The organism is Mucilaginibacter sp. P4_A11 (assembly GCF_056402535.1).
This window is the reverse complement of sequence record NZ_JBFUHE010000001.1, coordinates 461,374-519,044: the sequence shown is the minus strand read 5'-3', so window position 1 is coordinate 519,044 and position 57,671 is coordinate 461,374. Positions and strand designations below refer to the sequence as shown.

The following is a 57,671-nucleotide window of genomic DNA, read 5'->3' as shown; positions in this document are numbered from 1 at the left end:
GCTGATACCAATATGGGCAAAAGCCTGCTGGCTGTGCAGCTTGCCGACAGTATTACCCGCGGCGAACCCATTGCTCCCTTTACGCTCGGGGCCGAAGCCTCGGCGGTGTTGTACATTGATTTTGAACTTACCGGCAAGCAGTTTGAACAACGCTATACCGACGGCCAAAACCGCTATCATTTTGCCTCCGAATTTTACCGCGGCGAATACAACCAGTTTAACCGTGCAAGCTCGCACTATCAAAAGCTCGACAGGTATGTGATTGAGGCTTTAACGCGGGGCATTAAGCGTACGGATGCCCGGGTGCTCATCATTGATAATATTACCTGCCTGCGCAACGGAACCGAGAGTGCCGGGGCTGCCCTGTTGCTGATGAAGGAACTGAAAAAGCTTAAAACCCGCCATGGGTTGAGTATCCTGGTGCTGGCCCATACCCCTAAGCGTAACCCGCGGCTGCCGCTAAGCCGCAATGATTTGCAAGGCAGTAAAATGCTGATCAATTTCTGCGACAGCGCCTTTGCCATGGGCGAAAGTCACCCGATGCCCGGCCAGCGCTATTTAAAGCAGATCAAACAACGCAGCACTGCCGAAACTTATGGTGCCGATAACGTATGCCTTGCCCAATTGGAGCGGCATAATGGTTTTTTAAAGTTTGTTTTTACGGGTAACGATTGCGAGAAAAACCACCTGCGCGAAACCTCAAAGCAAGAACGCGAACAGATGCGCCGGGAGGCCAAAAAATTAATTGACGAAGGTTTAAGCCAGCGGCAGGTGGCCGAGCGGCTTGGGATGAGTGTGGGGAATGTGAATAGGATGCTGAATAGCTCCTTGTAATCTCCCCGGGTATGTATTAAGCTGACGCACGCGTGTCGCGTGTGCTTAATGCGGAAGTAGACTTAGCAGGCGAGGCACACGCGATACACGTGCGCCAACAAAGGTGGGCTTATGGTTTTTGTGTTATTAATTCTTCAATTTTGGCTTCAAGTTGCCTGATCTGTTCCTCTTGTTCTTTGATAACCATTTTTTGTTGTGATGCTAAATCTTTAATATCATTTCCTAAGATGATAGATTGCTCATCTTTATAATTCATAAGTGGTTCATAAAGCCAATTATATGCGTTCCCAATTGCCCCATTGAAAAGACGAACGTTCGGATGTTTTTCGCCAACTTCCAAAATTTGCTCCCGGGAGATACCTGGATAGGGGTCAATATAATATATTACTTTAATCCCTAATTGATAAGCCTTTTTTGAACAAAGTTCACAAGGGCTGGCAGTAGTAAAAAGTTTCCCTCCTTTTATTCCTGTACCACCATATTTTGTGATTTGTAAGAATGCACTTTCCTCTGCATGTAAAGATCTGGTATGTACTTGATTTTTTCCTTCAGAATAAGAGTTTTTTAATGTTTTAAAACAAAAACAAACATTCTTACCGTTCATACGAGATTGGTCTTGTATTACAGACAATGGAAAAGTTGTCTGTAACGTCTCATTGAATTTAGGATTGTTTCTTTCATAAGGAGTAAAAGCATTGAGATCTCCTGTTGAGGTGATTAAATCTTCGGCATTTCTCAAATTGCAAGGTACTTGCCCTTCTGGAGTATTATTCCAACCAATTGCTTTTACTGAATAATTTTCATCAGTTATTGCTGCACCAACTTGTCTTGAAATACAACCGGAATTATACTTTGCTGTAATTGCGAGTTGCATGCAACGTTCTTCTGGAGAAGGAGTTACTAACCCCGGATGGTTTATTAATGCAATATATTTTAGCAATTGCATTTGCCAAGAAAAATGAGGTGATGTGTTATCCTTTTCGATTTCTTGATTCTTATTTAAAACTTCGCATTCTTCTATTGTTTTGAAACTTATATGAATGTCAGCTTTTTCTATACATTCGCGTACAAAAGGTTTATAGAATTGATTTCCCTTGTTGGGTTTATATTCGTCATCAGCAATTAAACAAATGTCTTCAAATTCATTTTTATATCGTCTTAAGTTGTCGATGCGCTTGTTATCTTCTTGACTGATCGCGATCAAATAGAATGCAGCAAACCGCTGCCTAAAAAACATGATTTCTAAAGGGTTTCTAAGTGAATCAATAACTATTTTTGTTGACCCATCTTCTTGATGACTTTTATAGGCTTTTATTAAAATGTTAATTAATTCTACAATGGTGAAAATATTGTTTGGATCTGCAATATCTGTGCGATATGGTTCGCCGGATCTTCTTAAATTATTCGCTATTATTTGTAGAGCTTTGACACTTTTGGTTACTGAGCGGCTGCGCAATATACTATGCAAGTAAACACTAAATTGCTCGAATTTATCGTTGAAAAAGATATCATAAAGTTTCTGTAGATTATCATTTTGCCTGAGATTGTCAAAATCGATACCTAAGAAGTCTGATCTGAATTTATAGAATGAGGCTTTAATTGCCTCGAGGCTTTTAATTTCACGTTGAAAATTGCCAACCATTTTCAAGTTTGTTTCTTGAAAACTTTTTTCTAATTCGGATGATTGCAAAAATGCTACTAACTCGTCAAACCCATGTTTTAAGATAAAAAGAGTTAAAACATGTCTATAACTTATTCTTTTAAAAGGTTTGAAATTATGTTTGGCATAATTATATATGATTCTGTACTTCCTGTAAGAGTTGTGATTAGAACCAAAATTATATGGATCCGGAAAATCAGATCCATCAGCAAAACCTTCTTGCAATTGTTTAGCAACGTAACCATATCCTGAGCCAATGCGACCCGTTAAGGCTATTATAGTGAAATCTTCACGTAATTTGTAAAGAATAGATAAATCTGACCCGGTGTTCATAATTAAGGTTACTTTGCTCTGGATTGAGTTTATAATTAATAAAGGTTTTATAAATATAGTATCATTTTATAAAATAACTATATATTAAGGTAATATAGATCATCCTGCTGCTGGCAAATCTCGCGGCCCGTGGCTCACTCGTAAGCTGTACTTTATGCAAAATCAAAACCATTTCAAACATATTGGGATTTTTGCAACGCAATTATGCTATCTACTACTGTGCCTTTTTGTTTGATGTAGACTTAGATGTTAATTGAGTAATAGATTATTGCCCTATGAAGTAAACCAGCTAAGATGGCCATATAAAACGCAAAGTTGAGATATGAAATCTCAATAGAAAATATACCTTTGAAATAATAGTTTTAAATAGATTAAACCGATTAAGATAACCTGAACTTATGCCTGACATAGAAAAATTGGCTAACATTTTTGGTGCCGAAACAATTAAACAAATTTATCAAGACGGTTTATCTGGTGCCGTAAAAGAAACGGGGGAAGTATTAACAGATTTCGTAAGAGCCTTGAGGTTATTTACTGCTCCAGTTCAATTACTTGCATCATATCAAAAACGACTGTCTAAATATCTAAATGCAGTTACCGATTCGGTACCGGAAGAAAATCAAATTCCTGCACCCGCATATATAAGCGGTCCTATTATGGAACGACTGAAGTATATGGAAGACGAGAATCACTTAACGGAGTTATATCTCAATTTACTCAGAAGAGCCATAGACAAAGAAAGAATAAATGAAGCTCATCCAGCATTCTTACATTTAATTGATCAGTTGGCACCAGATGAAGCTTATTTTCTTTTTCGATTGAGAGAAAAGGAAATAAATATCTCGACACATCGGGATTATGATGCAGAGAAGAACTATTTTAATAATTACCAAATAACAAAAACGGAGTTACCAGCGACGGAATTTGTTTTTCCGGAAAACTTCCATATGTATTATTCGCATTTGGAAAGTTTAAATTTAGTTTCTTGGCCAGTGATAGATACAGAATATCCACGGAATGAACAAGACGTTCAAACAGGATTGATTAAACATAGCAAGATAATACTAACTGATTTTGGAAAGCTATTCGTAAAAGCCTGCATCCCTGAAAAGGGCTTTATTATAATTAAATAACTTAAAGTTGCGTAAGCGCGTGGCTTGTATCAACACTTCTGTTGTTCATTACAGGTGCTCGCATATGAAGATACACATGATGTAGTAATGAGGAAATTTGACAGCAATTTTTAACTATTTAATATTAATTAGTTTTATGGTCGTTTTTAATGTTAATGAAGAAATAGATAGACTCTTGCTTAAAGGAGAGTCCATTACTTTTGCAGGAAATTCTATTACAAGATCGCACGGGACTTATGGAATGGCATCAAGTGATTTTCGAACTTGGGTGGCTTTGATTGAAAATTTAATAATCGAAAATTATGGCGAAAGCAGCTCTCCTTTTAAATTGTTTTCAAAATTCAATATTGATAATATAGATGGCTATGAAGTAACAGAATTTAATAAACACAAAAGTATTTTAATTGGTGCATTGAATGCTTGTAAAGGTGTCAAACCCAAAAAACGAATTTTGGATTTTGATAATGCAATAGCGCTGTCCAATATTTTTAATAGGTTTCATAGTGTAGTTATTCAGTTGAGGAACAGATACAATTCCAGAGAAACATTAGATGTGAACGATGAATATGACGTCCAAGATTTATTACATTGCTTATTAAGATTGCATTTTAAGGATATAAGAAAAGAGGAATGGACGCCAAGCTATGCGGGAGGCTCAGCGAGAATGGATTTTTTACTCAAAGAAGAAGATGTAGTTATTGAAGTAAAAAAAACAAGGGCAGGCTTGGATGATAAAATACTTGGAAAGCAATTAATAGAAGATAGAGCAAAGTATAGTGTTCATCCTAATTGTAAAAAATTAATATGTTTTACATACGATCCTGAAGGTAGAATTTTAAATCCTAAAGGCTTACAAAATGATCTTAATTCCACTGATAAAGATTTTACCATCGAAATCGTAATTAAACCTGACCATCAATAACCCCCGTTACAGTAAGCAAATTCAATACTTAACGAACTGACCACAAGGCACAGCCTTGCGGTAGCAAAAATAAGAAACGCTGCCGCAAGGTTGTACTTTGTGGCCCGCATGCAGGGCTAAACGGAAAGCAAGGCCATTTATCATTACCTCTTTCGGCCCTGAGCCCCGGCCGCGTTAGGGATTGCAGCGGAAAACCCACAGCCCGCACAGGCCCTCGCGCGGAGGCCGGGGCGAGGATTTGCAGCGTAAAGCCCGGGCCGCAGGCAACGCCATTGTTTTGATTTCGGAATTGGGATTTTCGATTTCGGAATTAAGGGATTTTTGTAATGTTGATTTGATGGGGGTAACATTAAAAACGGGTGTCATGCTGAGGCCCTCGAAGCATGGTGAGCAGGCCTCTGCGCGCGTCCTTCGACAAGCTCAGGATGACAGTCCATCTACACCTAAGTTAAAACGGGTGTCATGCTGAGGTCCTCGAAGCATGGTGGGCAGGCCTCTGCGCGCGTCCTTCGACAGGCTCAGGATGACAGGCCACCCTACTGCAACGTCACCACCTTATACAAAATCCAGCCGTCGGTTTCATACGCCCGTTTGTAGTTTACACCGCTGTTGAGGCGGCGGATCTCGGGGATGTATTTGTCGTTGAGCTGGGTGTAGCCGGTGAAGGGGTTTTTGGGGGTGGCTATCAGGATATAGTCGTCGTACTTATAGGGGGTTTCAATGGCTGATAGAAACGTGTCGAGCTGGTAGGGCAGGGTTAGTTTTTTAACGTTGTTGGTAAAGGCCACTATGGGGTATGATACGGCATCGTCCATGAGGATGTGCGTACCATCGGGCAGGCTGTTGATATAGGTTGCCATTTCCCTGCTTTCGCTTTGATCAGTATTGGGCTCCAGGCGGTTAAGGGTGGTGATGAAGCGGCGCTCGTCGGTAATAAGCGAGTGGGTTAAAAAGGTGTAGCCGGTGTACAGTTGCAGCACAATTACGCAGGCAAGGCCCAGTTTAACCGCCAGTTTGTTTTTAATGGTATGCACCTTAAATATGATACACAGCAGCGCCACAAATAAAAATATGAGGTAGTACTGGTAGGTGAGGAAAAGCTTATCGTACTTAATGTGCAAAAACTCAACAAAGGCAAACAGGGTGAGCACTGTTAGTACATGGTAAGTGCTTTCGCGCAGCAGGTACAGGCCAAACAATATCAGCGGACAAAAATAGATAACCCTTAAGGATACCAGGATGCTGAGTTCGGGCAGTTGGTAGTTTACGGCGGTTACGGTGGTATCGTAATTAAGCTTATCAACCAGTACGTTCCAGGTAGCCAGCGGACTTTCCATAAAGTAGTTGTAGTCGCTGGCGTGGGTTTGGTTAAGCAGCTTATAGCATACCAGCGATACCACGGGCAGGATAAACAGGATCACATAAATGGCAAAGGTTTTATTAATAAGCTTACGCCTTAACGAGGGGCTGTTAAAGCTCATGAACAGCCTGAAGATGGATTCTTTTTCGCCCAGATTAAGACTGGCCAGCGTTATTGACAGCACCAGCGGAATAAAGAACAGCGTAAGCCAGATAAAGCGGTAATCGCAAAAAATAAGTGTTACCAGGCACATGCTGGCTATGGATACGTGAAACGTGGTGTTTGAGCGGTAAAACTTAAGCAGGTTAAGGAAAAACAGGTACACGAAGGTTACCACCAGGTAAATGGCTTTGCCCGAGCAGGCCATGTAAATAATGCCGGGATGCAGCACAAACAGCACGGCTACCATGATGAGGTAAAAATCGTCCTTAACACGGATCAGGAACGAGCGTGAAATAAGGTAGAAAAAGCCTGCCGTACCCAGTGCAGATGCTATTACGGGTGCCCAGTAGCTGTTGATGGTCGAAAAAATAAAGGTGGAGTAAAATGGCAGCAGCGGGGCGGTTAAGCCCATTACTTTCAGTCGGTTGCCCAGTCCTTCGAACACGATCTTTGTTTTTTCGATATAAAACAAGCTCTCCTGGTTATAGTAGCCCAGCTTATTAAGGTAGATGCCTATAAAAAGGTACCAGCCTGCCAGCACCAGGGTAAATATAAACAGGTATGTACTTTTGGCAATTTTCATTTAACAACGTTTGTTGGGTTATTAACCTTGCTTAAACCGTGGTTGGTTTTTTCCCAGTAAAACGGATTGGTGATAAGCTGATACAAGCCCATATAGGCCGCAACGGAGTGCATGAGCCAGTAAATGGGGTTGGCTATGGCAAACAAAATGAGCTCGAAATAGCGGCGTTTAAATACCGCCATCATGTTGATATAGATCATGAGGATATTACCCACCATGAGGTTAAATATAGACATGAACAGCACCCAATCAGGAAACAGATTGCGGATGGTTGAAAAATCAAATATGAGGTAGCAGATAAAGATGATGAGCAGCACCGGGTAGATCAGGAAGGTAGCCGATGTAGCGCCGATAAAAAAGTTAAAGCCCAGGAAACCGCGCCAGCCTATTTTCCTGATGAGGGCCACGGGGTTGCGCATGTGTACCAGGTAGGTTTGCATGTAACCCTTTATCCAGCGCGAACGCTGACGGATCCAGTTCCAGAAATCGTTATTGGCTTCCTCGTACGTGGTGGAGTTTACAATAGCTACCTTATAACCTTTGGCATAGGCGCGTACGCCAAGGTCGGCATCTTCGGTTACGTTAAAGGGGTCCCAGGCGCCAAGCTCAATCAGTACGTCCATTTTAAAGTGGTTACTGGTGCCGCCAAGCGGGATGGGGATATCCAGCGTATCCAAACCGGGCAGCATATAATCAAACCAGTACGAATACTCGAGGGTGAACATCCGGGTAAGGAAGTTCTCGTTACGGTTAAAATAGTTGAGTGCGCTTTGGATGCAGATATAATTTTCGGGCAACTTGTGAAACAGGGCTACCACTTTTTTAAGCTGATCGGTGTCGGGGATATCCTCGGCATCATAAATGGTGAGGTACTGCCCCCTTGAAAAATGCAGACCGTAGTTACAGGCCTTCGGCTTGGTTTTGGGCATGTGGAAAGGCACCACAATAACTTCAAACACAGCGGGGAAGTCGAGGTTTTTTACTGCACCGAGGGTTTTATCATCATTTTCTTCAATAAGCAGTTTGATATCCAGCTGCTCGCGCGGATAATCAAGACTTTGCAGGTTCCAGATGAGTTTTTTGATCAGCTTATCTTCCTTGTAAACGGGCAGCAGTATGGTGTAAATGGGCAGTTCATCGTTCACAATAGCCCGCAGATCGTTTTTGGTAACGGCCTGGTGCAGCTCAAACCGCGACCCAACCAGCGCCAAAAACAGCTTAAACATAATGGCGATCAGGAAAAACGAGCTGATGACGAGGTTTATGGCGATGGAAACGGTTTTGAAGTTAAGGAACAATCCTACAGCGGTAATTCCCCATAAAATAAAAATAAAAGCAAGCTGCGGCGCGGTAAAGGTTGTTGAGGCAGAACTTTTAGGATCGCGTTTAAGGAGTTCAAAAACGGCGGACTTAACATATTTTTCGCCGGTAAGCTTGTGGCTTAGCCAGGTAATCTCGAGATCGGAGGCTACAATAACTTCGGGTTCCAGATCATAAGTAAACCTTACAAAATCAAGGAAAAGTTCATTGCTGGGGTCGGCCATGATGGTAACCACCTTATTGTTTTCGATACGGAGAGGGAGGCCCAGCTGGTCGTTGGCAAATTTCAGGTCGACCTGGTCGAGGATCTTTTGGTCGAAGGTTTCTTCGCGGATGTCGGCAAACTGGTAACCGGCATTGCCTAATGAGCGTTCATAGTTTTTGCGGGAAACATAGCCGAAGTTAAGGGCTATTTTAAGGTATGACATACCCGATCTTTCCGAAAAAGCATGGATCTTTTCCTGGTCGGCCGGCGAAATAAATCCATCGGCAACCAAAATATCAGGAATAGAAATACTCAGTGTATCCATATTAGGTGTTTATAAAAGCTAAAAGCCGAATGCTTAAGGCTTAAAGCTAATAGTATGATTATCATTGCTATCTATCAGTCATGTGTGAATGTATCGACAGACTCTATAAATAACTTTATCAAACCGGCTGTTGTTGCAGGCCCGGTTTGATAATTGTGCGCAATGTGCAGTGGCATCAATCGTTAAACAGGTCCTGCGATTTTTGCACTTTCGAGCGCACATACAGGAACGAAAGCAGGATCAGGATCAGGATGCCTAACAAAATGTACAGGTTATAGCTGTCCCAGAAACGGGTAAGGCCGCTTTTGGTATCAATATACTCCAGGTTCTCGCTCGATTTATTGATGTTGAACAGGTATTTGTTGGAGTTAACATCAGAGATACAAACGTTGCTCGACAGGGTTGAAAGCTGCTCGGTAATGGATTTGGATACGGCCAGGAAAGCTTCGGCAACGTGAACGCCGGTAGCAGTAAGCACCAGGGTGGCATTGTTGCTGCGCCCGTAAAAAATCTGCGCCAGGCCGTTTGATACTGTATCCGATAGCTGGTAAACCGGCTTATTATTATCGGTATAATACAACCTGAAATCCTTGTTAAACTTGATAGGTGCATCGGCAAAATCATCAAGCAGCTTATCATCTTTTGAAAGCAGGGCGATGATGTTATATTTTTTCAGTTCGGTTGGATCAAGATCTTTCGAATAAACAAACTCGGGGAAGTTGTTGGCGTTGATGTTATTGTTAAGCTCATAAATGATCTCGCCCATAGCAGCAGCTGCATATTTGGCATATTGCTCGCTTACCACAATTTTAGTGGTACCGTTGTTAAATGCCTCCGGGTATTGGTAAAAGCTCAGGTCGCTGGTGATGAACGGGTTTTTTGATTCGAGGTATGATTTATCAACGTCAACTTCGGCAAAAAAGTTGGTGAAGCTGTTGCGGCAGTTACCGTTAGTAGGGTAAAACCTGAATTCGGCCTCCAGCGTGTTATACTTGTGGTGCTGGTAACGGTTAATGGTGATGCTGCTATTCAGCTTGCCCGATGCATCCAGCTTTTCACTGCTGATAAGCAAACCATTCAAGTATATGTTAAAGAAACCACGGTCGCCGGGGGCAAGGCCACTGTAATTGGCAACAAAGCGGATCTCCACCTCTTTAGGGGTGAAACTGAAATCACTGTTCTTAAAGCTGTAAGCGCTTTTCAACGAGCCAATGCCCGACAGGAAGTCGCTCACGCCGCCAATTTGTTTTAACGACAGCTTTGAACGGTTTTCGTCGATAGTTTTGAAGAAGGTATTCTCGGCCTGGTTTATGAGCAGGTAATCGCCATAGGTTGAGTTAAGGATATTCATGTTGCCCAGGGCGGTGATAGCCTTTTCATAGCCTGCGTCATCGCCGCCGGTAATAAACAATACCTCTTTAGGGGCTTGCTCCTGCGTTACGGTTTTAACAGGTACCAGCTGGCCTTTTACATCAACCATGTGCACAATGGTATCCGTTAGCAGGCTTACCGATTTATGCAGATAAAACAAGCCCTGATTAGCCTGCGGCGTAACTTTTACAAGCGCACGCTGATCGGCAGGTAATATATCTACACGGCCTACCCTAATGTAGTTGCGAACGCTATCGGGTAGTTTGCTTTCTTCATAAACTGCAATTTCACGTGTTTGGGTCTTTTTTAACCTCGAATAAGCCCAGGCCACAGCTTTAAGGTCATGCAGCGTTGGGTTTGTTGGATAAACGATAGCTTTTTTGGAGTCGAAGCAGTTGCTGATATTTACGTTATCAAAAAAGTTTTTGTTGCTTTTAACCAATGAAAGGTATGAGTAGTTTTTAACCTTTAACCACATAGCGGGGTTATCAAGGTCTTTACACTGATCATCGGTAATAGTGAGCAGGGTTTTGATCTGTACCTTCAGGAATTTATCGGCAGTGAGATCGGCGCGGCTCAGGTTAAGGGTGATCTTCTGGATAGAATCGGGGCCTAAACGGCTGCTGTATGCAGGTTTGTTATTAATAACCAGGTTAATGTATGAATGCGATTTTATCAATGCCTGCGACGGTTCGAAAAATAAAACCAGTTTACTGCCATTCATTTCAACCAAAGGAGTGATCTTGAAGTAAAATGAAGTAGCACCGCTCATGCCATATATCATGTCATCTTCATGGCCATAGGCTTTAAAGGATGCAATGCTGTTGCCCTGAGCCTGCGAAGCCGTGCTGAATAATAGGATAAAGGCTAATAAGGTAAAAAACTTATTCATTGATATCAATATTAATTTATTACGTAAAATTCTACTCTGAAATAATTGCCGCTGTCATCGCTGCGGTAGCTGAGTTCGCCGCCCATTTCCTGCGTCATCAATTTGGCAATGGATAAACCCAAACCTAAACGACTTTCGGTAACGCCCGAGGTATCGTTAAGCGTTTTAAGCTTGTTAAACATCATTTCCAGCTCCTGCTGACCTATAGCTATCCCTTCGTCAATGATCTCGAAAACAAACCGCTGGCGCTGTAAGCTGGTTACCACCTTAATGCTGTTATTGGTTTGCGAAAACTTGATGGCGTTTGATAAAAGATTCTGGAACACCTGACCTGCAAATACCTTATCAAGCCTTACGTTAAGGGGCAGTTTCAGGATATTATCAATCAGTTGGATGTTTTTCATCAGGGCTGTTTCATACAAGCCTCTGAAAACATGCATCACTTCAACGTTGATATCGAAGATCTCCATATTGAATTTCATATCCGGCGATTCGATCTCCTTAACATCCATCAGTTTGTTAAGCATATACTGCATCTTATCAGCCGATTCGGAAATGTAGCCCACAAACTCCTTCTGGTCGGTGCTGAGCCTGAAATCCTCTTCCTTGATCATGTTATTGCTCATTACAATAGAGCCAATGAGGTTTTTAAGATCGTGCCCGGCAATATTGATGAAGCTGTTCTTCTGGCTGTCGAGCTTGCGGAGCTGCTCATATTGATGGTCGATAAGGTTATTTTTTTCGGCGATATCCTTGTTTTGCTCTTTAAGCTGCTCATTTGATTTTTCGATCAGGATCTTTGAGCGTACCTCGCGCTGAATTACTTTGTAACGTGCACCGGGTATTAAACAGGAGATGCCTGCTATGATAAAGAAGATCTGCCCGCCATTGCTTAAAACCAGGTCGAGATTGTACTCGCTCAGCAGGTTAAAGAAAATGGCAAGCAGCAACAGCGCCATTAAGGTTTGGATGATGGAGTTTAGCGGCTCCCAAAAAACCTGCAGGTTAAAAAACAACAGGGTAGTGGCAAACAGCATAAAGTAAATAGTCAGAAACTGAATGTTTACCAGGTTGCACAATATAGCTGCCGTTACCGAAAGCATAAAAAAGCTGATATGCAGCAATATGCGATAACTGAATTGTTTATGTTGAAAATAACTGAACAGCCCGTATATAATAAGGATGGTTATGATCCGGATAATGAAAAACTGCAGCCAGAAATTGTTTGCGTAAATAAAGTCAACGATACTAAAAAGAGGGTACAGGAATATAATTGTCCATATTATATTATTGGTTTGGTACCACGCTTTTTTTGCGGTCTCTTTAATTAATTCCTCGTTAGTAATTTGAACAAACATTATTTGTTATCTTGAATTGTAATTAAAAATTAAGGCTGCTGTTTAAATAATTCAGTTAAAATATTGGTTGGCAAAAATATTCGTTATACGATAATTCAAACAGGTTTGTTATTGCTGTTGCTAACAGTAATAATTTCTGTTGCAAAAAGCCGTCCAATTCCTCAACATGCCAGGGCTCATGCTTTTAAACGGGCCCAAAGTTTAAACAACGGCATCAGTATTTCATGGCTCGAACAAACCTGGGCCGAAAACGCACTGCCCAAAAACGCCATCAAAAAATCCGATTTCCTGCTGCTCAAAAAACTGGGGTTCAAAAGTATCAGGCTGCCTGTGGCTTTTACTTCCTTTAGCCCCAAAACCACAGCGCAGCTATTTACCTATATAGATAAAGTTGTTGAGCAATGCGATACTTACGGATTTAGGTTGGTTATAGATTATCATTATGGCAGCTTAAGCGATAATGATTACCTTACAGAAACGCCCCGGATAATTGATTTGTGGCTAAAAATAACCAAAAGGTATAAAAGCGCAAGTTATGACAACTTGTTTTTTGAGATCTATAATGAGCCGCCCCATATTAACCCCAAAGTGTGGAAAGATGCTGCATATAATATTGTCACAGCTATCCGTAAAATCGATAAGCAGCGTACCCTCATATTGGGGGCATCAAACTATAACAGTATCTACGAGTTAAGCAGGTTTGAAAGGCTTGCCGATGATAATATCATTTACACCTTTCACTTTTACGAACCTTTCTTTTTTACCCATCAGGGAGCAAGCTGGGTGGGCGACCAGGTTGCTACCACCGGGGTATCATTTCCATACAGTGCGGAAAATTTTCCTGCACTTAATCCAAAAGCAAAAAATACCCCGGGCGAAAGCAACTACCATATGTACCCACGCGATGGCAACGAACAATCAATAAATGATAAGCTGCAGATCGTGAAAAACTGGACTCTGAAGTACGATGTACCCGTTATTTGCGGCGAGTATGGAGCGTATAATAAGTATGCCGATGTGGATAGCCGATGCCGGTATATCAAGGCTGTTCGCCAGGCTTTAAAAAGATTGAATATCCCTGGCATGCTTTGGGATTATAACAGTAGTTTTTCGTTGTTTAATGGCAAGCCGGCAATGGAAAATTTGCCCTTGTGTATGAGAGACGCAATTAGCCAATCGCAGTGAAAATTTAAAACATAATGTTACAATTTTAGTTACCTTTGCTGATTAATATACCTGTTTTATGGAATTTTTTGTAGAAAAGCGCAGAGAAGTAATGGTGCACATTGAAAAGTTCATGTTAGAAAAAATACATGAATATTTAAAGCCCATTGATACCATCTGGCAGCCATCTGATTTTTTGCCTGATTCTTCAAGAGATTCATTTTTTAGCGAGATTAAAGAACTACAGGAAAGCGCCGCAGGTTTATCCTATGATCTGATAGCCGTATTAATTGGCGATACCATTACCGAGGAGGCTTTGCCAACTTACGAGTCGTGGTTAACCATGGTGCAGGGTGTATCAGCTGATGAAGAGGGTGGCTGGATGAAATGGACCCGTCACTGGACAGGTGAAGAGAACCGCCATGGCGATCTGCTTAACAAATACCTGTACCTGTCGGGGCGCGTTAATATGCGTATGATGGAGATCTCAACCCAATACCTGATAGCCGATGGTTTCGATATTGGTACTGGTCATGATCCTTACCGTAACTTTATATACACTTCTTTCCAGGAGCTGGCAACCAATGTGTCGCACCGTCGTGTAGCTTCACAGGCAAAAAAATATGGCGATCCGCTGCTTTCAAAAATGTGCGGTGTTATCGCGTCAGACGAAGCACGCCATGCCAAAGCATACAAATACTTTATCGAGAAAATATTTGAGGTTGATCCAAACGAGGCTATGATAGCATTTGAGGATATGATGCGCAAAAAGATAGTAATGCCTGCCCACTTCCTGCGCGAGGTTGGTTTAAAGGTTGGTCAAACTTTTGGTCACTTTACCGATGCTGCACAGCGTTTAGGGATTTATACCGCTATAGACTATGTAGATATCCTGAAAGAGCTGATCACCGACTGGCATATCGAAAGTGTTCCTGACCTTAATGAAGCCGGCGAAAAGGCCCGTGACTATATCATGAACCTTCCTGCACGTTTAATACGTGTGGCCGAGCGCATGAAAAACCCAATGCTCGAGTATAAATTTACCTGGATCAACGGGTAGATTTTGGGCTGAAAGCTAAAGGCCGAAGGCTTAAAGCTTTACTTTCCAATCCGGTTTTATGCAGCTTTTCATAGCTTTGAGCCTTGAGCTTTCTGCTTTGAGCTTTTTTTGTGGCTTTCAGCTTTTTGCTTTGAGCTTCTTTTTTATAGCTTTCCGCTTTAAGCCTTCGGCTTTCAGCTATCTTTCTCTATTTTATACCCCGGCTTTTTGTATCCTTCGGCTACATAATTTTCAGGGATCTGGATATGACTTCCATCGCGCACGGCAGTAAAATGCGGCGACATGATCTCCATGCCTGCTTCATTAAACTTATCCTGTATGTTTTGGTATAATGCCGAATAAATCACGGCCATTTTACCGGGCTTATCGGTATAAGCATTTATCTGGTAGCTTACATTAAAATCATTCAAAGCAGTTTGCAGTACAAACGGTTTGGGATCGGCAAGAATCCCCTCCGTCGCCTCAGCTGCGCTGATGAGTAGGTTATGAATGGTTTGCCATGGGGCATCGTAACCAATGGTAACACTGGTGTTCAAGATCAACCCCAATGTTTTTGATGATGAAGTATAATTAATGGTAGCGCCGCTTAAAATGGAAGCATTGGGTACGGTTACATCTTCGTTTTTAATGGTGCGTACACGGGTAACCAGCAGGTTTTTCTCAATTACATCGCCCATAATTTCGCCAACTTTTATGCGGTCGCCAATTTTAAAGGGGCGCATATAGGTAAGTACAATGCCCGATACCATATTGGATATGGCAGATGATGACCCCAGCGAAAACAGCACACCAATAAAAACAGTTACCCCCTGGAATACTTTGGACTGCGAGCCCGGCAGGTAAGGAAATATCACCACAAACATAAAAGCGTACATCAATACACGGATAATGTTATAAGTTGGGATAGCCCATTCAGGATAAAAGCCCTTCAGGGTAATAGCTCCGTTTGCAATCTCGGTAGCTATAAATTTTACCAGTTTTACAATATAGCGGGTAACTAAATAAATAACCGTTATGGTAAGCAGGTTGGGTATAAAGTGAACAATGGCCAGCAGGATGCTTTTCAACGGATCAACCACAAAACCGATAAGTTGCGTGGCAATAGGCTGCGACGAAGGAAAAATATAAAACAGTACCGGCAAGGCCAGGTAAATCAGCAGGATGATGATGAGCAGTCGCACAATATTGATCAGTCCGCTGATAAATGGAAGCAATCGCGAAGCATAGGCCACCGGCGCCCCTTTGTCTGCCAGCTTTTCAACACGGCGTTCCCAGCCCTGTATGATTTTTAATTTTATCCATCTGAAACCTTTGTTAACTACCCAGATCAGTACAATAAGCAGTATGATAACCGCAACGGCTTCAAGTACGTTAGTGATCAGCTGTTTGGGGCTATTGCTTTCAAAAACATTACCCAGTTTGTTTTTTAATATGGATAGATAACTTGCCGCCAGCTGCGGCCGGTTCAGTTCGGAGTAGGAGGCATCGGTATTATTAACGCCCATGATCATTTGGCCGTTATAGGTTATTATCGATATGGAGGTGTCGTTTTTAAGGGTTAAGGAATCCGGGTTAAAATCTATCCGGCTCATTAACGCTTCAATGCGCTTGGTAACAATCCCGGCGCGCTCTTTAGGATCAAATAATCCCTGCGGGGCATAAAATTTAAACAGGGTATCCCGGTTGATGATTACCGGCTCACCATTTTCATTCGGGAGTTTTTGTGCCTGTGTGGTAAATGCAGCAAACAGAAAAAGGATAAGCAGGCTGTAAATTTTAGGCATAGGGATGTTTTTCTGTTAAAGCTAAAAAATATTTGGCGGAAAAAGATTACTGCCTTCATACTATCACCTTTTTTCAGCAAGCGCAATAACCTATATTATTGAGCGCGACGTGGCAACGGCACGGAAGCAAAGCCGCCCGGCGTAGTGTGCGATTGCATTGTACCTTACAGCAATAACATGATTGTTAAGTTATAGCACCAAAACAAAAAAAGCCGCCCTTAAGGCAGCTCTTCGTATCAAAGCAGATAAATATTATTCATTAACCACGCCCATTGAGCAAAATTTATCAATACGCTCGGCCACAAGCTCATCGATATTACGCTCTTTAAGGGTTTTAAGGTCTTTTAGTAATTGTTTTTTCAGGATGCCGGCCATAGCAACAGGATCCTGGTGTGCACCACCAAGTGGTTCTTTGATCACACCGTCGATCAGTTTGTTTTTCAACATTTCTGTCGAGGTTAGTTTGAGCACTTCGGCAGCACGTTCTTTGTTTTCCCAGGTTTTCCAAAGGATGGTTGAGCAGTTTTCGGGAGAGATCACCGAATACCAGGAGTTATCCAGCATCAGTACCCTATCGCCAATACCAATACCCAATGCACCACCTGATGCACCTTCGCCAATGATCACGCAGATCACCGGCACTTTCAGTACCGACATTTCGAGCAGGTTACGGGCAATAGCTTCACCTTGTCCACGCTCTTCAGCCTCCAAACCGGGGAATGCTCCGGGAGTATCTATCAAAGTAACAACAGGCTTGTTGAACTTTTCGGCCATTTTCATCAGCCTTAAGGCTTTGCGGTAGCCTTCGGGGTTGGCCATACCAAAGTTACGGTACTGACGCTCCTTAGTATTACGGCCTTTCTGATGACCTATAAACATAACTGTTTGGCCGTTCAGCGTACCGAAACCGCCTATTATAGCTTTATCATCACCAACGGTACGATCACCATGCAGTTCAATAAAATCATCGCACATCAGCTCGATGTATTGCAGGGTATACGGTCTTTCGGGGTGACGGGAGATCTGTACTTTTTGCCAGCCTGTAAGGTTGGCATATATATCTTTTTTGGTTTCCTCCAGCTTTCCTTCCAGTTCAGCAACGGTTGCCGACATGTCGAGTTTGTTTTTTTCCTCAACCTGCTTTACCTTCTCTATTTGCTGCTGTAACTCAGCCAGGGGTTTTTCAAAATCAAACGTAATCTTCATACACTTTATTTGGAGGCGCTAAATTAAGCAAATCAAACGGGATATTTTCAATTATGAGCAGTGAGTGTTTCCAACTTTGTGATTTGCTGCGGTGCCAACGCGTTACCTGTACTTAAGCAGGCCTGTAAAATGGCATTTCTGAGCTCGCCGTAATACAAACCCGAGCGGTTGGAATAAAAGATGATGCTGCCATTATCCGTGCCTTTTCTCATCAGTTTATCAAGCGTGGTTTCGTTGGTAACAATAAAATTGCCCATCTCTATCCGTTTACGGTGCAGCTCGGCAGCAATGGCGGTGATCTTGGTAACCTGAATCGGGCTCAAACTTAGCTCTTTTTTAAACTTCAGTGCTGCATCGGGCATAGGGTAATGGTTAAGCCTTGCAACCTGCTCAATATCATCAAACAAATACTCGCCGCTAATTAATTGGGTAAACTGTTTATCGCTCAAACTTTTTACCGGCGATTTTTTTAAGGTGCTATCGGCTTGCTGAGCTTTGGCGGTGATGCCAAGCATTATGGTTATAACGAGGGGAAATATGGTTTTTAGCATAGGGGATCTAATAACACGGTTTTATTATTATGGGGGATTGAGATACCCTTTTCAATGAAAAAGTTTCTATTTCACCACCCTGTCATGCTGAGGCACGAAGCATCTTCTTCAATCTGTATAGCGGATTTGCCTGTTGAAGAAGATCCTTCGCTATCACTCAGGATGACAAGGTAAAAAAAAATTGTCATGCCGAGTGTTTAAATCCGATGGCCTCTGAATGTGAAATGACATTAACCAAAGAGGGCCCGTCACCCTGAGCCTGTCGAAGGGTCGCGCGAAGAGGCCTGCCCACCATGCTTCGACAGGCTCAGCATGACCCCTGTTTAAATTATGTCATGGGTAGGTACGAAGCATCTTCTTCGCCCTATATGTTCGCTTTACTTATCGAAGAAGATCCTTCGCTATCGCACAGAATGACAGGAAGTAGTCAACACTATTCCACCTTAACAACTTTAGTCCTTGCCGATATCCCATTTTCATTAAACGCCTCTATCTGAAAATAGTATGGCAGGCTTTTATCCATCCCGTTAAAGTAGTATTCATTTTTGCCGTAAACCATCATGCTGTTGTACAATTTATCCGGCGCTATGCCGAAATAAACAGTGTAACCTGTGGCATTGTCGTTCGGTTTCCATTTAAGCCAGGCGTTGCGGCGCTCGCTGTCTCCACGTAGCACGATCAGGTTTTGAACGGTATCAGGTTTTGCTCCCGCACCCTTTCCAAATACCCTTAAGCCCGATAGCGCGAATTTGCCGGTAGGCATGTGCAGGTTCACCATTTTTATATAACGGGCTTTTGTTGGGGTTTTTAGTTCGATATAGTCGTGCGGTACATCTTTACGATTTTTACTTTTGTCGATAAGGGGCTGCCATGTTTTGCCGTTGAGCGATGAATAGATGATATACTGGTGATATACGCCCAATGATTTACCCAAAAACTCCGCATCCTGATCGGCATAGTTTATTTGGATGGCATTTACGGTGCTGATCTCACCCAGGTCGGTTTTCAACCACTCGCCTTTATTCGCTGTTTTGGCGCTCCAGTAGGTTTTGATATCCTCATCAACGGCATTATTAGCGGTGTAAGCGCCAAGTGTTGATGAAACTTCGACCGGTTTATTGTAGTTGAGGATCATCCAGCCGGTAAAATTGCTTTTCAGGTGGTCTTCAGTACCGTTGGATAAATACTGCGGATAATCACAGTAAGATGTATTGCTGTACAGCACGCCATCCTGATCAAATCCCGCAGGCCAGAAACCGATACGGCGCTCGAAGTTATTTTTTACCGAGATGCCCATAGTACTGATATGCCAGTAGTTGCCATACTTATCCTGCCAGGTAGCACCATGCCCTGCACCTTTGGCAAAGCCTCCCGGTTTGTACGAGAAAGGATTGTGCTTTTGATAAGTGAAAGGACCAAGCGGATGATCGCCCACAAAAACACCATCGCCGTAGCCGCTTTGCTCGGTACCAGGTGCGCCGAATTGCAGATAATATTTGCCTTTATACTTGTTCATCCATGAGCCTTCAATAAAGGGCAGCAGGAATACGTTATCGTTATGTTCGCCAAAGCGCTCCCAGCCGTGCTCTTCTGGATTAAGCTTTACCATTTCCTTTTTAGGGCCGATTGGCTCGAAAGTATGCCTGTCTATCTCCTGTCCGTATAGCGGTAATGTATTGCTTGAGCCGTGGTAGATATAAACCCTGCCATCGTCGTCGGCAAACATGCCGGGGTCCCAGGCGCCAACTTTAAAATAGTCTTTGGCAGCTTTCCAGTCGTCATGCGTGGGGTTGGTACTCATCCAAAGCGTAAAATCTTTATTATAGGTAGAGCCGATCACCAGCAGGGTGTCGCCCAAAACCAATGTAGCGGGCGCACAAAGTTCATCACCCTTCACTTCATTATATGGGCGGACAAATTTGCGGTAAACAAAATTCCAGTTCAGCATATCATCGCTCCACCAGTAACCGAATTGGTTGGTGGAGAACAGGTAGTATTTCCCTTTGAACAGGGTCATGGTTGGGTCGGCCGTGGCGCGATGCTTGCCCCAGCTTGCAAAGGTTTCAAAGGGCGTATAACCATAATCAAGGTTGAGCGGGTTACAATAGGTAAGGCGTTTTTGTTGAGCGTTTACATTTAGCGTGGCACAACAAAACACCAACATCAGCAGGTTACGGGCTATTATTTTCATAAGGATATTAAAGGCTATAATTGTATTACAACAGGGCGCTAATATCAGTTTTTAAACAGCAATAAAAATGTTGTGTACTACTACATCTGTTTCACATCATAAAATATTTTATTATTGTGTGTTAAAAATACAATTAATTCGTACTTTCATCAGCGTAAGCCAGTTATCCTAAATATCGCTTTTATGAACAAGAAATACCTGCTGCTCTTCATCACGCAATTACTTTTCGCTGCCTCCGCCTTCGCACAATATCCCAAAATGGATAAGCTGCTTTACGGAGTAGCTTACTATGACGAATATATGCCTTACGAACGGCTGGATAAAGATGTGCAAATGATGAAAGCCTGCGGCATTAACGTGGTGCGCATTGCCGAATCAACCTGGAGCACAGAAGAGCCGCAGGATGGTGTTTTCGATTTTACCCATATCGACAGAGTACTAAACGCTATGCAGAAAGCGGGGATCCATGTTATCATAGGTACCCCAACCTATGCTGTGCCAACCTGGATGGTGAAAAAGCATCCCGAAATATTAGCCATCACTCCGTCAGGCCAAAACCAGTATGGGCCAAGACAAAATATGGATATTACTAACAAGGATTATCGTTTTTATGCCGAGCGTGTTATCCGCAAGATCATGGAACATGTGAAGGATAACAAGGCCGTGATCGGTTACCAGGTAGATAACGAAACCAAATCATATGGTACGGCAGGACCAAACGTACAGGCCTTGTTTGTGAACTACATGAAGGCGAAATATAAAACGCTTGATAACATTAACCATATTTTCGGGCTCGATTACTGGAGCAACCGGATTAATAACTGGGACGATTTTCCGTCGATGGTTAATACCATTAATGGAAGTCTTTCATCTGAGTTCGCCAAATTTCAGCGGCAATTGGTTACCGATTATTTAGCATGGCAGGCCGCCATAGTACGCGAATACAAACGCCCCGACCAGTTCATTACCCAAAACTTCGACCTGGAATGGCACGGCTATTCGTTCGGGATCCAGCCCGATGTTGACCACTTTGCTGCAGCCAAGGCTTTGGATATTGCCGGGATAGATATTTACCACCCCAGCCAGGATAAACTTACTGGCGTGGAAATTTCTTTTGGAGGCGATGTGGCCCGCTCCATGAAAGGCGGGAAAAACTATCTCACCATCGAAACTGAAGCACAGGGCTTTCCGCAATGGGTGCCGTATCCCGGTCAGTTGAGGTTGCAGGCCTTTAGTCATTTGGCGTCCGGGGCAAATATGGTGAGTTACTGGCCATGGCATTCTATCCATAATTCGGCCGAAACTTACTGGAAAGGTTTATTAAGTCATGATTTTGAACCCAACCCCGTTTATGACGAAGCTAAAACCATCGGCAAGGATTTCGACAGGTTGAGTTCAAAACTCATCAACCTGAAAAAGAAAAACGATGTAGCTATCCTGTTCAGCAACGAAGCCCTTACCGGCTTTAAAGCTTTCGGCTTTGGCTGGGGAACACGCACGGGCTACAATGATGTATTGCGCCAGTTTTATGATGGCTTATATCACATGAACGTGGGCTGTGACTTTGTTGATCCGACAAGTAAAAATATTGAAGATTATAAACTGCTAATAGTCCCCTTGCTTTATGCAGCTCCTGATAGCTTATTGAAACGCCTTAATGCCTACGTTAAAAACGGCGGGCATATCATTTACACCTGTAAAAGTGGTTTCGCCGATGAAAATGTGAAGGTGCGCACCACGCACCAGCCGGGCATTATTGACGAGGCTTGCGGTATTTACTACAGTCAATTCACCGAACCAAGTAACGCTTCTTTGAAAGCCGACGACTGGAACCTGAAACCCGAAGATAAAAAACTAAACACCTGGATGGAACTCATCACCCCTACCACTGCCAAAGTATTAGCTTATTATGATCACCCGGTTTGGGGTAAGTACGCGGCTATTACCGAAAACACTTATGGCAAAGGCCTCGCTACCTATATCGGCTGTTTACCTACCAGCGCTGTTACTGATAAATTATTAACCGATGCCGTAAAAAGGGTTGGCCTATGGGGTGCCGACCAGCAGATAGCCTGGCCTGTTATCACCAAGCAGGGTATAAACCAGGGCGGGAAAACAGTTCATTACTACTTTAATTATTCGGCTAATGAAACCAGCTTGACCTATCCTTACAACAACGGTAAAGAGTTATTATCGGGCGAAAGTATCAGCAAAAACAGCAATTTAAAACTCGAGCCATGGGGCCTGAGGATCATTGAGGTTAACTGATCAGGAATTAGCATTTCGGGTTTTTCTGAGAACGATCAGCGCGATAATACCGATAAAACTGAATACCCCCAGGATCCAGTAGCCTTTCGACTGAGATGGGTTTACCGTTTTCTGATCCGTACTTTGTTTTACACCGGCATCGCCGCTTGGTACGCTGGTTTTATCGCTATCCTGCAAAGTGCCTGTTCCGGTCCCGGATACAGTTGCAGCACCGGGTGCTCCCTGGCTTGATCCGTTTCCAGCACCTGCTCCATTAGCTTTGGTAGTTGATGTTGAAGTATCTTTGGATGATTGTGCCAATACAGGAACAGCAGCGCTAAGCGTTAATCCCAATAACAGCACAGTCAATTTTATTTTTAACGCTTTCATAGCATATAGTTTTAATGCAGGTTAGTTAAAACAATAGCTGTGCCAGTGATGGGGAATAATTTATTAAAATGCATTGATGAAATAAATGATAAACAAATAGAAAATGTCATTTCGACAGAGCATGGGATGACTTGAGCATTCGGGCGAAGGAGAAATCTTATACGCCTTACCAAACGGTTATATCAGGCGTATAGGATTTCTCACCCTTGCCTCGCTCGTTCCCGCCCGCCAAGGGTTTCGAAATGACATATTTTTTAATTTAGAGCGACTTTCAAACCCTTCAATTCCTCCTAAACTTTACATTTGCTCCCATGCAAACTCTACTCTACGAAGACCAAACTTTTACCAAAATAACTGCCGGCCAACTCAATGGTTCAACCTACGAAAACTGCAAATTCATCAATTGCGACTTTGCCAACGCTTTGTTTGCCGGTATCACCTTTGTTGATTGCCACTTTGATACCTGCAACCTGCTCCTTGCCGATTTAGGCAATACCGGCCTGCAAAATATCCGCTTTAAACATTGCAAAATTAGCGGCGTAAATTTTGGCAAAGCCAATGATTTTTTATTCGAAGTGCATTTTGAAGACTGTATTTTAGACAACGCCGTGTTTTATAAAAAGAAGAATAAGAAAGCTACCTACACCGATTGCTCGATGATTGAAACCGACCTTACCGAAGCCGACCTGAGCGATTGTAAGTTTAATAACTGTAATCTTAAAAACGCTTTCTTTAGTCGTACTGTATTAAAAAACGCAGATCTGAGCACCTCCTTTAATTTCATTATCGATCCGGATGATAATATCATTAAAAAGGCTAAATTCTCCCTTCACGGTTTACCGGGATTGCTTGCCAAATATGATATCCGGATAGGATAATATTTTGGATGCTTATTAGTTAATGTTATTGATTATAAACCTTATGCAAAAACTTATCCTGTTTTTTTCTTTTGTACTGATAGGTTCCGGAGCTTTAGCCCAGCGCGATACGGCTGCTTTTACCAAATTTAACAGCTTTAATAACGCGGTTTTAAACGGTGGCATAAAAAACGCGGAGGCGCAAAAGCAATTCGATTTAGTATTAAAACGAATTGCTTTACTGGAAATGATACGGGCCGAACTCATTCAGCCAAAACTGCAATGGGTATTCCCATTAAAAGGATATAATAGCAGCGCAATAGGCGGTACACACGGGAATGGTTATTTTGATAAAGGTTACCGTTATCTTGATGGAAACAAGCACGGCGCTCACCCGGCACATGATATTTTCATAAACGACAAAAACCAGGATTGTATCGATGACCATACCGGTAAACCTGTTGACGTGGTTAGTGTTGACGATGGTTGGGTGATAGCCTGCTGTAACGAATGGGAATCAAACAGTAATATGCGGGGTGGCAAATTCATCTGGATCTATCATCCAGCAAGCAAAATTTTTACTTACTATGCCCATAACAGCGCCATTTTTGTTCATCCGGGCAGTTATGTTACGCAAGGGCAAAAAATAGCCGAGGTTGGTCGTACAGGTTACAATGCTTATAAAAAACGCTCCCCCACTCACCTGCATTTTTCAGCATTTAAACTGGTAGACGGGATCCCTGTACCTTATAATCCTTATGAACAGCTAAAAAAAGCCAAAACATTATGAAAGCCCTGATCACCTGCCTGCTGTTGCTTTTAAATATCAATATTACGCCTCCTGATAATGTTGTTAAAAGGTTCGCGGTGCCGGCGGCGTATCATCGTATCACAGCTTCGCCCGGTAGTTTCGGGGCCTGGCTGCAGGCTTTACCATTAAAACCGGCAGGTACGCCAACCAAAACCTATAAAGGTGATATTGCCCGTACCGACGTTTACACCGCTGCGGTAATAGACATGAGCGTAGGTAACCAGGACCTGCAGCAATGTGCCGATGCAGTAATGCGCTTACGCGGCGAATACCTTTATCAGCAAAAAAAATACAGCGAAATTTCTTTCAACTTTACCAGTGGCTTTAAATGCGATTATGAGCACTATGCCAAAGGCTATCGCTACAAAAATGATCATTGGGTATTAAAAGCCAAACCCGATTATTCATACAATACGTTTTTAAACTATATGAACCTGGTATTCAGCTATGCGGGTACCTTGTCCCTGCAAAAGGAGTTAAAAACCGTAACCAATTCCAACGATGTAAAACCGGGGGATGTGTTTATCCACGGCGGATCGCCGGGGCATTGTTTTATTGTACTTGATGTAGTGGAAAATGCCGCCCATCAAAAGCAGTTTTTGCTGGCACAGAGTTTTATGCCGGCACAAAATATCCAGGTGCTGCAATACGGCTCGCCCTGGTTTGCCATGGATCAGCACAGCGGGATTTTATATGGAGAGCTTATCAGTAAAAATTACCTGAAACGATTTTAGGCGAAATGTTAGCGGATAGGTATTAAATTCGCGTTATTGCGAGTCAAAACAATTGTCATGAATGTTTAAATCTGACGGACTTTGAAGCTGGTCTTACCGTCCCATCAGGGTCTCTCGCAGAGGACCCTGATGTATACGCCATGCAGATTCGCTGTTTTGGATATCCTGATAGATGTTTAGAACGCGGTGAGCCTCAGGATTCTCTGCGAGAGGCCCTGAGGGAACATGAATGAATGTGCGGTGCTGATACTAAACTAATCAAAGGTAAAAATCACAAATGTTCAAACGGGCATGAGTTTACAGAGTAACTTTAATGAATAGAATATTTGGCATTATTTTAATTATAATCTCTATCATTTGGGGATTCTTATTTCTTGCGCTTGCAAGTGACAGTTTTACTAATGGAGTTGCTTTATTATTAAACCTTGTGGGATGTGGCTTTGGGGTGTTTTTTGGAATACGGATGATCGTTAAGAAAAATGAAGCTTAACGTCCTATCGGGGTCTCTCACAGATTTAGGTTTATCCACAAAATGTCACCAACCTGAATTTCAACACGAGGCACCTACGGAGCCGGAAAATATGCCCCTTTAGCGCTATAAACACGTGGCCCCGATGGGGCCGGTAATGTTTATAACATAATGAATATGACTGACGTGCCAAGCGGCCTCAGAGAGGCCACGTGTTTATAGACAAAATTTAAAGAGATATTGGACTCCAGCGGAGTCTCGTGATCGTAAACGTGCTTTTCAACCACTGTTTAGCACATATTTAGATTTTGTGGGTAAACTTAAACTCACAGAGGACCCTGATGTATACGCCACGCTGCTGCGCCCAAAAAACAATTTATACCGCTTTTATTGCCTATCACCTGGTTCTAAAATAGCGTTATCTATTACCATTATAAAATGAGGAAGCATATTGCCTGCAACCTTTATTGATTTTAATCGTCCCCCTATCCTAAATAATTTACCCTCGTAGCCCTTAAGCTCATCCCTTGTAATGGGTTTGGCAGGCACTATGCTTTCAAAAGTGAACAGATCCGTACCCTTTCTATTTGTTCCGGATATTGACAGGGTGTCGGTTTTGTTATCAGAACTTACAATATAATTGAGCCCGAATTTTAATGAAACTGTACGCGATGGCAAAAAAATGGTATGGCCTGTAAAACCGGTAACATTTTTTAATGCCTCATCCTTGGTTACTTTGCCCATATACATTAAACCTGCTTCAGAAGTAATATACATATACCTCACTATAGCGGGGGCATCATCATCCTGCTGGTTCGCCGGAACTTTCAGTAAAAGCATTTCAGATAATTTGGCGGATTCCTGCCAGTTTTCCTCGTTTAAAAATCCTATTAATTTTTGAAATTGCTCATCCGATATGAGTTCCTGGCCGCGTACTATGGTACAAAAGGCGAATACAAAAAACAGCAGGATTATGATTTTTTTCATAAAGTTTAGGCGGGATCTTTTTTGTTGCTCCCGCCTAAATTTACATCAAAAAATATATAAATAAAATGAAGGCTACCTTTTTTCAACCTTGTCATAAAACCCGCCAAAGCTGTTCATTTTCACAGCATCTTCATTGAAAAAATCGCCGGGAAAACCTAATTCAATCGCACTCACTTCATTCAGCTTTTTAAAATGCTCAGGAGTTAATTTGGTGTCAATTGCCTTAAGATTATCATTTAGCTGATCAATTTTAGTAGCGCCTACAATAGGGATACAGCTAAAGTCCCTGTCCATCATCCATTGCAAGGCAACGTGACTTTCGGATACCCCCAATTCGGCAGCAATGTCAACTACAGCTTCGGTAATGGTTTGGGCCCTGTTGTTACGGCGATTGCTTTCGGCTTTTACACGTCCCTGCTCACCGCGAAGATACTTACCTGTTAATGCGCCACCCGCTAACGGGGCCCATGGGGTAACGGTCATGCCATAATGTTTTGCCATCGGGATCAGTTCGCGCTCGGCTGTGCGGGCCAGCAGGCTGTACTCCACCTGTAAAGCAATGAACTGGCTCCAGCCCATCAGTTCGGCAAGGGTATTCCCTTTTGATACCACCCAGGCAGGCGTATCACTGATGGCGGCATAGGTTACTTTACCCTGTTTTATCAGGTCGTCCAATCCCCGCAGCACCTCATCAATTGGCGTAATGTTATCCCAAATGTGCAGGTACAACACATCAATAAAATCGGTTTTAAGTCGTTTAAGGCTCTCCTCCACACTCCGCATCATGTTTTTACGGTTATTGCCCGATGCATTGGGGTTAGTAGTATTATCCTTCAAAGTGTATTTGGTGGCCAGCACAAAATAATCACGGTCATGATTGCTCATGTATTCACCAACGATCTTTTCGCTGGTGCCCAGTTTGTACACGTTAGCCGTGTCAATAAAATTGCCGCCCGCATTGGCAAAGGCATCCATTATAGCAAAGCTGGCATCCTTTTCGGCTCCCCAGCCGCCTTCGGTGCCGAAGCCCATAGCTCCCAGGCATAGTTCAGAAACTTTGAGGCCCGAGCGGCCTAATAATTTGTAATTCATATATGTTGATGTTATTAACGTTTGTAAAACATATCAAAAAAACAGCATACTCTCAGAAACGAACGACAGAGCATTCTGAAGGCTTCCACAACTTACCATAGGTTGCAAAGTGCGCCTCCTAAACTGTAATATTCAACTACATTCTTTTACTCCAATTTTATCCCATTGTCGGCGCAATAAATATAATGACCCCTGCTATTGCAACTACCACCACGCCAACAGCTATACTGCCGCCCACCAGCACATAGTGCCATGGCGTATGCCTGTGCTTGTTTCTTTTAAAAGCTGCAAAGCGATATGCGTCTACATACGCTGAATCGCTAAGTAAAGTAGTGTCTTTTACGTTGGAGGCGCCTGGTTTAAAATAGTCGGAAGTTGCAGGTAATTTATGGCGATATGTTTTCCAGGTGGCCTCATCCAGCCTGAAGTTTTTGGCATCAATTCGGGCAGCTTTAATAACACTATCGCGACGGGTGTGCTGTCCCCATGCAAGAGATACACAAGCCGACAACAAAAATACCAAAACACTTTTTTTTAAATCTCTCTTCATTACTCGTGACTCGGTTATATTCCCAAACAATCCATATCCCAACTTTGTAATATTTAATACATCGCTAATATACCAATTATGAAAATCATCACCCTGCATACCGATACCGACATTAACCAATTATACCTGCTGCTTCACGAAAAACTTAACCCGCTATTTCATGAACAACGGCAAAGCGAACTGAATTTCACGGTTGGCCGCAAAAACGAATCTGTTGAAATTTCGCTGCCGGCTGTTTACGAAGGCGCACTTTTCAGTATCGCTATCAATGGCCATGAACTTTGGATCACCCGCAATGAGCATTATGTTGATGATGTAAATTCACTTACTGTTGAATCCATCCTCAACGACCTGTTTAGTAATATATCGGGGGATTTGGGAACAGACTTGGTACAGGAGGGTTAAATTTAAAAATATATCAAGAAGGAACCACCAAACAATCGTTTGACTACCCTACGTATGATTACCTCGCTCCTTACAATACCTTAAATTTCTGATTATCAGGCATATTTTAAAACATAAACATTACCTCCGGCCCTGGCTGTACGCTCATATTAACACCGGCCTTAGGCAAAAGGCTGGTGTCCGCTCCCACCCCTAATGCATTTGTCTGAGCAAAAACTCCAAAATCGAAAATCTCAAATCCGAAATCAATAAATTCACCCTCCTTGTCCTATTCCCCCATTGTCATTTGATATAGAGGCGTAATTCATATATTTATTAACCTTTAAAATTTAAAAAGATGGACGAATTCGTTTTAATTTTCAGGCACGAGGATGGCACTAAAGTAGCTTCGCCCGAACAGATCCAGATCTGGATGAAACAAACTATGGACTGGATTGGCGGCATTGCAGCGCAAAACAAATTTGTTAGCGGCACCGGTTTGCCCTTTGCAGACGCTAAAATTGTAGGTCACGGCGGCGTAGTAACCAACGGCCCCTTCGGCGAGATCAAGGAAACCATCGGCGGTTTCGTGATCGTAAAAGCCGAATCGGTAGATGAAGCCGTTGAATTTGCCAAAGGCTGCCCCGTACTACAAGGCGAAGGCAATACCGTTGAGGTGCGGAAAGTTGCAAAGAATGATGGGATGCATTAAAGCTTTATGCAAATAGGGCTGTCACCCTGAGCCTGTCGAAGGGTCGCGCGCAGAGGCCCGCCCACCATGCTTCGACAGGCTCAGCATGACACTCGTTTTTAATCATATCTTTCCCTCCCCATGCAAAACCCCGAGCTCATTCCCCATTTATTCCGTACCGAGTACCGTAAAATAGTATCGGTGCTGTGTCGCCGCTTTGGGTTTGGTGAGATGGAAACTGCCGAAGACATTGCCAGCGATACGTTCCTTACTGCTGCCCAGGCATGGAGCTATAAAGGCATTCCGCCAAACCCGACGGCCTGGCTTTATAATGTGGCGAAAAACAAGGCCAAAAATCATTTACAGCGCGATACCATTTTCGAAACCAAAGTATCGCCCGAGCTCCAAATCACAGCAGCCTACGAGCCGGATATCGATCTCTCGCCCCAAAACATCAGCGACAGCCAGTTGCAAATGATGTTTGCCATCTGTCACCCTGCTATTCCGCCCGAGGCACAGATCGGGCTTTCATTACGGATCCTCTGTGGTTTCGGCATAGATGAAATTGCCGAGGCTTTCCTCACCGGTAAAGAAACCATCAACAAGCGCCTTTTCAGGGCAAAGGAAAAGATCCGCAACGAAAAAATAAAGATTGAAATGCCCGGTCAGGCCGAGATTGATAACCGGCTTGAAAATGTGCTTACCACCATTTACCTGCTGTTTAGCGAGGGCTATTATTCGGTAAGTCAAAACCAGGTTTTACGTAAGGACCTTTGCTTCGAGGCCATGCGCCTTTGCCACATGCTTATCGAAAACGAAGGCACCAATAAGCCGCCGGTCAATGCCATGCTTTCGCTCATGTATTTCCACGCATCAAGGTTCGAGGCCCGTACCGATCAAAACGGCGGACTGATCTTATACAACGACCAGGATACCAACCTCTGGAACCAGGACCTCATAGCCAAAGGTGCCTGGCATTTAAACCTCGCCACCACGGGCACCCAATTATCAAAATACCACCTTGAAGCCAGCATAGCCTACTGGCATACCCAAAAAACGGATTCCAAAGAAAAATGGGAGAACATCCTTCAGCTGTATAACCGCCTGCTGCAAATAGCGTATTCGCCAGTAGCGGCACTTAACCGCACCTTCGCCCTTGCCAAAGCCAACGGCCCCGAACAGGCCATTATCGAAGCCGAAAATCTGCGCCTCACCGGCAACCAGTTTTACTACACCCTCCTGGGCCAACTCTATACCGGCATTGATAACGAGCAGGCTAAACTCAACTTTGAAAAAGCACTAACGCTGATAAAAACACCTGCCGATACCGCTGTTATACAAACCAAAATAGATAAGCTCGAAAACAGGTAAGACTTCCGAAGTTTTTGAAACTTCGGAAGTCTGGGTTTTGCAAGTTGTCGTACTCAGGATGAGAAATGACATTTGTCCCTTTGTCATGCTGAGGCACGAAGCATCTTCTTCGCCCTGTATAGCAGCCATGCTTGTTGAAGAAGATCCTTCGTACCTCAGGATGACAGTTTTTTTTGATTATCGTCAAGTTGAACTTGTTTCAACACGTCAATGCTAAGCCGCATGCTAAGCAAATTGCCTACCTTTCTTGTGGGGTGCTGAAACAAGTCACCCATGACATAATTAAAATAGGGGTCATGCTGAGCTTGTCGAAGCATGGTGGGCAGGCCTCTGCGCGCGAGTCTTCGACAGGCTCAGACTAACCACCCCTCTTTTGTCATTTCACCTTTAGAGTCCGCGGATTTAAAAACTCAGCATGACGGCGTGGAGATATCATTTCACATTTAGGGTCCACCTGATTTAAACACTCAGCATAACAATTGGTTTACTTAGGCAATCCACCTAAAAAGTCAAGCACATCCTGGCCTATTTCTTTGGCATGTGTTTCCAACGCAAAGTGACCTGTGTTGTAAAACTTAACGGTAGCATTTGGATTATCGCGTTTGTAAGCTTCGGCACCGGCAGGTAAAAAGAACGGATCCTTATTTCCCCAAACAGCTAACAGTTTAGGTTTATGCTCCCTAAAGTAAGCCTGAAATTTAGGGTACAAAGCTACGTTGGTACGATAATCGAGCATCAGGTCAAGCTGAATTTCCACATTGCCGGGGCGGTCGAGGGTTTGCTGATCGAGCGTGTAGCTTTCAGGTGCAATTAATGACGGGTCAGATACACCTTCAAAATATTGAAACTTGGTCATTTTTTCTTTTACGAAGTCCCTTAAAGCATCCCTGTTTTCCTTGCTCGAATCCTGCCAGTATTTTTGGATAGGGTTCCAGCCGGTGCTCAGGCCTTCTTCATAGGCGTTACCATTTTGGGAAATGATACCGGTTATTTTTTCGGGATTAGCTACTGCCAGTCGTAAGCCGGTGGGTGCGCCATAATCAAATATGTAAATGGCAAAACGTTTAAGGCCAAGCTCATCAATAAATGCTTGCATGGTGTTAGCCAGGTTATCAAAAGTGTATTTGAATTGGGTATGATCTGGAGCATCTGAATAACCAAAGCCGGGCAGGTCGGGAGCAAGTACGTGATACTTTGTACTTAAAGTTGGGATCAGGTTCCTGAACATGTGCGATGACGTTGGGTAACCGTGCAGCAACAAGATGGTTGGTGCATCTTTAGCCCCTGCTTCGCGATAAAAAATATTTAAGCCATTGGCTTTGATGTTGCGGTAATGAATTTGATTAGTTTCCATGGTTTGAGTTTTTGAAGTTGAATTTTGCTTTGATTGCGCGTTAACCCTGCTGGTAATTACAACAGCTACAATCATACTTAATATCAGGTTTTTAGTTTTCATTTTTTCTGTTTTGATGATTCAAAATTAATATCGATATTTGATTATTAAAAACGATTAATAACGATACTTAAAATCATAAATAGTGATTTATGAATACTAATGATCTGAAGATATTTGAAGCGGTAGCCACCAACGGGAGTTTCACCAAAGCTGCCGAAGCTATGTTTACCGTACAGTCAAACGTAACGGCGCGTATTAAAAATTTGGAAGAGGAATTTGGAGCCGATCTGTTTACCCGCACCTCGCGCAAGGTAGCACTAACCAGTGCTGGTGAAACGCTGATGCAATACAGTAAGCAGATAGATCACTTGATGCAGGAAGCTAAAAAGGACATTAAAAAGTTTAACCAGGTAAGTGGCAGCCTTAAAATAGGCTGTATTGAAACCACCATGGCCTTTAAGGTTCCGGATATCCTTAGCCGCTTCACAGAGGCTTATCCTGACGTGGACCTGGAGTTTAAATCACAAATGCGCAGCGAGCTCATCACCGATGTGATCAATTATAAACTCGATGCGGCCTTTGTATCGGCCCCCATCAATTCGCCCGAGCTGGAGCAACTGCACATTAAGGAAGAGCAACTGGTGATCCTTGCCCCCGCGCAAGGCCCCGAGCTTAAGGAATTACTTGCTACCCAACCGCTCAAGATCATTGTATTTGACCAGGGTTGCGTTTTCCGTGCCCGGTTAGAAGCATGGCTTAATGCCAAAGGCATCATCCAGTATAAAAGCATCGTACTTAACTCGCTGGAGGGGATCATTAATTTTGTAGAAGCCGGTCTGGGGATCAGTATCCTCCCTGCCGAGCTGATTGAGCAATATTACGCAGGTCGCAAGCTTAAAACACATACCCTCAATAAAGAACTGGGGACTATGTCGACAGTGCTTATCTACCGTAAAAATGTACCGCAATCAAGAGCCTTGAAGGCTTTTGTGGAAATGTATTGATCCCTGTACTTTTTATTAACATTCAAAACCTTAATTTGCAGTATAATTCCGGCAACGATAATCACCTGTTCCTTATAAACCCCATTACGGTATGGAAAACAATATCGGCACAAAAGAAAGCCCAATGGCACTAAAAACACCGCCACTAACTTCTGATTATACCATGCACCTGGATACTAAAGACGGCAAGCCTATATTGGTTTGTACCGTTGGTAAAACAGTGCTCCACTATGATCACCGCTGCCTGGCCGACCTGCATGTCATGTTAACCGCGCACGGCGGCTGGATGGAACTCGGCAGCGCCGACGAGCAAAAGCCCGCTAAAGAGGGAACAGTTGAGGCCTGGGGACGTTCGGAAACAAATCCCGTTGGAGGATGGTATGGTTTAAAAAAGGGGCTTCGCGGTCGCTTTGCCATGTACGTACCTCCCCTGATGGAAGCTTTAGGCATGGTTGAATTAACTCATGAGCCTAAGGGAAATAAAGTAAAAGCGAAATAAGAAAAGCGGAATGCTACCCGGCTTTTCTTATTTCGTACGCTTAACTGCCCACGCTTTATATTGCAAGGTTGTTCTATTCGCTCAATGTAGGATCATTCACTATCCCTGCAAATAATATTAGTCCTGTTTTCATTTCCCTGATCGCGAAAATAAATGGCTTGTTAAAAACATTGGTCGCCGGTGCTGCTGTGTTTACAATACCAACCTCTGTTACTGCCGCTGCTTCGGTGCCGTCCTCATTCACATCAATATAAGCTTTATGCTTTACCTCACTAATGGCAAGGCCACCCGCAGCGTTGATCCGGCTAAAATCGGCCAGATCACTAAACGCTATGCTCATGCCTAATGATTTTAAAATATCATTCAGGGTAATGTCGTAACTGAATTTAAACTTAGGAAGGGTAACTTCAGATTTGGTAGCTGTAAGCTTACTCATCAAAAAGTTCCATTTGGTTGAATCCAGGCCCAGGGCAAAAGTTTTCACATTTTCGTCGGGCATGATCATCACCATGCTGTATTTGCTGTTGCTGTAAGGTAATTCGATCACGTTAGTTCCATTGTCATAAGCTGTTTTAAGGTCAATTCCCCTGTTGGTCATGAAATCTGCTTGCACTGTGCTGCTGTTGGCGAGGTGAAATGGCGCTTTATAAGTTTTGGCGGCATCAAAACGGGTTTTCCAACTGCTTTTAAAATAAATAGCATTAATGAGATACATACGGGCACCATCGGCAATCTGGTCGATAATCTTAGGGATCTTGTTATTGGTTTGCCCACTCACCCAACCGTTGATGGCATTAAGCGATACCGCAGCGTTTTTAAAGTCGAGCGCTTTTACCTCGGCATTATAAAAATCAGTATTGGTTTTCAGAAACGCGGGCAGTGGCGTAAAATCATTGGCGTACCAAATTGAATTAGCAATTTTAAGCGTTGTGTTTGGATCCAGGTCAGGAAGATTTGTGATCAGGTTATGATAATAGCTGTTCACCTGCTCTTCTGTAAAACGGTCAAACTCCATGGTTTTCCGGATATCTGTAAGGGTTTGTCCATTGGCGCCGTTGCTGGTCATGCCTATGGCAAAACCTGCGCTTAACGGTGAAATAATCAGGTTTTTATTATTAGCGATGGTTCCAACATCCGCTTTAAATAACTTTAAGGTAAAAGCATTACCGGGCCCAATTTGTTGTTTTTCTGTTGCCGAAAGCACCAGGTCTTTTCCCGGATCATTGTTAACATGACTTACACCGCCTTTTTTGCAGGCAGCTAATGTTAAAATTCCAACACAAAGCAAGGTTAGTTTGCGCATCATAGTTGATAGGTTTATAATTATCATTACGATTTACAAATCACTTATGATACAGCATGTTAAAAAATTTACATCAAAAAAAAGCATAACAATTTTTTAACGCCTGTGTTTACAAAAACGCAGTAGTTTAGTCTTTTAAAAAAAACGTATTTATTCCATGCGAAATCTATTTAAAACCGCAACTCTTATCCTGCTTGTCTCAACCGGGCTCAATGCCTCCGCACAAACCCGTAAAGCTGTTTTTATTATTGCCGATGGCATCCCTGCCGATGTAATTGAGAAACTGAATACCCCTAACCTGAAACTGATAGCTAAACAGGGAACCTATCTCCGTGCCCATGTTGGCGGCGAAAAAGGTGGGTACTCGCAAACACCTACTATATCGGCCAATGGCTATAATAGTTTGCTTACCGCAACCTGGGTAAACAAACATAATGTTTGGGGTAATGATATTAAAGCACCTAATTACAACTACTGGAACATATTCAGGATGTTTAAAAACGTCTATCCCAACAAAAAAACAGCCGTATTTAGCAGTTGGACAGATAACCGCACCAAACTGATAGGCGATAAACTACCCGAAGCCGGTAACATCCATCCTGATTATGCTTACGATGGCTACGAACTGGATACCGTAAAATTTCCGCATGATAAAGCCGGGAATTATATGCACCTTATTGATGAGCAGGTAGCAGCATCGGCAGCAAATTGTATTAAAGATAAAGCACCCGACCTTTCATGGGTGTACCTGGAATATACTGATGATATGGGTCATAAATACGGCGATAGCCCGCAATACTATGATGCCATTGAAAAAATGGATGCGCAGGTTGGTAAGATCTGGGCTGCTATACAATACCGCAAACAACATTTTAAGGAAGACTGGCTCATTTTTGTTACTACAGATCATGGCCGCAGTGAAGCAACAGGTAAAGATCATGGCGGTCAAAGCAACCGCCAACGCTCAACCTGGATGGTTACCAGCTATCGTCCGCTTAATAATTATGCTAAATATTATACACCGGGCATTGTTGATATAACGCCCTCTATCAACAGCTTTTTAAATGTAAAAGTCCCTGAAACGCAGTTACGCGAAATAGATGGGATATCGCTTATCGGTGCAGTATCTGTAGCGCAGCCCACAGCCAACTACGTACAAGGTTCATTGGATATCACCTGGAAAGCAATTGACCCTAAGGGCAATGTAAAGATCTGGGTAGCCGCCGGTAATACTATTAAAGAAGGCAAAGCCGATGAATATAAATTATTGGCTACCGTACCCGTTACCAACGAGCATGTGTTGGTTGATGTTAAAAATACGCCCTCTAAATTTTATAAAGTTGCCATAGAAGGGTTGAATAATACGGTGAACAGGTGGGTTATATTGGAGGAGAAGAAATAGATCTACAGGTGTCGGGCAGCCCGGGGCAAACTGGTACGTCATTACTAAAATATAAGCTAAATCCCCTTCTTTGCGTAATGCAGAGAAGGGGATTTACGCTTTATGGCTCAATAAACATTTCAATGTTATCATCTTCAATCCAAAATACAAACTACTTTGTATTGTGCACCCTGCACTGGCTCCGTAAACTTGTGATATAAAAAACAACCCCAAACCACAATGAAAAAGCCACAATTATGTACCCCTGGTGTAACACAGGCAAACAGCACGCCAGATCTTATTATCAAAGGCATCGTAAGCCTGTTTAACTCATTATTGTATTTAAAAAACCAGAATTGCCCGTTGCTTTTTTGCCGGTAAATTGCATACATTAGATCATTGCCGGATAGCGTTGATCTGTTGACCACAACCATTGACACCTTACCTAACCTGTTTACTAAAATGATCTTTAAAACCAATATACGGGCACTCATTTGCTGTGTTGTTATTGCATTTTGTTTGAGTGTAAAACCTGCTTTCGGTCAAAACCAGTTTGAAAGGGAGCTTACGCAAAAAATAGATGATTTTTTAGCTTCTGTACCTCAAACCAACCTGCAAACTACCCAGGCACAAAATGAGCTTTACCCCAGCGACGCCCCAGGCGGTATCCTGATACCATCGGGCTTTGGCGGATACGGTACTTATTTGTTTGGAGGTATCGGCGCAACTTATCCCGAGGCATACAGAAACAACAAAGCCGACCTGATTACCTCGGTAGGCGCATGTGTTGGAAACCCGGCAAAAGCAGTGAACTTTGCTGCCAGTTTAAATATGACGGATGTGCACAAATTCAGGGACTTTTCGGGAAATTTTATTGTAAGCCGTAAATTATTTGCCGGAACAAGTATATCAGCAGGCGCATTGCAAATGTTTGCCAACGCAAGGCAATCGGATGCTCCGGGCTCAACTTTCTATTTAGCTGTAAGCCATGCCATACAAACTATTAAATCGTTAACTCCAGGTTGTTCGAGGCTTAGTTATACAATAGGTGTAGGCAGCGGCAGATTTTATGAAAAAAGCCCCAAAGATATCGCAGCAGGCAGGGGGAAGCATGGAACAGCTGTATTTGGCAGCATATCCTATGAGCTTATCCAGCACGTAAATGTAAATGCGGAATGGACGGGCATGAACCTTGGCGTTTCGGCAGGGATCAGGCCATTCCCGGCACCTTTAAGTTTAGCGGTGGGGGTTGCAAACCTTACCCGGTATACCAATGATAAAGCCAATATAATGTTTTCTGTCGGTTACCCGCTCTCCCTAAACCGACAATAACCCTCTTTCGGTAAAAGCGTAATTATTTCATTAAAACATATAAATCTATGAAAAAGATAATCATAGCAGCATTAGTCGTGTCCGTAACTTTGGTCATAAGCACCAAACGGGCCTCTGCGCAAAGCAGTAACAATCAATCCGACTGGAACGTACCGCCGCCAATTCCGCCGTATACACCGCCACCACCGGTAATACCTCCACCTGTATTGCCGCCGCTGCCTCCGCCGCCCTATAAGCCTGTTATACCGGTTCCACCAATTAAGCCGCCCAATATCCCCCCAACTCCGCCGCCACCGGGACCAGGGCCGCATATGCCGCCGCCAACCCATATGCCGCCACCAACGCACATGCCACCGCCTACTCATATGCCGCCACCAACCCATATGCCACCGCCTACGCACATGCCGCCGCCTACCCATATGCCAAGTCATTAACAGGTATATGAACACTGATTTCTATTTTAAAAACTGTGAGGACTAAACAAACAGATTAAGTATGAAAAAATACATGTTCAATACAAAAACAGCTTTAACTGCCTTACTGCTGTTTATTGCCTGCTCAGGCAATGCTCAACGCCGTGGGCTTTTGTTTAAGCAGGGCGATGAGTACAATAAAACAACTTATATAAATGCGGTGAATGTATTACAGCGGGGAAATCAAATGTTCAATATCAGTACAACATCTTCAGTTTCAAAGCACTACAAAGTAACCAGCGTTACCGAAACCGGCTTTATTTTAACTGTTACCACAAAGCGGGTTACTGATACGATGGACGCGTTTAATAAAAAACTGGAATATGACTCAGATAAATCTGCCGATACCAGTTCATACATCCAGATGGCGCTTCAAAGCCTCGTTGGCAAATCAGTAACACTTACTATCGATAAAAACGGGGTCATAACTGATGTGAATGATCCGGATGAGCGATACGCCACCGATACCCTGTTGTTATTTGCAGGCTTTAAACAGGATCAGTTCAAAACAGGTTCACGTTTAGATTTAGTTGCTGATAATTCGGCTGCATTAAAGACAGGTGCAAGCTGGACAAGCAACCTATCGCCCGGCAACGAGAAAATAAACACTACTTATACGGCACAGCAATCGGCAGAACCTGATAAGTACACCAACCTGATGCTCACCAGCACATCATCGTCGCCAGAACAAAACAGCAATATGAATGGCGTACTGGTGGTAGATAATTTTTCGGGAATGGTATTGGTTGCATCGCTAAAAACAGCAACGCTTAGTTACAAATTTGTTAATGATGTTACTTATTCCCTTAACCGGCGCACCGAGGTTTTGGAAAATTGCACAAAAATAAACTAATACAATGCAGGAAATCTTGCATTCCAAACATAGCTTTTACCGAAAGCTGTACAAGATACATTAGTCCCGAACGTAGGGGTACAATAGGGGCTATTGTTAAAAGAGCAGGCTATGCGGTTAAGCCAACGCATATGCCTCTCTTTTTTGTTTTATCTTTTCCAGGCTATACTTAATGCAACTTCATTCTTTTAGCCGCTGCGGGATGCAAATAATTATTGTCGCTCAGCCAGTCGGCCATACGCTGTGGCCAGGTACTGATGCTTTGCAGTTTTGAACGGTTGCCCATATTAAAGCCATGATCGCCCTGGGTATAAATATGCACCTCAACAGGTATTTTTGCTTCGCGGTAACGCTGCAATAGTTTCACCACCGATGGCGAGCAGCAAACATCATCATTGGCTGCCAACAAAAACGCCGGCGGGGCATCATATGGTAATTGATCAGGAATGTAAAGCGGCCCGGGATAGATCTGGATCAAAAACGACGGACGCGCACTTAACCTGTCTATCGGATCTGTTGCTTTCGGATCACCTTTACCCTCGCCATAAGCAACCATATCAACCACCTCGCCACCTGCCGAAAAGCCCATCATCCCTATGCGATTTGTATCCAATCCATATTCCGTTGCTTTGCTGCGTACCAGCCGCATAGCGCGATAGCCATCCTGTTTGGCATGCACGTCAATTTTGTATGGCGATAGCGTATCCCTGCCTAAACGGTATTTCAACACAAAAACCGTAACACCTAAACTATTAAGGTACTTAGCCGGATCAACCCCTTCAGCAGTATATACCAACAACCGATGACCGCCGCCCGGGCATACCACCACTGCGGCACCATTGGCTTTATCCTTCGGCGGTAAAAAAACAGTAAGCGACGGGTTATGGATATTTTTCACCCAATAATCCTTAGCCTGTTCCGGTTCATTGCGGCGGTTCTCAAAACCCGGTGCTCCGTTTGGCCAAAGCGGGATAACAGCATCCTGGGCTTTGCCCGCAAAAGGTAGCGCAAGGAGCATCAGGAATAGGTAAGTACTTAGTTTTGTTTGCATAAAGTAAATATACTTTATAACCGAAGGTTTGGCGTTAATGAACTAAACTTTTACGTTAGTTATTGGTTAAATTTGAGTAGCTCATGGTTGATAGATGATGGTTCATGGTTTGACAAGCAGCAATTTGCTAATTTACTCTTTGTAAACCGGTTAGTCCCGTGATCTGTGAACTATGATCCATGAACAGTTAAGAAAAAACTTATGGCAAATTTCCAGGAAATAATAGCATCAGAAACACCGGTACTGGTCGATTTTTCGGCCGAGTGGTGTGGCCCTTGTAAAATGATGCCGCCTATACTGCATGATGTAAAAACAGCGTTAGGTGATAAGGTAAAGATCATCAAAATAGATATCGATAAAAACCCGGCAGCGGCAAGCGCTTACCGCATACAAAGTGTGCCTACCCTCATGATTTTTCAAAATGGGCAAAGTAAATGGCGCCAAAGCGGTGTAGTGCAGGCAAGGCAACTGCAGCAGGTGGTGGAGCAGTTTTTATAGCCTCACCCACGACCCTCTTCAAAGGAGAGGGAGTTATACAATTTATTGAAGCTTATAATTTTAACATATCAGCTCAAAAGTCCTCTCCTTTGGAAAGGATTTAGGTGAGGCATATTAAATCCCAATCAACATGGCAACTATCGAAAGCATCCAGAGCTCGTATATTGATTATGTATTAACCGAAGGCGAGCAGCCTAAGTCGGTTTATATATTCGCTAAGCACAATGAAATGAGCGAAGCTGAGTTTTACCAGTTTTATGGCTCGTTTGAGGCGGTTGAGCAGGGCATATGGGCAAGCTTTGCCACTAAAACATTAGCCGAGATCCGTGCCCAGGAAGTTTGGGAGGGTTACACATCGCGCGAGAAAGCTTTATCATTTTTTTACGGCTTTTTTGAATTACTAAAAAGCAGCCGCAGCTTTGCGGTTTACAGCATTAAAAAACAGCCTAAAGGTTTTACAACTCCAAAGGTATTCAGCCCGCTGAAAGACATTTTTGAAGGCTTTGCGGATGAGATCCTGAAGGAAGGCATCGAAAGTACCGAACTGAGCGACCGTAAGTACTTCTCAAAAAAGTATAAAGATGCTTTATGGATCCAGTTTGTCTTCGTGCTTAATTTCTGGATCAATGATAATTCGGCAGGCTTTGAAAAAACCGACGAGGCTATTGAAAAAGGCATTAATGTAACTTTTGATCTTTTCCAGCGTTCACCTATCGACAACCTTTTTGAGTACGGTAAATTTTTGGTACAGAACGGCGGGATAAAAGATAAGATGGGATTTTGAGATTATGACAGATGAAACTCAGGGAGCCACTCCCGAACAAAATAGTATACCTACTACCAAAGTACAGCGGTCGGCCAAATTTGTAACAACAGGCATTAAAATTGGCGGCAATTATATTAAGCATTATTCCAAAAAGCTGTTCAATCCCGATCTGGATAAATCGGAACTGAACGAGGATAATGCAGCCGATATCTATCAATCATTAAGCGAGCTTAAAGGCAGTGCGCTTAAAGTAGCGCAAATGCTCAGCATGGATAAAAACCTGCTGCCGCAGGCTTATGTTGATAAGTTTACCCAATCGCAATACAATGCACCGCCGCTTTCCGGGCCACTTATTGTGCAAACGTTTAAGAAGTACTTTGGTAAAAACCCAGATCAGATTTTTGATAAGTTCAATATCCGCTCAACCAATGCTGCTTCCATAGGCCAGGTTCACCAGGCCGAGTTAAATGGTAAAAAACTGGCCGTTAAAATCCAATATCCCGGTGTGGGTGATTCTATTTCATCCGATCTGAAACTGGTTAAGCCGTTCGCCTTCCGGATGCTGGGCATGAGCGAAAAGGAGCTGGATGTATACATGAAGGAGGTAGAAGAGCGCCTGCTGGAAGAAACTGACTACGAGCTGGAAGTGCGTCGTTCCATTGAGTTTTCCAACGCCTGTGCTAATCTTGAGAATGTTGTTTTTCCAGGCTATTACCCTGAGCTAAGCAGCAAACGTATCATTACTATGGACTGGCTGGAAGGCAAACACCTTAAAGAGTTTTTAGCTACCAATCCATCGCAGGAGCTGCGCGATCAAATAGGCCAGGCTTTGTGGGATTTTTATAATTTCCAGCAACATGAACTTCGTGCCGTACATGCCGATCCGCACCCCGGCAATTTTATGATCACGCCCGAAGGTAACCTGGGGGTTATTGACTTTGGCTGCATTAAAGAAATGCCTGAAGATTTTTATTACCCCTTCTTCTCCCTTACCTCAACCAATTTATTGGACAACAAGGAAGAAACCATTAAGGCATTCCGCCAGTTGGATATGATCCACAAAGATGATACCCCGGTACAGATCGAGTTTTATTATACCCAGTATAAAGAAATGATCAGCCTGTTCGCCCTGCCGTATATCACCGATACTTTTGATTTTAGCCAGACAGCTTTTTTTGATCAGTTATATGGTTTTGGCGAACGCATTTCTAAAATGCCTGAGTTTAAGCAGGCCCGCGGCGTAAAACATTTTATTTATGTAAACCGCACCAACTTCGGGCTATATAACATTTTGCATGAGTTAAAGGCTAAAGTCAAAACGGATACTTTTAAGCCGCATGTGGTGCTGGAGTATTAGGAGGCAGTTAGCAGTTTTGAGTTTACGGTGGGCAGCAATTAAATAATTCAGCTATATTTGAGTGACCTATAGCCGTATATGAAAGTATTATACTTATTGTTAATAGCCTGTTTACTGGCAGCCTGCAAGTCAAAGCCGGCCAAAGTAAATGCTGATTCGTCTAAAATCAAGCCTGTTAAAATTCTTTCAGCTTCTTATAAAACTTCAAGTGCGGTTAAACCAACCGCCAATGACACCTCTGAAACTGATGACATGGCCAATCAATATGAAGATTATTATATTGTAGTTGCCGATACAGGTATTAGTTATTATTCATTGAGGGATAAAATGTTCGAACTAAATAAATCGTCAGGTATCCCTATTGATACCATGGACAGGCATTACAATAAGGCCAAAGACCTGATTGCTCTTCCGGATAACTATGATGATGATATTTACGCCGGCGAATATTACCCCAGACGAGAACCCTCCAATACGTTAAGTCTTGAGTATCTTGATACTTACAAACCCGGATCTGGTCAAAAAACAATAGCCCTTGTAACCGGCATTTACGAAACTAAAGCCAGTGCCGATAGCGCATTGATAGCTATAAATAAGTCCGAAACAGCCTTCGCATTTAAATCAAAGGTTTACATTGGTTGTATGCATTAAATCACTACTTGCCTGCCTTACTGAACATGGGATTAAAAGATTTTAAAAAGATCATTGTCACTGAATTGAACAATACACTTAACCCATTAGGCTTTAAACGGGCAGGCAATATATTTTCAAACACAACAGATGACCTTGTTTACTACATAGCATTGCAAAGCAGCACAAGTTCAACCGCCAGTCAATTAAAGTTCACCATTAATATTGATATCAGATCACAAAAATTATATCAGCTATATGAATCAATGCTTCCTTTCAATGCTCAGGATCACTACAGGTTCCGTATAGGAAGATTTATCGAGCCTCAAACCGACAAATGGTGGTTGGCCGATGATGACAATTCTGCGATACTGGCGGCTGAAGAAATTAATACATTGATAGTTCAAAAGGTTCTTCCGGAATTTTCGCACCTGAAATCTGTGAAAGATATTTATGCCCTTTGGAAACAAGGCAAGGGTACGGGTATAACGGAAGGAGCAAAAAAAAACTATATGCAACTGTTGGAACAGGCTAATATCTTAAACAAATAATTTTACAACACCAATAATATCCCCCATGCCAATACTCCAAAACACATTCGTCCATCACGTACATTTCTGGCTTAAAAACAAAGCCGATAAAGATAAACTGATAGAAGGGCTAAACCTGCTTATCCCGATTCCGCACATCCGCGATATTCATTTCGGCGTACCTGCCGATACCAACCGCGATGTGATTGATCGCTCATATGACGTATCGCTATTAATACTGTTTGATACCCCCGAAGCGCAGGAAGCCTACCAGGTTGATCCTACCCACATAATATTTGCCGAAGAATATGCAAAACCACTATGTAGTAAAGTAGTGGTAGTGGATAGTGTAAATATTTAAGCTCCGATTAAAATAAATAAGGTTAAATGGTATATTTAACCTTATTTATTTTTAAACCTATTCATGTATTCACGATTAACCTGCCTTATTGCACTGGCGATATGCCTTTCATTTTCAAAAGCCTATTCACAAAACGATACATCTCATTACGATTTGGGAAGGATACAGCTCGATAAAAAATTCACGCAAAGCATTACCATAAAAGCGACTGATTTACAGCGCCAGCCTTTTTCCAACTTGCCTGAAGCTATCAATGTATGGCTTTATGGCACTTACACGAGTAGAAATAATATCATTTATGTGATTGATGGCAACCTTATAAATGATGTAAACGCCTATAGCATTAATGATATTGAGGAGATTACCCTGGTTCAAAACTCGGGAATTCAGCTTAGCGGCGCTATGCCCCAACAGCAAATGGTCCTTATCAAAACAAAGCGTAACCGTCCGGGTAAATCGGGTATTGAAGCCTCCGGCCAAACAAACTTTGTAAACTTAAGAAATAGCGCTAACACTCCGAATGTTAAAAGCACCACCAACCTGTTTCATCAATATTATTTATCTGGCTATAAAAATACAGATGTTATTAGTACCGGCATTTCTGCTACTTATTTAAGGGATGTTTTACCAATTTTAACAAACCCATCTACTACAGTAAGCAGTCCTTTAAGTTTTGATCGATTTAAATTTAACGGCTATGCCGATGTTAAACTGGGGAGCAATAATACTCTAAGTACAACAGTTAACTACGTACCCCAGGTTTCAAGATTTAAATACGCCAATACTAATTTAACCCCTTACAATGATGATCCTGCCTACCGCATACAAACCGAATTGAATGACCATGGCAATCAAAATCTTTTCAATGCCAATATTCAACTCAACTCGCAAATCGCGACAGGGCTAAGCAATAAGCTTTCGGCATCATATAATCATTACTCATACCTGCAGCGCTATGGCTTTGACAGCCAAACCAGCACCGGCAGTAATTATTATAATTCCAACTATATCGACAGCAGTTTTAATGCAAAAAAAGTTTTCCTTGTGCAGGATAACCTGAGTTATCGCAAAACTGTGGGGGAATTTACCTTCGAACCATCGGTAAATTTCAGTTATCGTTACACGCGCGATTCGACTGCCAATTCCATCTACATGACTAATTACACAGGCACCAGTCAGCAGGACCTAAATAACCCGAGCAGCTATTCTATCAGTCGCGACCGCAGTTTTTATAAACGTAAAGACTACCTTTTACTACCTTCACTAAGCATTTCGTACAAAAAAAGTATTAACATACAGGGCGGCTTTTTAGCAGTGTTAGATTCAAGAAAAAGCCTTAACCTGATGGATACCACCAGCCTGAAGCGTATTTTCCCTTTTGTATCGGCAACTATTGATGTATCGTCCCTTGCCGGTATCAATGCGGTTGGAATTAAACTATACGGATCATACTCCAAACAAAACATACTTTCGCAAACCAACAATACACAGCTTACAGGTGTAGACCTTGTTAACACAAACACACTTGCTACACAAACGGTAATTAACAATAGCGGTCTTATTACTTACTACCCGGCTGCCGGTTATAACCCACTAAAGACCTTCAACAACTATATGGCCGGTGCCGATATAAGCATCACACCGCTTATAGCTGTTAATTACACCTTCGAGCGCGGCTATCTCCTGATCCCGGTAACTTACTCCGCAAATATTGCCAGCGGTAATGTATTGTCGTACACTATATATACCAATACAAAATATACCCGTAACCGTATTGGCTTAAACTTCAATATCATTAATAAAGGTACAATCCGCTTTGTAAGTGGTATTAATGCCGCAAACATTCATCAGCGCTTACAGCTCTTTAACGCCCCCGCCGACCTCGGAAAGAAAATGTGGACAGGCGGCTGGGTTAACCGCCTTGAGTATAATAACATTTTTGCCGGGCTTGATGTGTTGTATCAAACCGGCGCGGGTAATTCCGTCAATCCATATGTAACCTACTATCCGTTAATACCCGGTCAAAACGCGCATTCGTTTTCCCTGCAAAATATTTATTTTGGATACAAGCTGCAAACCAAACAGTTTAAAAACCTTGAAGTATTTGCCAATGGTCGCAACGTTTGGCAAAACAAAAAATCAGATATTACCGACAACCGCAGGTTTTACGGCGTCGGATTTAAATTAGGATTGTAAAACAGGCTACGTTTTTTGTTGTTTCACTAAGCATGAAGGTTTTGCTTGCTGGTGCAAACGGCTACATAGGTACACGGCTTATCCCGGTTTTGCTGGAGAAAGGCCATGACGTGGTATGCCTTGTGCGGGATAAACGCCGCTTTCATGAGCACAGCGATTTTAGCAAGCAGGTTACCTTAATAACAGGTGATCTGCTCAAAGAATCAAATATCGAATCCTTTCCTGAAGATGTTGACGCGGCCTATTACCTGGTACATTCCATGGCGCAAACGCAGGATTTTGCTTCACTCGAAGCCCTTTCGGCCTATAACTTTGTGCAGGCGCTTGATAAAACCAACTGCAAACAAACCATATTTTTAAGTGGGATAACCAACGACCAAAATCTCTCCCGCCACCTGGAATCAAGGCGACATGTGGAGGATGTGCTGAAAGAAGGCAACGCTGCATTAACCGTTTTACGGGCAGCTATTATCATTGGCTCGGGCAGCGCCTCCTTTGAGATCATCCGCGACCTTACCGAAAAACTTCCCGTTATGACGGTACCCCGTTGGGTGAACACCAAATGTCAGCCCATTGGCATCCGTGATGTGCTGGGCTACCTGGAAGGGGTAATGCTAAACGAAAAATCGTTCGATAAAACTTTTGATATCGGCGGGCCGGATATTCTTTCGTTCAAACAGATGATGCTTACGTATGCCAAAGTGCGTAAGCTGAAAAGGTATATGATCACCATACCTTTTCTCTCGCCTAAAATATCATCATACTGGCTGTACTTTGTTACCTCAACAAGCTATACCCTTGCCCAAAGCCTGGTGAACAGCATGAAGAACGAAACTGTTATGCACGATCACAGTATTGACGATGTGGTGCCACGCAAATGCCTTACCTATCAGGAATGCCTGGAGCTTGCCTTTGTTAAAATAGAGCAAAACTCCATTGTATCCAGCTGGAAGGATGCTTTTAACCAGGGCTATCTTAATCCGGGCTTTATGGACCAGATCAAGGTACCCCAAAACGGCACACAGGAATATAAAGTAAAAATGCCTTTTGAACGCCCGGCCAGTGAGGTGTTTACCAACGTGCTCTCCATAGGCGGTAATCGCGGCTGGTATTACTGGGACTGGATCTGGAACATCCGCGGTTTTCTGGATAAAATTTTCGGCGGTGTTGGCTCGCGCAGGGGCCGCACCAGCAATATAAACATAAGCCCGGGCGATGTAATTGATTTTTGGCGGGTTCTGCTCGCCGACCGCGATAATAAACGATTGCTCCTGTACGCCGAAATGAAACTACCCGGCGAAGCTTGGCTCGAATTTAAAATAATTGAACGCCAGGGCAAGCAAAGTTTAAGCCAGGTAGCTACCTTTAGGCCCAACGGACTGTGGGGTCGCCTTTACTGGTATACCATGTGGCCTTTTCACCTGTTTATATTTAACGGTATGGCAAGGGAGATTGTTAATTATGAAGAAAAAGCCGGGACCATGGACAATAGACCATAGTCCATGTTAATAGAGTACTAAGTAAAATCACTATGGACTATCGTCCATCGACCATGGACAAAATTATGAGTAAAAGTATACTATTAACCGGCGGATCGGGATTATTGGGCAGGCACCTTACCAAAGCTTTGCTGGCTAAGGGATATACCGTAAGTCATTTAAGCCGCAAGGCGGGTAACGACGCTAAAGTAAAAACCTTTGTGTGGGATATCGGCAAAGGTATCATTGATGAGCATTGCATTGATGGGGTTGACACCATAGTGCACCTGGCCGGTTCGGGCATTGCCGAAAAACGGTGGACAGATGCCCGCAAGAAAGACCTGATAGATAGCCGTGTAAAATCAATTGAACTGGTATATGACCTTATGAAACGTAAACAGCACCAGGTTACTGCTATAATTTCTGCGTCGGGCATTGGGTACTACAGCAACCGGGGTGACGAGTTGATGTTTGAAACCAGCGCGCCTACATCTGACTTTATCTCCCAATGCTGTGTGTTATGGGAAGCTGCCGTTGACGGGGGCGAAAAGTTAGGTGCACGGGTTTTAAAATTCCGCACCGGTGTTGTGCTGGATAAGGATGGCGGGGCGTTACCAACGCTTGCACAGCCTATAAAACTATATGTTGGTTCACCCATTGGCAGTGGTAAACAATGGACACCGTGGATCCACTGGCGGGATGTGGTAGATATGTACCTGTTAGGCATCGAAAACAAAGACCTTAGCGGTGTTTATAATATGGTTGCTCCAAACCCGGTTACCAATAAACAGCTTACCAAGGCAGTTGCCAAACAATTACACAAACCCTTGTGGGCACCCAATGTGCCAAGCTTTGTTCTCAAACTTTTGTTAGGCGAGATGAGCAGCATTGTATTAGGCAGTACCAAAGTATCGGCACAAAAAATTGAAGATGCCGGGTTTAAGTTTAAATACGCCGGTATCGACGCGGCACTAACCGAAATTTATGGATAAAACACCAGTAACAATATTCTGGTTCCGCCGCGATCTGCGGCTTGATGATAATGCCGGGCTATATCATGCCCTTAAAAGCGGCAATCCTGTTTTGCCCGTTTTTATTTTCGATAAAGAGATCCTTGACCAACTGGAAGATAAAGACGACGCCCGGGTTACGTTCATCTACCAAACTATTGAAGATTTAAGCACCCAGCTTCATAAACATGACGGCAGCCTGCTTATAATACACGATAAAGCTTTACATGCCTGGGATAAGCTTATCAATGAATATAACATAGCAGAAGTTTATACCAACCACGATTATGAGCCATACGCAATTAAACGAGACGATGAAGTACGTGAAAAGCTTCATAAGCATGACATCCCTTTTAAAACCTATAAAGACCAGGTAATATTTGAAAAGGGCGAAGTGGTGAAGGACGATAGCAAACCTTATACTGTTTACACACCATACCAGCGCAAATGGTACAGTGCACTAAAGCCGTTTTATTTAAAAGCCTACCCAACAAAAAAGTATTTAAAAAACCTGTATCAAACCAGCGCGTTAACTGCTCCCACGTTAAAGGATCTCGGTTTTGAAAAAAGCAGTTTGGCTTTGCCGGATAAGGGTTACGAAAGCGTCATTAAAGATTACAAGGAACAGCGCGATTTCCCGGCCATTAAAGGTACCTCGCACATTGGCCTGCATTTACGCTTCGGTACGGTAAGTATCCGCGAACTGGCAAGTACTGCCCATGGTTATCATGATAAAACCTGGCTTAATGAATTGATTTGGCGTGAGTTTTACATGATGATCCTTCATCATTTTCCGCATACTATGGATCATGCCTTTAGACCGGAGTACGACCGCATCCATTGGGTAAATGATGAAAAACAATTTGAAGCCTGGTGCAATGGCCAAACCGGCTTCCCGATTATTGATGCGGGGATGCGTGAGTTAAATACAACTGGTTTTATGCATAACCGTGTACGCATGATAGTTGCAAGCTTTTTAAGTAAAGACCTGCTAATCGACTGGCGCTGGGGTGAGCGGTATTTTGCCCGTAAACTGCTGGATTATGAAATGGCAAGTAACGTTGGCGGCTGGCAGTGGGCGGCCGGTTCAGGTACCGATGCGGCGCCGTACTTCAGGATCTTTAATCCTGATGCTCAAACTAAAAAGTTCGACCCGGAGCTTCAATACATAAAAAAATGGGTTCCGGAATATGCCGACTTCAGCAAATATCCAAAACCCATTGTTGATCATGCTGCCGCGCGCGACAGATGTTTAGCCGCGTTTAAAAAAGCGCTGGCTAAATAAGCATATTAGTTAGTAACCGTAGCTATCGTAAAATCAAAAAACAACACAACGTTTGCAGCTATTGAGGTACCGCTGCCGGTAGTGCCATAACCAAATCTTGATGGTATGATGATAGATACCGCGGATCCGGCTACCTGCCCGGTTAAACCTTCCTGTACGCCTTTTGCCAAATCGCTAACTGTAAAAGATGAAGTGGTAGCCCCTTGCAAAGAAGTACTGTCAAACACTGTATCATTTAAATATTTGCCCGAATAGGTACATGTAATGTAAGAGTCGGTATTGATCTGATCTGAACCGGTACCGGGTGTAGCCACTTTGATATATACGCCATCGGCAGTTTTAGTAAACCCGGTGAGGCTTTTTGATTTAATATAATTACTGATGATAGCATCGTCATACAACTCCTGGTTTGAAACCACGTTGACATAGTAATCCAAACTTTGGTTACCACCAATATGCGTATTTGCATTACTTGAGCTACCTGTTCCAAAACCATTAACACCATAGGCCAAATGCGATGGTATGATAACCCTTGCTGCCGTACCCTTGTATTTTATCAGGTTATGGATCGCTGTTTGCAAACCTTTTGGCAGTGAATTGCTAACATGGCCCAAAAAACCATAAAAATGGTTCGCGTTAAGTGAATCAACCGATACAAATTTTCCATCGAGTGTGCGTACGGTGAAAACAAATGAGATCTGGTCTGAATAATCCATTGGTGTACCACGGCCTTCCGAAAGGATCTTGTAATAAATACCGGTAGTATCACCATCTGTAGTATCACGCAGCATACCTGGAATGTTGTTTGCCGCTATATAATTCTTTATCTGGGTATCGTCGTATTGCTTAATGTCAGGATCGTTCCTGTCTTTCCGGCATGATATAAGGCCTATTGAGATAAGTACTAAGAGCGTAAAAATTGTTTGTTTCATCTATTATAATTTGTCTTTTTTAACCTTCAAAGCTTCTTGCTTTCCTGGCCTATATTATCCGTTTTTTATCAGGCTTTGTTAATTGGTTACGCCGTAAAGCTGAATTTGAAAATCAAGCACCGAATTTGCCGGTAAATGTATCGAATCCTGTGCATATGGCCCATAAGCATAACGCGACGGGATCAGCAACCGTACTTTACCTCCCGGCCTTATCTGCGGGATCCCCAACTGCCAGCCCTTTATAACACTTCCCAACACATAAGTGGGGTGAAACTGAGCTGTTTGAGCAAATACAAAACCCGACGTCAGTATCTTGCCGGTAAAACCAACCGTAACCTGAGTTGAGCTGGTATAAAGTACATTGCCTGTGCCGCCCTCACCATCGTTCACTATATAATAAACACCTGTTGTATCATACACCGCTTTAGCTTTTAAGCCGTTGGCAGCCAGATAATCGCTTATGATCTTATCGTCAATTTCTTTTTGTTTGTTATACTGTACTAATGGGCTAACAGATGATTTGACACAACCACCTGCAATAACACCTAAAAGCAATAAAACTATCAGTATCCTGTTCATCAATTCAAAAGGCAAATTTATTCTTTTAAAATAGAAAAACGGCAGCTTAACACTTTTTAACAATTAATAAAAAGCAGGCACCGTTTAAAACACCAGTTAAGGGGCATTTTGAAGGTAAAACGTTCAATTGTAAGTAAAAGTGTGACGGAGGAGGTCATTATATCGATAAGCCTTTCTCCCCGTCATTGCGAGGTACGAAGCAATCGCGAACTGTACAGCGTAACTTGCTCAGCTGCTCTACTAATTGGGGATTGCCTCGTGCCTCGCAATGACGGTTCTTTTTGGTATTTTTATTGTATAAAATGACAGCGTAGCATAATGACCAACCTACGGCTTATAATTAACGGTAAGCTTGTTCAGCTTTTTGAGGGTTTCAATGAGATGTTGCTTATCGGCTTCGCTGATGTTGGCATCAAGATAATTGTTAAATTGCCGTACTATTACACGGGCCTGGTGGCGTTTTTCTTTACCCAATGGCGTTAGGTAGATCTTAACCGAACGTTTATCGCCCTCGTTGCTTTCACGATAGATAAGCCCCGTAGTTTCGAGCTGACTAAGCATACGCGACAAACTGGTTGATTTAAGCCCCAGCAGGGCAGCAGCTTGGGATACGGTGGTACCTTCCTTTTCGTCGATATTAATGAGCAGGTAACCTATTGATTGTGTAAAGCCAAATTCCGTAACCAGCTGGTTGTACCGGTTAGCCATGGTTTGCCATACTATTTTTATAAAATAGTCAATAGTTTCCTGATGTTTTACATTATTATGCATGCATACCAAACGTAAGAAATGCTTATTGATTACGCAAGGGGTTTGTTCATTTGTTCACTGGTGCATTAGTTGATTGGTCCTTTATAGCTAAAAATTATGCGGGTACCTCGATACCGAACACCAATGAACTAACCGGTGAACTAACCTACCACCCCATCTTCGTATCATCCCCCCTCGGGTCGGCTCCGCCTTCGTAGTAGCCCCATTGGGTTTTGAGGATGGCATCAACCCGGCCAATGGATTGCCTGGTTACGACCTTATATCCTTTGCTTTGCAATTTATTCATGGTTACGCTGTCAACACTGCCTTTTTCAATAGCCACCTCATCGGGCAGCCATTGGCTATGGAAACGCTTTGACTCAACAGCCTGCTGCATGTTCTGGTTAAATTCAATTACATTGAGTATGGTTTGAAAAACTGACGTGATAATAGTTGAACCTCCCGGGGTACCTACCACCATAAACAGTTTTCCGCCCTTTTCAACAATGGTAGGGGTCATAGACGATAACATCCGTTTGCCCGGCTGGATACTGTTAGCTTTACCGCCGATAAGCCCGTACATATTGGGCACACCCGGTTTTGAACTAAAATCATCCATTTCGTTATTAAGCAAAAAGCCGGCACCGCTTACAAAGATCCTCGAACCAAAACTATCATTTAAAGTAGTGGTGATAGATACAGCGTTGCCCTCTCTGTCGACAATAGAGTAATGGGTAGTTTGATCGCTTTCATAGCCAACAAATGAGCCCGGCTGAATACTGGTACTTGGCGTAGCCGCATCCCAGCTAAGGCTTTTCATACGCGATGTGATGTAGGCCGGATTAAGCAGGCTATCAACCGGCACCTCATAAAAGTCAGGATCGCCCAGGTATTTAGACCTATCGGCATAAACCCTGCGTTCGGCCTCTACAATTAACCTGATGGTCGAATCCTGATTATAGCCCCAGCGTTTCAGCGGATAAGCCTCAACCGACTTCAATAATTGTAATAAAGCTATGCCTCCGCTTGAAGGTGGCGGCATGGTGATGATCTTATAATCTTTGTAGTTGCCAATAATCGCGTCGCGCCAAACGGCATGATAATTCTTCAGGTCGGCTTTTGTGATGAGGCCGTTGCCCTGTTTCATTTCGGCAATCAATAAATCGGCAACCGGGCCATCATAAAAACCATCCCGGCCTTTATCACGGATCTGCTCAAAGGTTTTGGCGAGGTCTTCCTGCACCAGCAAATCGCCTTCCTTCCATTCTCCATCCTTCACCAAATAATTTTTACCAGGATTTAGCGCTCTGAATTGCCCGGCAGTGCGATTAAGATCATTAGCCAGATGTTTGGTTATTTTAAAGCCGTTGCGGGCAAGGTTAATGGCCGGCTGCACCGGGTCGGCCCATTTCAGTTTCCCATATTTCCGATGAGCTTCAACCATGCCGGCAACAGATCCGGGCACACCCGATGCCTTGTGAGTATACAAGCTCATATCAGGTATCACATTACCGGCCGAATCAAGGTACATGTTAGCATTGGCCGCTCCGGGGCCTTTTTCCCTAAAATCGAGTGTGTTGGTTTTGCCGTCACCGGCGCGGTAAACCATGAAACCACCGCCGCCTATGTTCCCGGCTTCGGGTAAAGTAACCGCCAAAGCAAATTGCACGGCTACCGCGGCATCAACCGCGTTACCGCCTTTCTTCAATATATCAAGCCCCACCTGCGCGGCATCAGGATAAGCACAAACCACCATTCCGTTGCGGTACTGGCCGCTGTTGTTGATACCAAGCCGGCCCGGGGTGCATCCCCATAAAACAAAAAACACAGCGGATAAAAACAGGATAAGGTATTTCGGATTACTTACTTTAAGGCAGTGGGCGACCATTATATAAATTTAATTTTCACTAAATTAAATTATTTGAACGCATAATTTAACAATCCGAAACCATTCTTTCGTACTGAAAACCAGCAAAATGCGAAGCAACGCACCATGTTTTTAAACGTAAATACCATAAAAAGGCAATTCTGCCGTTTATTTGCATATAAAATAAAAGCTCGAATTGGGCTAAACAAGCTGGTCACTTTTTTGTTACAGCTACATTATTGTCAATCATTAAATTCATCTGCATGAAAAAATTAACGTACCTTTTATTACTTTCCGTTTCCTTTTTACTTATTAGCAAAAACTCACAAGCCCAGGACTATAAAACAGCAGTAGGTTTAAAATTTGGCGCATACGAAGTTGGCCCCTCTATTAAATATTTTATGGATAAAGGCACTGCGCTTGAGGGTATTTTAGGCATCCGCGACCATGGCGTGGTACTAACCGGTTTATATGAATTAAACCAGCAAGCCTTTAACGTTGATAAACTGAGCTTTTACTATGGCTTTGGCGGGCACCTCGGTTCGGTAGGCAGCGGCTATTACAAACGCTTTGGCGGCGATGACGAATACTACAACGGCAAACACATCCTGATAGGTGCAGATGCTGTTATCGGTTTGGAATATGTTATCCCTTCGGCTCCAATTGCTATCAGCCTTGACCTTAACCCGCGACTGGAACTGGCAAGAGGGCCATTTTTCGATATCGCACCGGGCCTGGGCATAAAATATACTTTCTAAAAAGTTGAAAAAGCTATCATCACCTGCTTAACGGGTGATGATAACTTTTTGCGAATAGATCTTCTGTCCGAGCAATACCCTCAGCACATACACTCCCGGCGTTTGCCTGCTCACATTAAGAATAGTACTGTAATTACCCTGATCAATATTTTGTTGCCCGCCCTGGTAAACGGATTCGCCTAATGCGTTTATCAATGATAGTTTCAGGGTTGCGGCTTCTTTGGCCGTAAATACCACATTTAAATTGGTACTTGCCGGCACAGGAAATGCACTTAATCCAATTTCGTTTTTACTTCCGGTAACGCCATCTCTCGCATAAACAAAATTATCCGATTGCGCTACGCAGCCATTTGCCAATGTAACCTGTATCTGGTATTTTCCGCTTTGTACCGGGTCATAGCTCGCAGCGGTAGCGCCGCTTATTACGTTACCATTTAACAACCACTGATTACCGTCGGTAAAGTTTGAGTTCAGGGTATTGTTGGTTTGCGTGATAACAGGCTTGCTTAGCGTAACCGCTTTACGTGTAGCGGATGCACAGCCAAGGCTTTGCACCTTCATATCATAAAAATAATAATAGTAACCTTTATAAGCAGTAGTATCGCCATTGGTTGCCGTGGCGCCATTACCGGTAATGCTAAATATATTACCGATCCTGAACGGGTAACCTGTTACTCCTCCATTACTACGATATATGGTGGCCTGATCGGCAAAGTCCACAGAGATCTGGTAATCTCCCGCAGCCGGCAATGACAGGTTCAGGTCATAAATCTGCCCCTGATCATTTGGATCGTCGGGCTGTGCACCTGCCAGCGGCGTTGTACGGGTTGCCACCGCATTTATAGTGGCTGACGATACGATCTGCCCGTTACTATTTGCTACGCTAAAGGTTATTTTACCTGAGTTGCCAATATATAGGCGGGCGCTTTTAATTAATACCGGCACTTTTGTATTTACAGTGACATAAGGGGTAAACTGGTTGTAACCACCTGCAGTAAACACACTTTTGGTAGCAGGCCCCACCGAACCCTTGAAATCATTAATGCCCGCATAGTAGGTATTGTTAACCGGGGCCTGTGTTGTTAACGCGTCGCTCCCCGCCGCTATCGGCAATATATCAGCTGCATTTTGGTACCATAAAACAGTGCCATCGCCTGTACCAAATAATTCGTATTGATTTGTAGTGGTACAATAATAAGCACTCAGGTCCCCAATAGTTCCCGGCGAATTGATCACCACATTAGCCGTTACCGAATTATTGCTGCTAACAGGATCGCCGGCAAGTTTGCTGGTGGCGGTAATAGTGTATGATGCCCCTGCCACCGCGTTAAACTCCTGGCTAAAGGTAAAGTTATCTTCGGCCAATGCCGGCAGTGAGCTCTTGTACGTTTCGTTATAAGTAGTGGTAACATTATTAGCATCGGTAATGGTAACAGTTACCGGGATGTTATTGATAGCGGCATTACCAAAGTTTTTAAGTCGTACCGTAACAGGTGTACTTGCCGAACATGAACCGCTGCTGCCAGGACTAACAATAGCGATAACGCCCGCGTCGATACTGGTTTGCAAAAACTGCACCCGGTAATCCTGGGTTTCGCCTTTATCATAGCTGCCGCAGGCTTTAATGGTTGATGCATCGCCTGTTTCCGTGAGCACGACCCTCATCAGGCTATAAGCACCGGCAACTACAGTTCCCGGCACGGTGATATTGGTATTATAAGTGCCGGTGCCATTAATAACCCCTGTTGTTGCTGCCAGTTCACTATCTTCAAAAACACCATTAGCATTCCAGTCGATAAATACTTTTGCGGCTTTATTAAAATTGTTGCCGCAGGTACCAAGTGTAATACTCAGCGGATATGTTTTGGCCTGCTCCAACTGCACGGTAAGATTGGTATAGTCTGAATAACTTTTGCAACCTGCAACCGGGGTATTATCAATATTGGCCAGCTTAAAGTTATCAACTCTCGAATCGGCGTCTGAAAGCGGGGCCGAAGCACAGTACGTAGTTCCGCCAACTCCTGTAACAATAAGCGAGTAAGCTTGCGAGCCTGATGAAAGGACACTTTTGTGTGATACTGTAATGGTATAAGCCCTGCCAGGTACCGAATTAGGAATGTAAACCTGTTCAATATTATCCCTGATATTATCTCCGTTGGTTGCGGCCAAACCAGGCTGGTTCGGGTCAAGTACCCAGGGGGTAAATGTGGTTGTGCCATCACTTACGCGGATGTCGAGATCGTTCACCAATTTAGGGGTGCGGCTGTTGATCAGGCCTTCGGTAGTTGCCGTACCTTGCGGATCAGTCCATGATATGGTTGCAGCCAGTAAGCGATTACCAGATGCTATTACATTGAAAATTTGTGTTTGTCCTTGTGTCAGTGT

At 43.2% G+C, this 57,671-nt stretch carries 51 protein-coding genes (2 of these 51 only partly in view); 30 read left to right on the top strand and 21 right to left on the bottom strand.

Annotated elements, in window-relative coordinates; translation table 11 throughout:
* Window positions 1-834: the 3' portion of an AAA family ATPase gene (locus AC1DUD_RS02335; RefSeq protein WP_477371089.1), read on the top strand. 234 nt of this gene lie to the left of the window's left edge; 834 of the gene's 1,068 nt are visible here — the last part of the coding sequence; the start codon falls outside the window, past its left edge; the stop codon is at window positions 832-834.
* 109 nt (window positions 835-943) lie between these two features.
* Here the strand turns inward: AC1DUD_RS02335 and AC1DUD_RS02330 are convergent, their stop codons facing one another.
* On the bottom strand, window positions 944-2,827 hold the full coding sequence (locus tag AC1DUD_RS02330) for a hypothetical protein (RefSeq protein WP_477371086.1): 1,884 nt from the start codon (window positions 2,825-2,827) through the stop codon (window positions 944-946).
* Window positions 2,828-3,225: 398 nt separating this feature from the next.
* On the opposite strand from AC1DUD_RS02330, the gene AC1DUD_RS02325 reads away from it, so the two are divergent.
* On the top strand, window positions 3,226-3,960 hold the full coding sequence (locus tag AC1DUD_RS02325; protein ID WP_477371083.1) for an Abi-alpha family protein: 735 nt from the start codon (window positions 3,226-3,228) through the stop codon (window positions 3,958-3,960).
* Window positions 3,961-4,057: 97 nt separating this feature from the next.
* Window positions 4,058-4,882, top strand: coding sequence for a PD-(D/E)XK nuclease domain-containing protein (locus tag AC1DUD_RS02320; protein WP_477371080.1), 825 nt, complete (start codon window positions 4,058-4,060; stop codon window positions 4,880-4,882).
* A 536-nt stretch (window positions 4,883-5,418) separates the two neighbouring features.
* On the opposite strand, the gene AC1DUD_RS02315 is transcribed toward AC1DUD_RS02320, so the two are convergent.
* The 4 genes from AC1DUD_RS02315 to AC1DUD_RS02300 all read right to left on the bottom strand — a co-directional run bounded on the left by AC1DUD_RS02315 (window position 5,419) and on the right by AC1DUD_RS02300 (window position 12,458).
* Window positions 5,419-6,987, bottom strand: a complete 1,569-nt coding sequence (locus tag AC1DUD_RS02315) for a hypothetical protein (protein ID WP_477371077.1) — start codon at window positions 6,985-6,987, stop codon at window positions 5,419-5,421.
* Complete coding sequence (locus AC1DUD_RS02310; protein WP_477371074.1) at window positions 6,984-8,837, bottom strand: glycosyltransferase; 1,854 nt, start codon at window positions 8,835-8,837, stop codon at window positions 6,984-6,986. The genes AC1DUD_RS02315 and AC1DUD_RS02310 overlap by 4 nt, the downstream gene beginning before the upstream one ends.
* Before the next feature lie 175 nt (window positions 8,838-9,012).
* The gene (locus AC1DUD_RS02305; protein ID WP_477371071.1) at window positions 9,013-11,100 is read right to left on the bottom strand and encodes a cellulose biosynthesis cyclic di-GMP-binding regulatory protein BcsB; all 2,088 of its coding nucleotides are present in this window, start codon (window positions 11,098-11,100) and stop codon (window positions 9,013-9,015) included.
* Window positions 11,101-11,111: 11 nt separating this feature from the next.
* On the bottom strand, window positions 11,112-12,458 hold the full coding sequence (locus AC1DUD_RS02300; RefSeq protein WP_477371068.1) for a sensor histidine kinase: 1,347 nt from the start codon (window positions 12,456-12,458) through the stop codon (window positions 11,112-11,114).
* Window positions 12,459-12,569: 111 nt separating this feature from the next.
* Here AC1DUD_RS02300 and AC1DUD_RS02295 point away from each other — a divergent pair, with 111 nt between their 5' ends.
* The gene (locus tag AC1DUD_RS02295) at window positions 12,570-13,643 is read left to right on the top strand and encodes a glycoside hydrolase family 5 protein (RefSeq protein ID WP_477371065.1); all 1,074 of its coding nucleotides are present in this window, start codon (window positions 12,570-12,572) and stop codon (window positions 13,641-13,643) included.
* A 58-nt stretch (window positions 13,644-13,701) separates the two neighbouring features.
* Entirely contained in the window at window positions 13,702-14,682 is a 981-nt protein-coding gene (locus AC1DUD_RS02290; RefSeq protein ID WP_477371062.1) for an acyl-ACP desaturase, read from the top strand.
* A gap of 173 nt (window positions 14,683-14,855) precedes the next feature.
* Here the strand turns inward: AC1DUD_RS02290 and AC1DUD_RS02285 are convergent, their stop codons facing one another.
* From AC1DUD_RS02285 to AC1DUD_RS02270, 4 genes are all read right to left on the bottom strand, one after another.
* Window positions 14,856-16,466 carry a mechanosensitive ion channel family protein gene (locus AC1DUD_RS02285; protein WP_477371059.1) on the bottom strand — a complete coding sequence of 537 codons (1,611 nt, stop codon included), beginning with the start codon at window positions 16,464-16,466 and terminating at the stop codon, window positions 14,856-14,858.
* A gap of 252 nt (window positions 16,467-16,718) precedes the next feature.
* Entirely contained in the window at window positions 16,719-17,672 is a 954-nt protein-coding gene (locus tag AC1DUD_RS02280; protein WP_330861508.1) for an acetyl-CoA carboxylase carboxyltransferase subunit alpha, read from the bottom strand.
* Between the two features lie 47 nt (window positions 17,673-17,719).
* A complete protein-coding gene (locus AC1DUD_RS02275; protein ID WP_477371055.1) occupies window positions 17,720-18,223 on the bottom strand; it encodes a hypothetical protein in 504 nt (167 codons plus the stop codon).
* Window positions 18,224-18,656: 433 nt separating this feature from the next.
* The gene (locus tag AC1DUD_RS02270) at window positions 18,657-20,414 is read right to left on the bottom strand and encodes a family 43 glycosylhydrolase (RefSeq protein ID WP_477371052.1); all 1,758 of its coding nucleotides are present in this window, start codon (window positions 20,412-20,414) and stop codon (window positions 18,657-18,659) included.
* Between the two features lie 183 nt (window positions 20,415-20,597).
* Here AC1DUD_RS02270 and AC1DUD_RS02265 point away from each other — a divergent pair, with 183 nt between their 5' ends.
* Window positions 20,598-22,682, top strand: coding sequence for a beta-galactosidase (locus AC1DUD_RS02265; RefSeq protein ID WP_477371049.1), 2,085 nt, complete (start codon window positions 20,598-20,600; stop codon window positions 22,680-22,682).
* Here AC1DUD_RS02265 and AC1DUD_RS02260 read toward each other — a convergent pair whose 3' ends face one another.
* Window positions 22,683-23,051, bottom strand: coding sequence for a hypothetical protein (locus AC1DUD_RS02260; protein ID WP_477371046.1), 369 nt, complete (start codon window positions 23,049-23,051; stop codon window positions 22,683-22,685).
* A 311-nt stretch (window positions 23,052-23,362) separates the two neighbouring features.
* Between AC1DUD_RS02260 and AC1DUD_RS02255 the strand changes: the two genes are divergently transcribed.
* The 4 genes from AC1DUD_RS02255 (at window position 23,363) to AC1DUD_RS02240 (ending at window position 25,943) form a co-directional block, all read left to right on the top strand.
* The gene (locus AC1DUD_RS02255) at window positions 23,363-23,929 is read left to right on the top strand and encodes a pentapeptide repeat-containing protein (RefSeq protein WP_477371043.1); all 567 of its coding nucleotides are present in this window, start codon (window positions 23,363-23,365) and stop codon (window positions 23,927-23,929) included.
* 43 nt (window positions 23,930-23,972) lie between these two features.
* A complete protein-coding gene (locus AC1DUD_RS02250) occupies window positions 23,973-24,698 on the top strand; it encodes a M23 family metallopeptidase (protein WP_477371040.1) in 726 nt (241 codons plus the stop codon).
* Window positions 24,695-25,453: a DUF4846 domain-containing protein gene (locus tag AC1DUD_RS02245; RefSeq protein WP_477371037.1), complete on the top strand. Its 759-nt coding sequence runs from the start codon at window positions 24,695-24,697 to the stop codon at window positions 25,451-25,453. The genes AC1DUD_RS02250 and AC1DUD_RS02245 overlap by 4 nt, the downstream gene beginning before the upstream one ends.
* Before the next feature lie 313 nt (window positions 25,454-25,766).
* Window positions 25,767-25,943, top strand: a complete 177-nt coding sequence (locus AC1DUD_RS02240) for a hypothetical protein (protein WP_477371034.1) — start codon at window positions 25,767-25,769, stop codon at window positions 25,941-25,943.
* A gap of 366 nt (window positions 25,944-26,309) precedes the next feature.
* On the opposite strand, the gene AC1DUD_RS02235 is transcribed toward AC1DUD_RS02240, so the two are convergent.
* The 3 genes from AC1DUD_RS02235 to AC1DUD_RS02225 form a co-directional block, all read right to left on the bottom strand.
* Complete coding sequence (locus AC1DUD_RS02235; protein ID WP_477371031.1) at window positions 26,310-26,909, bottom strand: hypothetical protein; 600 nt, start codon at window positions 26,907-26,909, stop codon at window positions 26,310-26,312.
* A 72-nt stretch (window positions 26,910-26,981) separates the two neighbouring features.
* A complete protein-coding gene (locus AC1DUD_RS02230; protein WP_477371028.1) occupies window positions 26,982-28,001 on the bottom strand; it encodes an aldo/keto reductase in 1,020 nt (339 codons plus the stop codon).
* Between the two features lie 157 nt (window positions 28,002-28,158).
* Entirely contained in the window at window positions 28,159-28,551 is a 393-nt protein-coding gene (locus AC1DUD_RS02225; RefSeq protein ID WP_477371025.1) for a hypothetical protein, read from the bottom strand.
* Between the two features lie 78 nt (window positions 28,552-28,629).
* Between AC1DUD_RS02225 and AC1DUD_RS02220 the strand changes: the two genes are divergently transcribed.
* The 3 genes from AC1DUD_RS02220 to AC1DUD_RS02210 all read left to right on the top strand — a co-directional run bounded on the left by AC1DUD_RS02220 (window position 28,630) and on the right by AC1DUD_RS02210 (window position 30,997).
* Window positions 28,630-28,956 (top strand): hypothetical protein, encoded by a 327-nt coding sequence (locus AC1DUD_RS02220; protein ID WP_477371022.1) that lies wholly within the window; start codon window positions 28,630-28,632, stop codon window positions 28,954-28,956.
* Window positions 28,957-29,293: 337 nt separating this feature from the next.
* The gene (locus AC1DUD_RS02215; RefSeq protein WP_477371019.1) at window positions 29,294-29,647 is read left to right on the top strand and encodes a YciI family protein; all 354 of its coding nucleotides are present in this window, start codon (window positions 29,294-29,296) and stop codon (window positions 29,645-29,647) included.
* Between the two features lie 120 nt (window positions 29,648-29,767).
* Window positions 29,768-30,997: an RNA polymerase sigma factor gene (locus AC1DUD_RS02210; protein ID WP_477371016.1), complete on the top strand. Its 1,230-nt coding sequence runs from the start codon at window positions 29,768-29,770 to the stop codon at window positions 30,995-30,997.
* Between the two features lie 484 nt (window positions 30,998-31,481).
* On the opposite strand, the gene AC1DUD_RS02205 is transcribed toward AC1DUD_RS02210, so the two are convergent.
* Complete coding sequence (locus AC1DUD_RS02205) at window positions 31,482-32,453, bottom strand: alpha/beta fold hydrolase (RefSeq protein ID WP_477371013.1); 972 nt, start codon at window positions 32,451-32,453, stop codon at window positions 31,482-31,484.
* An 89-nt stretch (window positions 32,454-32,542) separates the two neighbouring features.
* Here AC1DUD_RS02205 and AC1DUD_RS02200 point away from each other — a divergent pair, with 89 nt between their 5' ends.
* Window positions 32,543-33,397: a LysR family transcriptional regulator gene (locus AC1DUD_RS02200; protein WP_477371010.1), complete on the top strand. Its 855-nt coding sequence runs from the start codon at window positions 32,543-32,545 to the stop codon at window positions 33,395-33,397.
* 91 nt (window positions 33,398-33,488) lie between these two features.
* Window positions 33,489-33,896, top strand: a complete 408-nt coding sequence (locus AC1DUD_RS02195; protein ID WP_477371007.1) for a DUF6855 family protein — start codon at window positions 33,489-33,491, stop codon at window positions 33,894-33,896.
* Between the two features lie 73 nt (window positions 33,897-33,969).
* Here AC1DUD_RS02195 and AC1DUD_RS02190 read toward each other — a convergent pair whose 3' ends face one another.
* Window positions 33,970-35,202, bottom strand: coding sequence for a serpin family protein (locus AC1DUD_RS02190; protein ID WP_477371004.1), 1,233 nt, complete (start codon window positions 35,200-35,202; stop codon window positions 33,970-33,972).
* A gap of 154 nt (window positions 35,203-35,356) precedes the next feature.
* Here AC1DUD_RS02190 and AC1DUD_RS02185 point away from each other — a divergent pair, with 154 nt between their 5' ends.
* From AC1DUD_RS02185 to AC1DUD_RS02170, 4 genes are all read left to right on the top strand, one after another.
* Window positions 35,357-36,601, top strand: a complete 1,245-nt coding sequence (locus AC1DUD_RS02185; protein WP_477371001.1) for an alkaline phosphatase family protein — start codon at window positions 35,357-35,359, stop codon at window positions 36,599-36,601.
* A 378-nt stretch (window positions 36,602-36,979) separates the two neighbouring features.
* The gene (locus AC1DUD_RS02180) at window positions 36,980-37,912 is read left to right on the top strand and encodes a hypothetical protein (protein ID WP_477370998.1); all 933 of its coding nucleotides are present in this window, start codon (window positions 36,980-36,982) and stop codon (window positions 37,910-37,912) included.
* 47 nt (window positions 37,913-37,959) lie between these two features.
* Window positions 37,960-38,346 carry a hypothetical protein gene (locus tag AC1DUD_RS02175; RefSeq protein WP_477370994.1) on the top strand — a complete coding sequence of 129 codons (387 nt, stop codon included), beginning with the start codon at window positions 37,960-37,962 and terminating at the stop codon, window positions 38,344-38,346.
* A 61-nt stretch (window positions 38,347-38,407) separates the two neighbouring features.
* Window positions 38,408-39,238, top strand: a complete 831-nt coding sequence (locus tag AC1DUD_RS02170) for a DUF6263 family protein (protein ID WP_477370991.1) — start codon at window positions 38,408-38,410, stop codon at window positions 39,236-39,238.
* A 169-nt stretch (window positions 39,239-39,407) separates the two neighbouring features.
* On the opposite strand, the gene AC1DUD_RS02165 is transcribed toward AC1DUD_RS02170, so the two are convergent.
* Window positions 39,408-40,289, bottom strand: coding sequence for an alpha/beta hydrolase (locus tag AC1DUD_RS02165; RefSeq protein WP_477370987.1), 882 nt, complete (start codon window positions 40,287-40,289; stop codon window positions 39,408-39,410).
* A 201-nt stretch (window positions 40,290-40,490) separates the two neighbouring features.
* Here AC1DUD_RS02165 and trxA point away from each other — a divergent pair, with 201 nt between their 5' ends.
* From trxA to AC1DUD_RS02115, 10 genes are all read left to right on the top strand, one after another.
* Window positions 40,491-40,787 (top strand): thioredoxin, encoded by a 297-nt coding sequence (gene trxA, locus AC1DUD_RS02160; protein WP_243485359.1) that lies wholly within the window; start codon window positions 40,491-40,493, stop codon window positions 40,785-40,787.
* Between the two features lie 130 nt (window positions 40,788-40,917).
* Window positions 40,918-41,571: a TetR family transcriptional regulator C-terminal domain-containing protein gene (locus AC1DUD_RS02155; RefSeq protein WP_477370984.1), complete on the top strand. Its 654-nt coding sequence runs from the start codon at window positions 40,918-40,920 to the stop codon at window positions 41,569-41,571.
* A gap of 4 nt (window positions 41,572-41,575) precedes the next feature.
* Window positions 41,576-42,910, top strand: coding sequence for an ABC1 kinase family protein (locus AC1DUD_RS02150; RefSeq protein WP_477370981.1), 1,335 nt, complete (start codon window positions 41,576-41,578; stop codon window positions 42,908-42,910).
* A gap of 78 nt (window positions 42,911-42,988) precedes the next feature.
* Window positions 42,989-43,561 carry a hypothetical protein gene (locus AC1DUD_RS02145; protein ID WP_477370978.1) on the top strand — a complete coding sequence of 191 codons (573 nt, stop codon included), beginning with the start codon at window positions 42,989-42,991 and terminating at the stop codon, window positions 43,559-43,561.
* Between the two features lie 26 nt (window positions 43,562-43,587).
* Window positions 43,588-44,091, top strand: a complete 504-nt coding sequence (locus AC1DUD_RS02140) for a DUF4304 domain-containing protein (RefSeq protein WP_477370975.1) — start codon at window positions 43,588-43,590, stop codon at window positions 44,089-44,091.
* Between the two features lie 25 nt (window positions 44,092-44,116).
* Window positions 44,117-44,431, top strand: a complete 315-nt coding sequence (locus AC1DUD_RS02135; RefSeq protein WP_477370972.1) for a Dabb family protein — start codon at window positions 44,117-44,119, stop codon at window positions 44,429-44,431.
* A 63-nt stretch (window positions 44,432-44,494) separates the two neighbouring features.
* Complete coding sequence (locus AC1DUD_RS02130; protein ID WP_477370969.1) at window positions 44,495-46,627, top strand: hypothetical protein; 2,133 nt, start codon at window positions 44,495-44,497, stop codon at window positions 46,625-46,627.
* A 32-nt stretch (window positions 46,628-46,659) separates the two neighbouring features.
* Window positions 46,660-48,126, top strand: coding sequence for an SDR family oxidoreductase (locus AC1DUD_RS02125; RefSeq protein ID WP_477370964.1), 1,467 nt, complete (start codon window positions 46,660-46,662; stop codon window positions 48,124-48,126).
* Window positions 48,127-48,191: 65 nt separating this feature from the next.
* Entirely contained in the window at window positions 48,192-49,097 is a 906-nt protein-coding gene (locus AC1DUD_RS02120; RefSeq protein WP_477370961.1) for a TIGR01777 family oxidoreductase, read from the top strand.
* The gene (locus AC1DUD_RS02115) at window positions 49,090-50,400 is read left to right on the top strand and encodes a cryptochrome/photolyase family protein (RefSeq protein WP_477370958.1); all 1,311 of its coding nucleotides are present in this window, start codon (window positions 49,090-49,092) and stop codon (window positions 50,398-50,400) included. Before AC1DUD_RS02120 ends, AC1DUD_RS02115 begins: the two co-directional genes overlap by 8 nt.
* Before the next feature lie 5 nt (window positions 50,401-50,405).
* Here AC1DUD_RS02115 and AC1DUD_RS02110 read toward each other — a convergent pair whose 3' ends face one another.
* From AC1DUD_RS02110 to ggt, 4 genes are all read right to left on the bottom strand, one after another.
* Complete coding sequence (locus AC1DUD_RS02110) at window positions 50,406-51,332, bottom strand: FKBP-type peptidyl-prolyl cis-trans isomerase (RefSeq protein ID WP_477370955.1); 927 nt, start codon at window positions 51,330-51,332, stop codon at window positions 50,406-50,408.
* Between the two features lie 78 nt (window positions 51,333-51,410).
* Window positions 51,411-51,911 carry an FKBP-type peptidyl-prolyl cis-trans isomerase gene (locus AC1DUD_RS02105; protein ID WP_477370952.1) on the bottom strand — a complete coding sequence of 167 codons (501 nt, stop codon included), beginning with the start codon at window positions 51,909-51,911 and terminating at the stop codon, window positions 51,411-51,413.
* Between the two features lie 327 nt (window positions 51,912-52,238).
* Complete coding sequence (locus AC1DUD_RS02100; RefSeq protein WP_091215686.1) at window positions 52,239-52,682, bottom strand: MarR family winged helix-turn-helix transcriptional regulator; 444 nt, start codon at window positions 52,680-52,682, stop codon at window positions 52,239-52,241.
* A gap of 145 nt (window positions 52,683-52,827) precedes the next feature.
* Entirely contained in the window at window positions 52,828-54,549 is a 1,722-nt protein-coding gene (gene ggt / locus AC1DUD_RS02095) for a gamma-glutamyltransferase (protein WP_477370949.1), read from the bottom strand.
* 242 nt (window positions 54,550-54,791) lie between these two features.
* On the opposite strand from ggt, the gene AC1DUD_RS02090 reads away from it, so the two are divergent.
* Window positions 54,792-55,286, top strand: a complete 495-nt coding sequence (locus tag AC1DUD_RS02090) for a hypothetical protein (protein WP_477370946.1) — start codon at window positions 54,792-54,794, stop codon at window positions 55,284-55,286.
* 27 nt (window positions 55,287-55,313) lie between these two features.
* On the opposite strand, the gene AC1DUD_RS02085 is transcribed toward AC1DUD_RS02090, so the two are convergent.
* Window positions 55,314-57,671 carry the 3' portion of a S8 family serine peptidase gene (locus AC1DUD_RS02085; protein WP_477370943.1) on the bottom strand. The gene runs 1,380 nt beyond the window's last position, so 2,358 of the gene's 3,738 nt are visible here — the last part of the coding sequence; its start codon lies beyond the right edge, outside the window — the gene reads right to left on this strand; it ends in the stop codon at window positions 55,314-55,316.

Excerpts from the sequence above, each read along its gene's own strand:
- AC1DUD_RS02300 (WP_477371068.1), bottom strand. The coding sequence starts at position 12,458 with ATGTTTGTTCAAATTACTAACGAGGAATTAATTAAAGAGACCGCAAAA.
- AC1DUD_RS02100 (WP_091215686.1), bottom strand. The coding sequence starts at position 52,682 with ATGCATAATAATGTAAAACATCAGGAAACTATTGACTATTTTATAAAA.
- AC1DUD_RS02200 (WP_477371010.1), top strand. The coding sequence starts at position 32,543 with ATGAATACTAATGATCTGAAGATATTTGAAGCGGTAGCCACCAACGGG.
- AC1DUD_RS02190 (WP_477371004.1), bottom strand. The coding sequence starts at position 35,202 with ATGATGCGCAAACTAACCTTGCTTTGTGTTGGAATTTTAACATTAGCT.
- AC1DUD_RS02330 (WP_477371086.1), bottom strand. The coding sequence starts at position 2,827 with ATGAACACCGGGTCAGATTTATCTATTCTTTACAAATTACGTGAAGAT.
- AC1DUD_RS02130 (WP_477370969.1), top strand. The coding sequence starts at position 44,495 with ATGTATTCACGATTAACCTGCCTTATTGCACTGGCGATATGCCTTTCA.
- AC1DUD_RS02235 (WP_477371031.1), bottom strand. The coding sequence starts at position 26,909 with ATGAAAAAAATCATAATCCTGCTGTTTTTTGTATTCGCCTTTTGTACC.
- ggt (WP_477370949.1), bottom strand. The coding sequence starts at position 54,549 with ATGGTCGCCCACTGCCTTAAAGTAAGTAATCCGAAATACCTTATCCTG.
- AC1DUD_RS02280 (WP_330861508.1), bottom strand. The coding sequence starts at position 17,672 with ATGAAGATTACGTTTGATTTTGAAAAACCCCTGGCTGAGTTACAGCAG.
- AC1DUD_RS02240 (WP_477371034.1), top strand. The coding sequence starts at position 25,767 with ATGAATAGAATATTTGGCATTATTTTAATTATAATCTCTATCATTTGG.
- trxA (WP_243485359.1), top strand. The coding sequence starts at position 40,491 with ATGGCAAATTTCCAGGAAATAATAGCATCAGAAACACCGGTACTGGTC.
- AC1DUD_RS02115 (WP_477370958.1), top strand. The coding sequence starts at position 49,090 with ATGGATAAAACACCAGTAACAATATTCTGGTTCCGCCGCGATCTGCGG.
- AC1DUD_RS02170 (WP_477370991.1), top strand. The coding sequence starts at position 38,408 with ATGAAAAAATACATGTTCAATACAAAAACAGCTTTAACTGCCTTACTG.
- AC1DUD_RS02325 (WP_477371083.1), top strand. The coding sequence starts at position 3,226 with ATGCCTGACATAGAAAAATTGGCTAACATTTTTGGTGCCGAAACAATT.
- AC1DUD_RS02145 (WP_477370978.1), top strand. The coding sequence starts at position 42,989 with ATGAAAGTATTATACTTATTGTTAATAGCCTGTTTACTGGCAGCCTGC.
- AC1DUD_RS02105 (WP_477370952.1), bottom strand. The coding sequence starts at position 51,911 with ATGAACAGGATACTGATAGTTTTATTGCTTTTAGGTGTTATTGCAGGT.
- AC1DUD_RS02155 (WP_477370984.1), top strand. The coding sequence starts at position 40,918 with ATGGCAACTATCGAAAGCATCCAGAGCTCGTATATTGATTATGTATTA.
- AC1DUD_RS02120 (WP_477370961.1), top strand. The coding sequence starts at position 48,192 with ATGAGTAAAAGTATACTATTAACCGGCGGATCGGGATTATTGGGCAGG.
- AC1DUD_RS02270 (WP_477371052.1), bottom strand. The coding sequence starts at position 20,414 with ATGAAAATAATAGCCCGTAACCTGCTGATGTTGGTGTTTTGTTGTGCC.
- AC1DUD_RS02195 (WP_477371007.1), top strand. The coding sequence starts at position 33,489 with ATGGAAAACAATATCGGCACAAAAGAAAGCCCAATGGCACTAAAAACA.
- AC1DUD_RS02275 (WP_477371055.1), bottom strand. The coding sequence starts at position 18,223 with ATGCTAAAAACCATATTTCCCCTCGTTATAACCATAATGCTTGGCATC.
- AC1DUD_RS02220 (WP_477371022.1), top strand. The coding sequence starts at position 28,630 with ATGAAAATCATCACCCTGCATACCGATACCGACATTAACCAATTATAC.
- AC1DUD_RS02265 (WP_477371049.1), top strand. The coding sequence starts at position 20,598 with ATGAACAAGAAATACCTGCTGCTCTTCATCACGCAATTACTTTTCGCT.
- AC1DUD_RS02285 (WP_477371059.1), bottom strand. The coding sequence starts at position 16,466 with ATGCCTAAAATTTACAGCCTGCTTATCCTTTTTCTGTTTGCTGCATTT.
- AC1DUD_RS02305 (WP_477371071.1), bottom strand. The coding sequence starts at position 11,100 with ATGAATAAGTTTTTTACCTTATTAGCCTTTATCCTATTATTCAGCACG.
- AC1DUD_RS02290 (WP_477371062.1), top strand. The coding sequence starts at position 13,702 with ATGGAATTTTTTGTAGAAAAGCGCAGAGAAGTAATGGTGCACATTGAA.
- AC1DUD_RS02205 (WP_477371013.1), bottom strand. The coding sequence starts at position 32,453 with ATGAAAACTAAAAACCTGATATTAAGTATGATTGTAGCTGTTGTAATT.
- AC1DUD_RS02165 (WP_477370987.1), bottom strand. The coding sequence starts at position 40,289 with ATGCAAACAAAACTAAGTACTTACCTATTCCTGATGCTCCTTGCGCTA.
- AC1DUD_RS02250 (WP_477371040.1), top strand. The coding sequence starts at position 23,973 with ATGCAAAAACTTATCCTGTTTTTTTCTTTTGTACTGATAGGTTCCGGA.
- AC1DUD_RS02225 (WP_477371025.1), bottom strand. The coding sequence starts at position 28,551 with ATGAAGAGAGATTTAAAAAAAAGTGTTTTGGTATTTTTGTTGTCGGCT.
- AC1DUD_RS02140 (WP_477370975.1), top strand. The coding sequence starts at position 43,588 with ATGGGATTAAAAGATTTTAAAAAGATCATTGTCACTGAATTGAACAAT.
- AC1DUD_RS02090 (WP_477370946.1), top strand. The coding sequence starts at position 54,792 with ATGAAAAAATTAACGTACCTTTTATTACTTTCCGTTTCCTTTTTACTT.
- AC1DUD_RS02210 (WP_477371016.1), top strand. The coding sequence starts at position 29,768 with ATGCAAAACCCCGAGCTCATTCCCCATTTATTCCGTACCGAGTACCGT.
- AC1DUD_RS02260 (WP_477371046.1), bottom strand. The coding sequence starts at position 23,051 with ATGAAAGCGTTAAAAATAAAATTGACTGTGCTGTTATTGGGATTAACG.
- AC1DUD_RS02245 (WP_477371037.1), top strand. The coding sequence starts at position 24,695 with ATGAAAGCCCTGATCACCTGCCTGCTGTTGCTTTTAAATATCAATATT.
- AC1DUD_RS02135 (WP_477370972.1), top strand. The coding sequence starts at position 44,117 with ATGCCAATACTCCAAAACACATTCGTCCATCACGTACATTTCTGGCTT.
- AC1DUD_RS02150 (WP_477370981.1), top strand. The coding sequence starts at position 41,576 with ATGACAGATGAAACTCAGGGAGCCACTCCCGAACAAAATAGTATACCT.
- AC1DUD_RS02315 (WP_477371077.1), bottom strand. The coding sequence starts at position 6,987 with ATGAAAATTGCCAAAAGTACATACCTGTTTATATTTACCCTGGTGCTG.
- AC1DUD_RS02110 (WP_477370955.1), bottom strand. The coding sequence starts at position 51,332 with ATGAAACAAACAATTTTTACGCTCTTAGTACTTATCTCAATAGGCCTT.
- AC1DUD_RS02125 (WP_477370964.1), top strand. The coding sequence starts at position 46,660 with ATGAAGGTTTTGCTTGCTGGTGCAAACGGCTACATAGGTACACGGCTT.
- AC1DUD_RS02310 (WP_477371074.1), bottom strand. The coding sequence starts at position 8,837 with ATGGATACACTGAGTATTTCTATTCCTGATATTTTGGTTGCCGATGGA.
- AC1DUD_RS02175 (WP_477370994.1), top strand. The coding sequence starts at position 37,960 with ATGAAAAAGATAATCATAGCAGCATTAGTCGTGTCCGTAACTTTGGTC.
- AC1DUD_RS02215 (WP_477371019.1), top strand. The coding sequence starts at position 29,294 with ATGGACGAATTCGTTTTAATTTTCAGGCACGAGGATGGCACTAAAGTA.
- AC1DUD_RS02185 (WP_477371001.1), top strand. The coding sequence starts at position 35,357 with ATGCGAAATCTATTTAAAACCGCAACTCTTATCCTGCTTGTCTCAACC.
- AC1DUD_RS02230 (WP_477371028.1), bottom strand. The coding sequence starts at position 28,001 with ATGAATTACAAATTATTAGGCCGCTCGGGCCTCAAAGTTTCTGAACTA.
- AC1DUD_RS02255 (WP_477371043.1), top strand. The coding sequence starts at position 23,363 with ATGCAAACTCTACTCTACGAAGACCAAACTTTTACCAAAATAACTGCC.